The 48,437-nt window shown below is 39.0% G+C and carries 41 protein-coding genes, 2 tRNA genes and 1 CRISPR repeat array; of the genes, 24 read left to right on the top strand and 19 right to left on the bottom strand.

Annotated elements, in window-relative coordinates:
• Window positions 1–3 precede the first annotated feature (3 nt).
• The 3 genes from F959_RS02190 to F959_RS02180 all read left to right on the top strand — a co-directional run bounded on the left by F959_RS02190 (window position 4) and on the right by F959_RS02180 (window position 850).
• Window positions 4–80: transfer RNA gene (locus tag F959_RS02190), tRNA-Asp, on the top strand.
• A gap of 133 nt (window positions 81–213) precedes the next feature.
• Window positions 214–289: transfer RNA gene (locus F959_RS02185), tRNA-Val, on the top strand.
• 90 nt (window positions 290–379) lie between these two features.
• Window positions 380–850 carry a DUF2750 domain-containing protein gene (locus F959_RS02180; protein WP_004877150.1) on the top strand — a complete coding sequence of 157 codons (471 nt, stop codon included), beginning with the start codon at window positions 380–382 and terminating at the stop codon, window positions 848–850.
• A 30-nt stretch (window positions 851–880) separates the two neighbouring features.
• Here the strand turns inward: F959_RS02180 and F959_RS02175 are convergent, their stop codons facing one another.
• The 5 genes from F959_RS02175 to yccS all read right to left on the bottom strand — a co-directional run bounded on the left by F959_RS02175 (window position 881) and on the right by yccS (window position 8,061).
• The gene (locus F959_RS02175; RefSeq protein WP_004877147.1) at window positions 881–1,666 is read right to left on the bottom strand and encodes a YdcF family protein; all 786 of its coding nucleotides are present in this window, start codon (window positions 1,664–1,666) and stop codon (window positions 881–883) included.
• Window positions 1,667–1,783: 117 nt separating this feature from the next.
• Window positions 1,784–4,327: a PepSY domain-containing protein gene (locus F959_RS02170; RefSeq protein WP_004877146.1), complete on the bottom strand. Its 2,544-nt coding sequence runs from the start codon at window positions 4,325–4,327 to the stop codon at window positions 1,784–1,786.
• Window positions 4,328–4,503: 176 nt separating this feature from the next.
• Complete coding sequence (locus F959_RS02165) at window positions 4,504–5,085, bottom strand: suppressor of fused domain protein (RefSeq protein ID WP_004877143.1); 582 nt, start codon at window positions 5,083–5,085, stop codon at window positions 4,504–4,506.
• A 137-nt stretch (window positions 5,086–5,222) separates the two neighbouring features.
• Complete coding sequence (locus tag F959_RS02160; protein WP_004877141.1) at window positions 5,223–5,807, bottom strand: YcxB family protein; 585 nt, start codon at window positions 5,805–5,807, stop codon at window positions 5,223–5,225.
• Window positions 5,808–5,886: 79 nt separating this feature from the next.
• Window positions 5,887–8,061 carry a YccS family putative transporter gene (gene yccS / locus F959_RS02155; protein ID WP_004877138.1) on the bottom strand — a complete coding sequence of 725 codons (2,175 nt, stop codon included), beginning with the start codon at window positions 8,059–8,061 and terminating at the stop codon, window positions 5,887–5,889.
• Window positions 8,062–8,203: 142 nt separating this feature from the next.
• Here yccS and F959_RS02150 point away from each other — a divergent pair, with 142 nt between their 5' ends.
• Entirely contained in the window at window positions 8,204–9,418 is a 1,215-nt protein-coding gene (locus F959_RS02150; protein WP_004877137.1) for a multidrug effflux MFS transporter, read from the top strand.
• 19 nt (window positions 9,419–9,437) lie between these two features.
• On the opposite strand, the gene F959_RS02145 is transcribed toward F959_RS02150, so the two are convergent.
• Window positions 9,438–10,142: a nitroreductase gene (locus F959_RS02145; RefSeq protein ID WP_004877135.1), complete on the bottom strand. Its 705-nt coding sequence runs from the start codon at window positions 10,140–10,142 to the stop codon at window positions 9,438–9,440.
• Between the two features lie 423 nt (window positions 10,143–10,565).
• Between F959_RS02145 and F959_RS02140 the strand changes: the two genes are divergently transcribed.
• The 5 genes from F959_RS02140 (at window position 10,566) to sbmA (ending at window position 17,427) form a co-directional block, all read left to right on the top strand.
• Window positions 10,566–11,909, top strand: a complete 1,344-nt coding sequence (locus tag F959_RS02140; protein WP_004877133.1) for a DcaP family trimeric outer membrane transporter — start codon at window positions 10,566–10,568, stop codon at window positions 11,907–11,909.
• Between the two features lie 182 nt (window positions 11,910–12,091).
• The gene (gene gltS, locus F959_RS02135) at window positions 12,092–13,327 is read left to right on the top strand and encodes a sodium/glutamate symporter (protein WP_004877132.1); all 1,236 of its coding nucleotides are present in this window, start codon (window positions 12,092–12,094) and stop codon (window positions 13,325–13,327) included.
• Between the two features lie 94 nt (window positions 13,328–13,421).
• The gene (locus F959_RS02130) at window positions 13,422–14,897 is read left to right on the top strand and encodes an alanine/glycine:cation symporter family protein (protein WP_004877129.1); all 1,476 of its coding nucleotides are present in this window, start codon (window positions 13,422–13,424) and stop codon (window positions 14,895–14,897) included.
• A 129-nt stretch (window positions 14,898–15,026) separates the two neighbouring features.
• Complete coding sequence (locus F959_RS02125; protein ID WP_004877128.1) at window positions 15,027–16,007, top strand: patatin-like phospholipase family protein; 981 nt, start codon at window positions 15,027–15,029, stop codon at window positions 16,005–16,007.
• A gap of 223 nt (window positions 16,008–16,230) precedes the next feature.
• Window positions 16,231–17,427 carry a peptide antibiotic transporter SbmA gene (gene sbmA, locus F959_RS02120; RefSeq protein ID WP_004877125.1) on the top strand — a complete coding sequence of 399 codons (1,197 nt, stop codon included), beginning with the start codon at window positions 16,231–16,233 and terminating at the stop codon, window positions 17,425–17,427.
• A 45-nt stretch (window positions 17,428–17,472) separates the two neighbouring features.
• On the opposite strand, the gene F959_RS02115 is transcribed toward sbmA, so the two are convergent.
• Together F959_RS02115 and F959_RS02110 are read right to left on the bottom strand one after the other, a co-directional pair.
• Window positions 17,473–17,988 carry a chromate transporter gene (locus F959_RS02115; RefSeq protein WP_004877124.1) on the bottom strand — a complete coding sequence of 172 codons (516 nt, stop codon included), beginning with the start codon at window positions 17,986–17,988 and terminating at the stop codon, window positions 17,473–17,475.
• Window positions 17,985–18,557 (bottom strand): chromate transporter, encoded by a 573-nt coding sequence (locus tag F959_RS02110; protein ID WP_004877122.1) that lies wholly within the window; start codon window positions 18,555–18,557, stop codon window positions 17,985–17,987. Before F959_RS02110 ends, F959_RS02115 begins: the two co-directional genes overlap by 4 nt.
• Window positions 18,558–18,661: 104 nt before the next feature.
• Between F959_RS02110 and F959_RS02105 the strand changes: the two genes are divergently transcribed.
• Window positions 18,662–19,582 carry a LysR family transcriptional regulator gene (locus tag F959_RS02105; RefSeq protein WP_004877120.1) on the top strand — a complete coding sequence of 307 codons (921 nt, stop codon included), beginning with the start codon at window positions 18,662–18,664 and terminating at the stop codon, window positions 19,580–19,582.
• On the opposite strand, the gene F959_RS02100 is transcribed toward F959_RS02105, so the two are convergent.
• A complete protein-coding gene (locus F959_RS02100) occupies window positions 19,572–20,321 on the bottom strand; it encodes a DUF4850 domain-containing protein (RefSeq protein WP_004877118.1) in 750 nt (249 codons plus the stop codon). The two genes, F959_RS02105 and F959_RS02100, sit on opposite strands and share 11 nt — an antisense overlap.
• A gap of 135 nt (window positions 20,322–20,456) precedes the next feature.
• On the opposite strand from F959_RS02100, the gene F959_RS02095 reads away from it, so the two are divergent.
• From F959_RS02095 to F959_RS02085, 3 genes are all read left to right on the top strand, one after another.
• Entirely contained in the window at window positions 20,457–21,527 is a 1,071-nt protein-coding gene (locus F959_RS02095) for a DUF1176 domain-containing protein (RefSeq protein ID WP_004877116.1), read from the top strand.
• Between the two features lie 37 nt (window positions 21,528–21,564).
• On the top strand, window positions 21,565–22,335 hold the full coding sequence (locus F959_RS02090) for a hypothetical protein (protein WP_004877114.1): 771 nt from the start codon (window positions 21,565–21,567) through the stop codon (window positions 22,333–22,335).
• Window positions 22,336–22,457: 122 nt separating this feature from the next.
• The gene (locus F959_RS02085) at window positions 22,458–22,979 is read left to right on the top strand and encodes a hypothetical protein (RefSeq protein ID WP_004877111.1); all 522 of its coding nucleotides are present in this window, start codon (window positions 22,458–22,460) and stop codon (window positions 22,977–22,979) included.
• A gap of 89 nt (window positions 22,980–23,068) precedes the next feature.
• Here the strand turns inward: F959_RS02085 and F959_RS02080 are convergent, their stop codons facing one another.
• The 5 genes from F959_RS02080 to gatC form a co-directional block, all read right to left on the bottom strand.
• A complete protein-coding gene (locus tag F959_RS02080; RefSeq protein ID WP_080585241.1) occupies window positions 23,069–24,205 on the bottom strand; it encodes a restriction endonuclease subunit S in 1,137 nt (378 codons plus the stop codon).
• The gene (locus tag F959_RS02075; RefSeq protein ID WP_004877109.1) at window positions 24,205–26,256 is read right to left on the bottom strand and encodes an HsdM family class I SAM-dependent methyltransferase; all 2,052 of its coding nucleotides are present in this window, start codon (window positions 26,254–26,256) and stop codon (window positions 24,205–24,207) included. The genes F959_RS02080 and F959_RS02075 overlap by 1 nt, the downstream gene beginning before the upstream one ends.
• Window positions 26,257–26,370: 114 nt before the next feature.
• On the bottom strand, window positions 26,371–27,840 hold the full coding sequence (gene gatB / locus F959_RS02070) for an Asp-tRNA(Asn)/Glu-tRNA(Gln) amidotransferase subunit GatB (RefSeq protein WP_004877108.1): 1,470 nt from the start codon (window positions 27,838–27,840) through the stop codon (window positions 26,371–26,373).
• Window positions 27,840–29,318 carry an Asp-tRNA(Asn)/Glu-tRNA(Gln) amidotransferase subunit GatA gene (gene gatA, locus F959_RS02065; protein WP_004877107.1) on the bottom strand — a complete coding sequence of 493 codons (1,479 nt, stop codon included), beginning with the start codon at window positions 29,316–29,318 and terminating at the stop codon, window positions 27,840–27,842. Before gatA ends, gatB begins: the two co-directional genes overlap by 1 nt.
• Before the next feature lie 53 nt (window positions 29,319–29,371).
• Window positions 29,372–29,689: an Asp-tRNA(Asn)/Glu-tRNA(Gln) amidotransferase subunit GatC gene (gene gatC / locus F959_RS02060; protein WP_004877106.1), complete on the bottom strand. Its 318-nt coding sequence runs from the start codon at window positions 29,687–29,689 to the stop codon at window positions 29,372–29,374.
• Window positions 29,690–29,822: 133 nt separating this feature from the next.
• Between gatC and F959_RS02055 the strand changes: the two genes are divergently transcribed.
• The 6 genes from F959_RS02055 to F959_RS16620 all read left to right on the top strand — a co-directional run bounded on the left by F959_RS02055 (window position 29,823) and on the right by F959_RS16620 (window position 34,578).
• Window positions 29,823–30,863 (top strand): rod shape-determining protein, encoded by a 1,041-nt coding sequence (locus F959_RS02055; RefSeq protein ID WP_004877105.1) that lies wholly within the window; start codon window positions 29,823–29,825, stop codon window positions 30,861–30,863.
• A gap of 17 nt (window positions 30,864–30,880) precedes the next feature.
• Window positions 30,881–31,738, top strand: coding sequence for a rod shape-determining protein MreC (gene mreC / locus F959_RS02050; protein WP_004877103.1), 858 nt, complete (start codon window positions 30,881–30,883; stop codon window positions 31,736–31,738).
• The gene (mreD, locus tag F959_RS02045) at window positions 31,725–32,216 is read left to right on the top strand and encodes a rod shape-determining protein MreD (RefSeq protein WP_004877100.1); all 492 of its coding nucleotides are present in this window, start codon (window positions 31,725–31,727) and stop codon (window positions 32,214–32,216) included. The genes mreC and mreD overlap by 14 nt, the downstream gene beginning before the upstream one ends.
• Window positions 32,204–32,770: a Maf-like protein gene (locus tag F959_RS02040; RefSeq protein ID WP_004877099.1), complete on the top strand. Its 567-nt coding sequence runs from the start codon at window positions 32,204–32,206 to the stop codon at window positions 32,768–32,770. Before mreD ends, F959_RS02040 begins: the two co-directional genes overlap by 13 nt.
• Window positions 32,771–32,812: 42 nt before the next feature.
• Window positions 32,813–34,267, top strand: coding sequence for a ribonuclease G (gene rng, locus F959_RS02035; protein ID WP_004877097.1), 1,455 nt, complete (start codon window positions 32,813–32,815; stop codon window positions 34,265–34,267).
• 137 nt (window positions 34,268–34,404) lie between these two features.
• Complete coding sequence (locus tag F959_RS16620; RefSeq protein WP_004775299.1) at window positions 34,405–34,578, top strand: PA1571 family protein; 174 nt, start codon at window positions 34,405–34,407, stop codon at window positions 34,576–34,578.
• Window positions 34,579–34,611: 33 nt separating this feature from the next.
• On the opposite strand, the gene F959_RS02030 is transcribed toward F959_RS16620, so the two are convergent.
• Entirely contained in the window at window positions 34,612–35,997 is a 1,386-nt protein-coding gene (locus F959_RS02030) for a WS/DGAT/MGAT family O-acyltransferase (protein WP_004877095.1), read from the bottom strand.
• 183 nt (window positions 35,998–36,180) lie between these two features.
• The gene (locus F959_RS02025) at window positions 36,181–36,912 is read right to left on the bottom strand and encodes a phosphoadenylyl-sulfate reductase (protein ID WP_004877092.1); all 732 of its coding nucleotides are present in this window, start codon (window positions 36,910–36,912) and stop codon (window positions 36,181–36,183) included.
• A gap of 173 nt (window positions 36,913–37,085) precedes the next feature.
• On the opposite strand from F959_RS02025, the gene thrH reads away from it, so the two are divergent.
• Window positions 37,086–37,703 (top strand): bifunctional phosphoserine phosphatase/homoserine phosphotransferase ThrH, encoded by a 618-nt coding sequence (gene thrH, locus F959_RS02020; RefSeq protein WP_004877091.1) that lies wholly within the window; start codon window positions 37,086–37,088, stop codon window positions 37,701–37,703.
• An 87-nt stretch (window positions 37,704–37,790) separates the two neighbouring features.
• Here thrH and F959_RS02015 read toward each other — a convergent pair whose 3' ends face one another.
• The 3 genes from F959_RS02015 to F959_RS02005 form a co-directional block, all read right to left on the bottom strand.
• Entirely contained in the window at window positions 37,791–39,020 is a 1,230-nt protein-coding gene (locus F959_RS02015) for an OmpP1/FadL family transporter (RefSeq protein ID WP_004877088.1), read from the bottom strand.
• A 273-nt stretch (window positions 39,021–39,293) separates the two neighbouring features.
• On the bottom strand, window positions 39,294–40,736 hold the full coding sequence (locus F959_RS02010; protein ID WP_004877086.1) for an OmpP1/FadL family transporter: 1,443 nt from the start codon (window positions 40,734–40,736) through the stop codon (window positions 39,294–39,296).
• A 525-nt stretch (window positions 40,737–41,261) separates the two neighbouring features.
• Window positions 41,262–42,722, bottom strand: a complete 1,461-nt coding sequence (locus F959_RS02005; protein ID WP_004877084.1) for a coniferyl aldehyde dehydrogenase — start codon at window positions 42,720–42,722, stop codon at window positions 41,262–41,264.
• 693 nt (window positions 42,723–43,415) lie between these two features.
• Between F959_RS02005 and F959_RS02000 the strand changes: the two genes are divergently transcribed.
• From F959_RS02000 to F959_RS01985, 4 genes are all read left to right on the top strand, one after another.
• A complete protein-coding gene (locus tag F959_RS02000) occupies window positions 43,416–44,753 on the top strand; it encodes a CitMHS family transporter (protein WP_004877082.1) in 1,338 nt (445 codons plus the stop codon).
• A 148-nt stretch (window positions 44,754–44,901) separates the two neighbouring features.
• Window positions 44,902–46,011: a porin gene (locus tag F959_RS01995; protein ID WP_029424890.1), complete on the top strand. Its 1,110-nt coding sequence runs from the start codon at window positions 44,902–44,904 to the stop codon at window positions 46,009–46,011.
• A gap of 199 nt (window positions 46,012–46,210) precedes the next feature.
• A complete protein-coding gene (locus F959_RS01990) occupies window positions 46,211–46,765 on the top strand; it encodes a phosphatase PAP2 family protein (protein ID WP_004877078.1) in 555 nt (184 codons plus the stop codon).
• Between the two features lie 312 nt (window positions 46,766–47,077).
• Window positions 47,078–47,887, top strand: coding sequence for a metal-dependent hydrolase (locus F959_RS01985; protein ID WP_017196889.1), 810 nt, complete (start codon window positions 47,078–47,080; stop codon window positions 47,885–47,887).
• A gap of 36 nt (window positions 47,888–47,923) precedes the next feature.
• A CRISPR array of direct repeats spans window positions 47,924–48,431; the repeat unit is 28 nt; unit sequence TTTCTAAATCATCTAAGCGATGACGAAC.
• Window positions 48,432–48,437 lie beyond the last annotated feature (6 nt).

Genomic DNA, 48,437 nt, shown 5'->3' with positions numbered 1-48,437 from the left:
AGTGCAGCGGTAGTTCAGTTGGTTAGAATACCGGCCTGTCACGCCGGGGGTCGCGGGTTCGAGCCCCGTCCGCTGCGCCATTTTCTTGATGCCTTTTCAGGAAAATATTAGTTTTAACAAGTATCTTGATTTCTGATACGAGATGCCATTAGGGATGTTAATAATTTTTCCTTTTGTGCTTAAATAAAGTTTCGCTTTGTTTATACTCGCTCAGGGCGCTTAGCTCAGTTGGTAGAGCGTCTGCCTTACAAGCAGAATGTCGGCGGTTCGATCCCGTCAGCGCCCACCATATCTTATCTTCAAAATCCCAATTCATTGTAATCATATCGAAATTATTCTATTATTTGCGTCAATAATGATTCTAATATTGAAGTAATTTATGAGAAATCCATATCAACGCAAGGCTGCGTCGAAATCTCAAACTACAATCACAAATACATCTCCAAAAGATGCTTATCGTCAGTTTATAGAAAATATTGTTATGCAACGCCAAGTGATTGCTTTGTATCACGATGGTTGGGCTTTGTGTGCGACACCTTCAGGTCAGCATGCCTTATCTATTTGGCAGAGTAAGGGATTAGCTAAATTATTGATGAAAGACAGTTGGGCGAATTATTCAATCCAAGAAATATCATTAATGAGTCTAATACAGAAGATGATTCCCTTTTTAAAAGAGAACAATACGATTTTATCTCTAGACTTAACACCAGAAGGCAATAACCTCCTTGTTGCCCCTGATGCATTTTTATTAGATATCAAAAATTTTTTATATCAAGTTTATTTACAACGCCCAGAAGTGTTCGCTGAGCTAAAATTACCTTTACCACGAGAAATTAGATTGCATAATTAAATGCAATCAATTTTAGGTGATAGGTGCGCATCAATATTCATTGAGTGCCCAACCACTGACATAAGCAAAATACTCTCTGAGCCAAGCGTTGTAGCGAGTTTCCAAAGGTGTTGTTGCCCCAAGCATTGTGATATTTGTATAACCTTGTTTCTTTGCAATTGCAGCTGCACGTAATGTGTGGAAGTCACTGGTGACGATCGCGATAGGTTGTTGAATCGTGATATTTCGTGCGTTTAGAAGCGGTTGGCTATTTTTTAAGTTCAGTTCGGTACTAGTGCTTTGTTTTTCTAAAATGATTTGTGATGCTGGGATGCGATAGTGTTGTTGAAGATATTGAGACATCGCTTTCGCTTCACTGATTGTCTCGCCAAAATCGACTCCACCTGAAACGACGACTTTCGCGTTTGGCTGGGCAAGGGCGATTGGAGCTGCTCGATCTAAGCGTTTTGCTAGTGTAGCTGAAGGTTGACCATTTTCAATTCCGCTACCTAAAACAATAATGGCTTTGACTGGTGCAATATTCTGAGCTTGCATATTGTTTTTAGACAGATAATTAAAAAAATAGCCTAAGCTAATTAACCAAATCCAAAAACATAACCACCCAAAACGCCAAACTGAATGCCAGCGGAAATGGTAAAAAAAGAAGCGTTCAATATGATAGTAAAATGCAGCATAAATACAAAAAAACAGTCCGAGTAGGAAGGGGAGAACCGTTCCAATATGAATTTTCTTCAATGCAATCAGAATTGCCCCATCCAAAAATAATACTGAACCAATGAGGGCTAAAAAAATACGAACCCAAGTACTTATTTGCATAATCTTAATCGTTGTCGATTTGAACGCTGCTAAGTTTATGCAAAATTATGAGAAAGGCAAATCGTAGAGTAAAAAAACGAGTGAAAGTTCACTCGTTTTTATAGGGCTTATAGTGAATTAATAGACATCTCGGCGATAGCGACCTGACTGGCGAAGTTGATCAACTGTTTCGTCACCTAAAATGTCAATCAGTGCTTGTTCGACACCTGATGCCATTCCTTCAATGCTGCCGCATACGTAGATAACAGCACCTTGATTGATCCATTTACTGAGTTCATCCGCATTTGTACGTAAAAGATCTTGTACATAAATTCGTTGTTCTTGGTCTCTTGAGAACGCTAAATCAACACGTTTTAATGTACCCATATTTTTCCAAGCATCAATGGTTTCTTTATAGAAGAAATCACATTCACGTTGGCGTTCACCAAAGATAAGCCAGTTTTCAACGTAGTTTTGACGATTACGCTGCTGTAATAGGCTCATCAGACCAGCAATGCCTGTTCCATTACCAATACAAATAATTGGTCGGTTGTCGTCAATTAAATGGAATGATTCATTGGTCCGAATACGTAAAGCCACTTTCTCTTTAAGCTGAGCGAATTCTGTAAGCCATCCAGAACCTAAGCCTAAGTGACCCTGAGTATCGCTTTTTTGGCGTACGACAAGACGAAGAACTTGCTGAGAAGGAATACTTGCAATCGAGTATTCACGCGTAGGAAGGCGAGGAAGTTGTTCAACCAAAGTTTCAAGATTGGTAAATGGTTTTATTTCAACGCGTAGATTCTTATCCCAAAGTGTTTCTTCAATCGTTTGATTCGATGATTTTACAAGTGTTTGAGCGGGAATCTGATGTTTTTCTAAGAAAGTCTGGATTTCCGTTCTAGCATTAGCAGGTTGAATTTCTGCAATATCACCAGCGTGCCAAGTGATATCGTAAGGTGCTGTTAATTCAATGTTACATGCGGGTTGTCCTAAACTATTTGGATTTAAAACAGAACGTTCGGTGAGTGTCCATTGATCAAATACTTTTTCGATGTTCATCGCATGAAGTTCATGCTGAGTCACGTCTGAGAGAGCTTGATTCCAGCGCTGGATGTCTGCAGCGTTAGCATTATCGACTTCAATTAATTCAAATAGTGATTGTGCATTGGATTGTTTTAACCATTGATCCACTGCATGACCAAAACTGCAATAGCTATCTGAATATTCTTTAGATCCAAGTGCTAAAACAGCGTATTGCATGTTGTTCAGATCTAATTTTTGTTGCATCAATTTTTTACTAAAGCTAGTTGCAAGATCTGGAGCTTCACCTGTTCCATAAGTACTGATCACAAATAGCATTTGTTCAGCTTGGAGCAAGTCTTGTTCTGTGAGCTGTTGAATCGGTTTTACTGTTGTTGGTTGTTGAGCTTCTTGCAGGCTAGTTGCTGTGCGCCATGCGAGTTGTTCAGCTACACCTGTTTGTGATGCATAAGTAATCAGCCAAGGCTTTGCATTTGGGTCAATTTGCTGTTTATTCATCGATTGGCGAGCGGCTTGGGTTAATTTTTTCTGCTTGCGACGTTTAAGATAAAGCATCCAACCTGTTACAAAGAACAGTGGCATTGCCAATGATGCGAGCATCGCAATAAATTGATAAGTTGAACCGAAGAAACTACCACGATGTACAGGTAGCATACTGCTCATAATTTTTTCATTAAGCTTTTTATCTTCATATAGTTCAAATTTCTCGAACTTATTGTCTTGGTAATTGTATACAGCTTGGTTACGTGCGCGTTCGTGCTGTGGAATTGCATCGACAAATGATAATTCGATTTTTGCATTATCATGTTTTGGAATGTTCAATGTAAGGCTTGAATATTCACGCCCGATTTGTGCATTTACGCCTGTCCAAGTTTGGGTCAGGATGCTATTCACCTGTTGTTGAGCCAATTCAGGTTGTTTATTTTTTCTATTCTTAGGTTCATTGTGTTGTTGATTGCGCTGTGGCTGCTCAACCCCCATGACTTTAAACATACCAGCTCGCCACCAGTCATAAGACCAATATAAGCCTGTACATGCAAATAACAGGTAAAAAATAATGACCCATGTTCCAACGACTGCATGTAAATCCCATATAAAGTTTCGTCCTTTTAATTTAGGTTTGATAAAAAACCATTGTTTAAAAGAATGCTTTTTAGGGAATCTTAAGTAAATTCCACTGAGTACAAAGAAAATCAGCATCAGTGTAGATGCACCTGTAATCTGTGCACCAAATTCACCAGCAGTTAAATTGCGATGGAGTCGTTGAATAAATTGTAAAGTATCTCGACCTCTGATTTCAGGCAGAACTTCTGCTGTGTATGGATTGACTATCATATTATAGCCACGACGCGCACCTTCTTTTTTAATGTTGACGATGGAGGAGGCTGTCGGATCAGAGGCGATGGTAATGCTATTAATTTCAATCTCTGGTTGCTGTTGATTGAAATGTTGATAAAGCTGAGCAGGGGTTAATTTAGGTGTAGTTGCAACTTCAACAACATAGCTGTCTTGATTGAGCCAGTTTAGAATTTGTTGATCGTATGAGTAAATTGCGCCAGTGACTCCCATAAGAGAGAGAATCAAACCTGCGGTAACCCCTAAAAACCAATGGATTTGGAAGAAGACTTTTTTAATCATGGTTGAAGAATGAAAAGATGGTTAAGTTCATGTAAAAAATTATAACTCAAGATTAAGAATATAATATGGATTTTGTAGGTAATATTGATTTTGATTCTCATTTATTTTAACTTTTTAATAATTATCAGACACAAATGCTTATACGTATATCATCTATGTGTTTTAAGGAGGCACTTTTAAAAGATAGAGGCTCTATTTATGTCAGCAACATCAATTTGATATTTTGCCAAAAGTTTTTCTAATTGCTCTGCTCCATGTTCTGCTGCATATCGATATTCTGCTTCAGAAATAGGCACTGCTAAAAGCCAAGCTACAGTTTTGGTTTCTAAATTCAACGTTTTTAACTGATCTTCCCAAAGAAATGGATCAGTAAAGAATAGATGTTGCATTGTCCGAGAGCAGTCATACATACTTAGAATATTAGGAAAAATTGAAGTAGGGTAGCAGGGCCACTGTGAATTTATGATACAAAAAGCAGCCGTGCTTAAAACATTCGCAAAACTCTCTGAATCACTTAAACAAATTCCAATGATTTCCACGCGTATATCAAGCTTATTCGAGCCAACCAAATTTGGAAAATCAGATAATCCTATTGTTGCGTAAGCTGTAAGTTCTGGACTCAAACAACCTGTACTAATAAAGATATCGATAAAGTTTTCTTTAGGTTCATCCCAGTATCTAAAAATACTTGGTGTACCATTGAATACATGAGTTAGAGTTTCAGCAATTTTTTTATTTTCAAGAAAATTCTGTTGCATAGTTATGTTATGAATATTAAAGCTTTAAATACTGATTGGAAGAATGCATGATTTATAAAATAATTAAAAGTACCTAGAGATTAATTTTAATGACATAAAAAAAACCTCTCATTTTGAGAGGTTTTTTTAATTAGAAGTTAAATTGACTTCGGTGCGCCTACAACTTCATTTAAATGTTTACGTACAGTATTGAAAGAGAAGTTCTTAGAATCCATGCGCTTTGGCAAGATATAAGCGCCTTGTTGTTCTTCGCCTTTAGGAGTTTTTACTTTAAAGTTCACCAAGATGAAATCTGGAGAGCTATACCACTCGTAAATATCTTTCCAGCCAATCGTTGCTGTACCTTCTTGTAGTCCAACTTTTTGACGCATTACGATGCCGTGTGGTTGTACGCCTAAACGAATACCTTTAATTTCCTGAACCGGAAATTCATTCATTTTGCGTTTTACATACCACTCGAGACCAAATCTTTTTACAAGATAGAAAAGGGCTACAGAGATGATTACGACCCAACAAATAACTGTTGAATAAGTCGAATAATATTTAATGAGTCCAGCACCGATTAAAGAGAGAGCAACAAGTGCAATCATGATCATCCATGTTTTGCGACTAAATTTGTTAGTACTACGCCAAATCATAAGTTGAGCTTGACGTTGTTCAACTTCAGAAACTTCGTAAGGAACAGGTTGTAGCGTATAAGCGTATAGCGTTTTGGCGGTCATAGTATAAAAAATGAGTTTAGAACTAGGTTAAGTTTAACACCAATTAGCATGCAAAGATATTATGCAAATGGCTGATAAGTTAGAGAGAAGCAAACTCAGTGCCATCCTCATTTGGCTCATGATGTAGACTTTGTTTAAGCATACTTAAACGAGGCAGAATACTGAGCATTAAAGAAAGTTGCTGCAAGATAATCAATGATTTTTGATCATTTTCGTCATTACGGCTTAGGCGCTGTCTGATTGTACTCAGCATATTTTGTGCTGATAAATCAGGCACTTCATCTCTTAAGAGAGCACCTTGAATATCATCGAGTGCTTGATCTAGTAAGGAAAGAACTTCCTGATCTTGAATTTGTTCACGATGTGCTCCGAGTGCTGCAACATAACTCAGGAATGTATGGCTCAGACATAGAAACTCAAAAGCCAAAGTCTTTTGTGTTGGGTCAATATTGGGTTCAGTGGCAAGTGTGGAAATTAAAGAGGCAACTTCGGCATCATTATTATGCGCAGCTCGCCTGACGACACGATAATTCAAGGCATTATTACGACCTTGGTGATACTGCATTACGACTTCGGCTAAATATTGGCATTGGGCTTGTAACGATCTTTGGATAGTACGTGGGAGACGACGGAATTTCCAATCGGGCCAGATAAAGCTGACACCAAACCATGCCAATGCACAGCCAATAACAGTATCGACGAATCGAGGTAAACCCGCAGCAAAAGCAGAACCATCAAGATTAAAATTGATCAGTGCCAGAATGGTAATAAAAGCAGTGGCCTGAGCATACTGTTTACTGCGTAGCTCGAAAAATAACACACCACTCAATACCAGCATGACTAATTGACCTTCGAGGGAAGGGATAAAATAAATTACAGCTAAACCAACGATGATGCCGATCAAAGTACCAATAATACGAAGATAGAGACGACGTTTGGTGGCGTTGAAGTTTGGTTGGCAGACAAATAGTGCCGTTAATAGAATCCAGTAACCATACGAAATATTTGTCAGTTGAATAAAGACATAGCCGATAAATAACACGATCGATAAACGAACCGCATGACGGAATAATACCGACTCTGGCGATAAGTGTTGTTTAATCCGAATAATGATGTCATTTACACCTTTGAGATCATCATCTTTGAGTTGGTTTTCAGCTTGTTGTGCATTGATTAACTGTAAGTTACGTTCGGTCTCAAGGTTTTGTAGTTGAGCATCAATTGATTTGAGGTTTTGATAAAGTGCAAATAATGCATTAATCCTGACCTGATCATAAAGATTATCTTTGCGGAGTTTTTCAAGTGACAGTCGTAAGTTTTCAAAGCTGTGCTTAAAGCGCTTGTTATGGGTATATCGTGTTCGATGTCGAATGCATTGAGCCAAGTCCTGACATGCTTTTCCTTGAATAGTTAAAATACGCTGGAAGCGGAACAAAATATCACTGTGCTGAAAGACTTTGGCAAGCTTTTGATAGTCAATGTGGGCAGAGTCAGCACGTTCATGAATATCTTGGGCAACAAAATAATATTGCAGACTACGACGCGTATCTTTCTGTCCTCTGTCACCCTTGAGCCGAGTAACTAATGCGACACGCAGATTATTAAAAAGGGAAATTAATTTTCCATTTTCCAAGGCCAAATCAATCATGCTTTGCTGGTAACTTGCAGGTGTCATATCGACATCAAACAAATTGGATTTTGCAAATAAAAAGCTACCCAAGGCATTGTATGAAGATGCAAGTTGATCCTGTAATTGTCGTACAGGAAACAGTAAAAAACTAATGGTTGAGATCAATCCATACCATGCCGCACCAATCACCAATAAGGCAGGTTGAAGATACCAATCTTCAAATAGATGAACACCTAGCATGGTATACACGGAAACGACTAAACACCCATAAGCAATGGTTGCATAACGTCTGCCGAGAGAACCTAATAAAATCCATCCAAGACAAGAGGCAATCAATCCAATTGCAAAAGCAACGGGATAAGGGAATAGCAGTTGAACAGAGGCAGCTGTGATGAAGAACCCAATATAAGTATAAATCAGGTTCATGATCCGTACTGAAAAGCGATCATCGATATCGCTAATACCTGCTGCGACGACACCAAGTGTAAGAGGAATGGTCGCCAATTGAAAATCAAGCAAATAGGGTACAAAGGCAGTACCTATAAAGGCGATTAACATCCGCACGTTATACATAAACGTGGTGTTATAGGTAAGCTGTTTAAATCGTCCGAACCAAGGATTCAAGTGCTGTCCTTTTTGTATTTGCAATTGATATATAGGAGGACTGGTAACGTTTTTAAAGTGTTAGCAGGCTTTTAATATTATGCACAAATTAGGACGAGAATGTTAAGCTAAGACGATCAATAAACTTGAAAAGTGCAGCATTATGAAGGTTGAGCAATCTAATTCACGACAGTATTCAACAGCTTGGATTATGTTGCTTGCACTTTTAACCGCTTTAGGCCCTTTATCAATTGATATGTATTTACCCGCATTGCCACAAATGGCAGATGAGTTTGGGGTAAGTACACAAATGATTGCCAATACTTTACCTGCATATTTCTTAGGGCTTGCGATTGGACAGTTAATTTATGGGCCAGTCAGTGACCGTATTGGACGCAAAACACCTTTATATTTTGGTTTAGCCCTTTATGTCGTTGCAAGTTTAGCTTGCGTTTTTGTGACCAATGAATGGGCGTTAATTGCAGCACGTATTTTTCAGGCACTGGGTGGTTGTGTCGGTGTGGTGATTGCTCGTGCAGCTATTCGTGATCGTTTGGATGTACAAGGATCAGCTCAGGCCTTTTCTAGCATGATGATTGTGATGGGGCTTGCACCTATTCTTGCACCGATGTTTGGTGCATGGATTTTAAGCTTTTTCCCATGGCAGGTGATTTTTGCTGCCTTAGCGATTATCGGTGTGATCTGCTGGTTCTGCGTGCATTTCTTTTTTAAAGAGTCGCTGCCCGCTGAGCGACGTTTAAAATTGTCTGCTTATCAGGTCACAACTTTATATGCAGCAATTCTGAAAGATGAAAGCTTTAGAGTGCCAATGTTTGCTGGTTGCTTAACGGGAGCTGCATTATTTTGCTATATCAGTTCAGCATCAGCTGTTTTCATGGGGCAATATCACTTATCTCAACAACATTTCTCTTATGCATTTGCACTCAATGCTGCTGGGATTATGTTGATGTCTTCATTAAATAAACATTTAAATACGCGGATGGGGATTTTTCCACGCTTACGCTTAGGCGGATCGATTCAATGTTTTGGTGCTTTAGTAGTGGTCAGTGCAGGATTAATGCATGACGCACCGTTATGGTTTTTGATGTCTGGTTTGTTTTTAGTGGTTTCAGGAATTGGTTTGACTGGCCCAAATGCGATGGCTTTGGCAATGTCGAAACAAGGTGCTCGAGCTGGAACTGCGAGTGCGATCATGGGCAGTATGCAATTTGCCTGTGGTTTGCTTGGTGGGGTGATTTTGAATTTTCTTATTTGGAAAGCATCGCTGAATATGGGCATCATGATGTTGCTTTTCACTAGTACTGGTTTATTTGCAATCTTTAAGGTTGGAAAACAGCAAAACAGTATCTCTGCTTAGAGATACTGTTAAAAGAGATTTAATCCATAAATACAGTGAAATCTTCGACAGGTAATCGAGGTGTAATGAAGGTGTTTACAATATGGTCGGGATCTGCATAACCTAAAGCAACAGCACATACTAATTCTTCATCATTAGGTGCATTCAGCACATCTAAAACGATTGGATGAAAATGGTTCCACGCCGCTTGTGGGCAAGTATCTAATCCACGAGCTTTTGCTGCAACCATGACATTTTGAATCATCATGGAAATATCCATTTTTGAACCAATCCCCATGGCTTTATTGACTGTGAAATAAAGTGCAACAGGCGCATCAAATAATTGGAAATTACGTAATTGCTGTGCCGCCATTTTCTCTTTTTCACCTTTTTGGATGTTCAGTAAGCCATAAAGGCCCCAGCCATTTTCACGGCGACGATCAATAAATGGCGAAATCCAAGTCTCAGGGTAGTAGGCAAAAGTTTCTTTATACTGATCAGCAAGTTCGGGCTTTTGATGTAGTTCAATTTGTGCTGCACATACACGATCAATCATCTCAGCACGTTTTTGACCTGTAACGACATAAACTTTCCAAGGTTGCGTGTTCGTTCCAGAAGGTGCTCGGCTTGAAACTGCCAAAATATCTTTAATCGTTTGAACGTCAACAGGCGTATCTAAAAATGCGCGTACAGAGTGACGTGAAGTAATGGCATCATCAACGTGGCGGACTTGTTCCGTGTTCATAAAAGCTCCTCATCTTTTCTGATCTTTCTCACTGCTTGAGACTATAAAGGAATTCATATTTTTTGCGGATGATTTTTTAGTCGTAGACTTGGGTTTGGGTGAAAAGTAAGCATTTGTACGCGATTCATACAGCATGAAAATAATTTTTTAGAGGGTGTTTTTGTTATGTGAAAAAGAAATATATTTATAACACAATGAAATAGAAATGATATTTACTTGGAAGTGCGAGACGTAGTACTTGCGACTCAAATAAAAAAATACACACAATATTCCAAATTTATGCATAATACGCCCTTTTTAAAAAATTGATTAGGCTTTCCTTACTGTTAGGGTGAGGGGAATTTTCTATGACAAGCATACAAAATTTACCCAATTTTATGCTTGTGGAAAATGTTGAAATATACACCAATACAGGAGCTTCTCATGAGTTTATCTCTCATCCGTAAGCCGTTCGTAATTCAGGGATTGGCGTTTACCGTTGCTGCCTTAATGATGAACAATGCTCAGGCCGCTAGTGAGCAAGAACAGATTCAACAACTTCGTGATGAAGTAAAAGAACTACGCGCTTTACTTGAACAATATGTTCCGCAATCAAAACAAAAAAATGATCTTCCTCAAGTTGCTGCAACACCAGCGACGACTGTTGTAAACGCACCAAATTCTCAAGCGGTTGCTGTTACTGAATCATCTCAGAAATCACAATTAGGCTTTAGAACTGCTTCGGGCGCACAAGTTCAGCTCTATGGATTCTTACGTGGCGATGCTTCTTATCAAGCCAAAGGTGGTGATGGCATTTTCAACCGTATCAACAAGGTTGATCTTGAAAATAATGAGAAAAATAGCGACCGATTCTACAGCACTGCGACAGTGACTCGTTTTGGCCTAGATTTCAAAGCACCTGTCCAAGGTGCAGACGTTGGTGGTAAATTAGAAGTTGATTTCCGTGGCGGTAGTAGCAATGACACGATTCGTATTCGTCATGCGTATCTCACATATAACGACTGGTTATTTGGTCAAACAACATCAACTTTCTTGGCAACAGACGTACAGCCAGAAATGCTTGATTTTAACTCACCTTTAGGGATTGGTACTTACCGTACGCCTATGGTTCGTTATAGTACTCAATTAAACCCTACAACAACTTATGCTGTTGCCTTAGAAAAAGGTAATGATGACAATCGAGCGCCTGCTTTGACGACGAAATTGAAATATGATTTTGCCGAAGGTAAGGGGACAACATCAGCGCGTGCGTTATTGACAGAAGCTCGCAGTAAAGCAAGTTTTGCTAACGATGATAAACAACTAAGTGCGAATGAATCTGCACTCGGTTGGGGCGTTGCAATTGGTGCAAAATATAAATTCACTGATTCATTACAGGCGATGATTGATTATTCGCATGTTAAAGGTGACAGCAAATTCTTGCTTTATACCAACAATGCTTTCAATGTAAATCCAAATAATTTTGATTTAAATTTGAATGAATTTGATGCAGTTACCGTTGGTACGACGTATCAGATTACGCCAAAAGTTCGTAGTACTTTGGCGTATGGCGCAATGTTTGCAAATGATAGTAATGACTTTGCTCAACAAGCTTTTGCAGATACAGCGCAAAACAAGACACTACAACAAGGTTGGTGGAATGTGATGTATTCACCTGTTTCACCTATTACGTTCGGTCTGGAATATGTCTATGGCGAACGTAAAACCTTTAATGGTCAAAAAGGTAAGGATAACCGTGTAGGAGCAATGGCTCGCTATAACTTCTAACCTATCCTGTAGGTGTAATCATCCGTGAAAACAAATCAGGTTAAATAAAGCTGAGTTCTTACAAAGAACTGTATGTTTTTTATTAAGCTGATTGAGTTTTCACTCATTTTGAGAGTTACTATTTCATTGGCTGTAGGATGGAAAAAACATCTGAAAAACGAATGAAATAAACGGAAGAAGATATGGAATTTACTTTCAATGGTTTTTATACCCTAATATCGGCGGTGATCGTCTTATTATTAGGGCGTTTTCTCGTTAATAAAATTGACTTCTTAAGACGTTACAACATCCCTGAGCCAGTAGCTGGTGGTTTGGTTGCAGCGGTAATTTCATTACTCGTGCACTCGATGTGGGGCTACAGTATTGTTTTCAGCAGTCAATTACAAACGAGTTTCATGCTAGTTTTCTTCGCTTCAATTGGTCTCAGTGCCAATTTCATGAAGCTAAAAGAGGGCGGGATCGGTTTAGTTTTATTCTTGATCTGTGTCGCTACATTCATCATCGTACAAGATGTTGTCGGGATGAGTCTTGCATCGTTGTTAGGTATTGATCCTCTGATTGGTTTGATTGCAGGTTCAATCACGTTGACAGGTGGTCACGGTACTGCGGGTGCTTGGGGCGAAATTCTTGAGACTCAGCATGGTATCCAAGGCGCTTTGGCATTGGGTATGGCGAGTGCGACATTTGGTTTGATTATCGGTGGTGTGATCGGTGGTCCTTTAGCGAAGTTATTGATCAATCGTTATGGACTTGCTCGTGAGCAAACACCAGCGCAAATCAAAGATCGTGATACGCATCTTGATAAGCATCCTGAAGAGCTTGCGCCATTTGAAAATCCACATCAAGTCCGTTTAATTACTGCTGATAATGCGATTACAACGCTCGGTATGTTTGCTGCATGTTTAGCATTTGCTGAATTTATGACAGGTTATAGTAAAGGAACATGGTTCGAGTTACCGACTTTCGTTTGGGCGCTTGGCGGCGGTGTTGTTTTACGTAACATCTTAGAAAGCCTATTGAAAGTAGATATTTTCGATCGTGCAATTGATGTATTTGGTAATGCGTCGTTATCACTTTATTTGGCAATGGCTTTGCTTTCATTGAAATTATGGCAATTGGCTGATTTGGCTGGCCCACTTGTTGTGATTCTTGGTGCGCAAACATTGACGATGGCACTTTATGCTGCGTTTGTGACGTTCCGTGTAATGGGTAAAAACTACGATGCAGCTGTCTTGGCAGCGGGTCACTGTGGTTTTGGTATGGGTGCAACACCAACAGCTGTTGCAAACATGCAGGCGATCACAAACATGTATGGCCCATCGCATAAAGCGTTCTTGATTGTTCCATTATGTGGTGCATTCTTCGTCGATCTAATCAATGCGACAGTGATTCAATTAATTTTGAAATTCTTTATCTAAGTCGGATCAAAAGCCCCATGCGGGGCTTTTTTGATTCATCCATTGTTATCGTATATGTACTTGATGTGCATGTAATTTTTTAAGCGAATAAGTGATGAATGAACAATTAAATGCCACGCTGATGTCGTGGGTACAATTCTTGAATGATCCGCTTTGGAATTTCTTGGTCGTATTGTTGGTTGCGGTTGGGGTGTTTTACACATTAGCGACGGGTGCAGTACAGCTTCGTTTATTCTTACACAGTATCCGTGTGATGAAAGGGAGCCGTAAAGAAGCGCAAGATGAACATGGGATTACTCCATTTCAGGCTTTCGTAACGGGTTTGGCAAGCCGTGTGGGTGTTGGTAACGTTGCTGGTGTCGCGATTGCAATCGCGATTGGTGGTCCTGGTGCTGTGTTTTGGATGTGGGTGACTGCTTTCCTTGGGATGAGTTCTGCATTTGTTGAATCATCACTCGCTCAATTATTTAAAGTGAGAGATCATCAAAACAAGCAATTTCGTGGTGGACCTGCGTACTACATTACCAAAGGCTTAAAACAAAAGTGGTTAGGGATCGTTTTTGCGCTATCACTCATTTTAGCGTATGGCTTTGTATTTAATGCGGTACAAGCAAATGCAATTATTGGCGCGACCTCACATGCATGGGGTTGGGATAAAGCCAATTTTGTATTGGGTCTCGGCGGACTTGATCTCGAAGTGTCATGGGTTGGTATTGTATTAGTCGTGATGACAGCATTGATTATCTTTGGTGGGATCAAGCGTATCGCTAAAGTTGCTGAAGGCATCGTTCCTTTCATGGCATTGCTTTATATCATGGTCGCTTTATACATTGCGATGACTAACTTACCAATGTTGCCTGAGATCTTTAAATTAATCTTTACCAAAGCATTTGAGTTTGAAGCTGCAGCTGGTGGTTTCTTCGGCGCAATGATTTCTATGGCAATGATGATGGGGATCAAACGTGGTTTGTTCTCTAACGAAGCTGGTATGGGTTCTGCGCCCAATGCTGCTGCTGCGTCGGATGTGAAACATCCTGTAAATCAAGGTTTAGTACAAATGCTTGGTGTATTTGTCGATACTTTTGTGGTGTGTTCATGTACTGCGATTATCATCATGGTGTCTGGTCTATATCACGAAGCAGGTTTTGAAGGCGTAACATTGACGCAGAAAGCATTAGAGAGCCAAATTGGTAGCTGGGGCGGTGGTTTTCTTGCGATTATTCTGTTCTTATTTGCCTTTACTTCAATTATTGGTAACTATGCTTACGCTGAAAGTAATGTACAGTTTATTAATAACAATCCAAAAATCATGTTCATTTTCCGTGTCTTGGTTTTGGCAATGGTTTACTTCGGTGCGATCACAAGTGTACCGTTAGTTTGGTCAATGGCAGATCTTTCGATGGGCTTGATGGCGACCATCAACTTAATTGCGATCTTATTATTAACGCCGATTGCATTAATTTTGTTGAAAGATTACACCTCTCAATTAAAACAAGGGATCAAAGAACCTGAGTTTAAAATTGATAATCATCCTAAATTAAAGCAAAAAGTCGATTCAGACATTTGGTAATAATTGAAAGCCCCTAAACAGGGGCTTTTTTATAATGAAGAAAACATTAATAAAAAAGTGATACAACTTTCTTTGTTTAGTCGAGCTAAAATTAAAAGAGAAATAGATTAAATTTGGCAAAGATTGTATATGAAACAGCTTAAACTTTTTGTGCTAGGGCTTTCCGTCGTTTTGGCAACAGGTTGTCAGACCACTTCACATTTACGACCTGTTGTTGAAGATGCCCAGGCACAAACTGCTGTTATGCCTTTTGCCTCAATTAAAAAACAAGAAAAACGCCCTGTTATCGCTTTGGTATTAGGTAGCGGTGGTGCGCGTGGCTACGCACATATTGGTGTAATTGAAGTTTTGGAACAACAAGGCATTCGTCCTGATTTTATTGTTGGAACGAGTGCAGGAAGTATTGTTGGCTCAATCTATGCCAGTGGTAAAAGTGCTGCCGAATTACGTGACATTGCACTTAAATTAAAAGCCAATGATGTACGTGATGTGAATGTCAGCTTAAAAGGTTTTTTTGATGGCAAGAAAGTCGAAGATTATGTGAATGATCAAGTTCATAATATTCCACTACAAAAATTAAAAATTCCAATGTATGTCGTTGCAACTGAGCTTAAAGACGGAACCAAGACGGTATTTAATTATGGTAATACGGGTCAGGCTGTGCGTGCCTCGACTTCAATTCCCAGCATGTTTGTTCCGACCAAAATTCACAATACTGAGTATGTTGATGGTGGACTGGTTAGTCCAGTTCCTGTTGAAGTGGCACGTGAGTTAGGCGCTGATGTGGTGATTGCAGTGGATATTTTGGCGCAACCTATTCATACAGAAACTACCAATGTTTGGGGCTTATTCAACCAAAATATTAATATTATGCAAGGACGACTTGCAGAAGAAGAACTAAAAGATGCAGATGTAGTGATTCAACCTGACCTGCGTGAAAAGGCGCATATCTTTGATGTCAAAGACCGAGAGAACACCATGCAAGCAGGTGTAGATGCCGCAATCCAAAAGCTTTCTGATATTCAATGGGTGATTCAAAACAAGAAAAATGTGGCTAATGGTGATCAACCTGAAGTTGCTTTAAAAGTGAATCCTGCAAGCGCTCAATAAAGCTTTAACTGTTTAGGTAAATCAACCAATACCATGAGTTTGTTAACCTAAACAGATTGTTTTCTCAAAACAAATTGTAAAAGCTGTACAAAATGCTATGAAAATATTGGGAAAACATGTAAATAACTACAAATTACTAAAGTTTTTATCAGACATATTTAAGTTTGAGGTAATAGGATGACGCCTGACGTCAATTGCTACGCAACAAGGATTGTTAAGTTCAATGTTTAAATCTTTTTTTCCTAGCCCACGCCTGTTCTTTATTTCAGTGATTGTGTGGCTGTCACTCAACATGCTGCTTTGGTACACAGGTGGGCATGGATGGGGTGAATATCTTGGTTTTCCAAAAGGCTATGCCGAAGCAGAATTACCAATTGGTGTAAGTCGTTTTTGGTCGGCTTCATTCATTTGGTTCTATTTATGGTTCTTAGTTTCTACGGCTTTGTTTGCAGGTTTTTGGCGTTTCTTTTCAGATAATAAATGGCAGAAATGGTCGATATGGGGTTCAGCATTTATTTTGTTTAATATCTGGTTTGGTGTCCAAGTCAGTGTTGCGATCAATGCTTGGTATGGCCCATTCTGGGATATGATTCAAAAGATGTTAAGTGATGGTGGCGGTAATATAGCTGATCTCTATAATGGAACTTTAACTTTCCTTTATATCGCAATGGTTGCTGTCACGTTTGCTGTCGTTAATGCATTCTTCACCAGTCATTATGTATTCCGTTGGCGTACTGCAATGAATGAATATTACACCGCGAATTGGGAAAAGTTACGCCATGTCGAGGGGGCTTCGCAACGTATTCAGGAAGATACCATGCGTTTTGCCACGATCGTTGAAGACTTAGGTGTTGAGTTAATTAAATCAGTGATGGTATTGATTGCCTTTTTACCGTTGTTATTTCAAATCTCTCAGAAAGTTCCTGTATTGCCAATTGTTGGTGAAATCGAACATTCATTGGTATGGGCAGCGGTCGTTTGGGCGATTGTAGGAACTGTTGTTTTGATGTTTGTGGGGCAAAAATTACCTGGGCTACAATTCAATAATCAGAAAGTTGAAGCTGCTTACCGTAAAGAGTTGGTTTATGGCGAAGATCATGAAAATCGTGCTGATCCACTCACATTAAAAGAGTTATTTGCTCGAGTGCGTGTGAATTATTTTAGACTATACTTTCACTATGCTTATTTTAACCTTGTCGCTATCTGGTATAAACAACTTGATATTTTATATAGCTTAGTCGTGCTATTCCCAGCAATTGCAGCAGGTAAAATGACTTTGGGTTTGATTAACCAGATCAGTAATATTTTTGATAAAGTTCGTGAGTCTTTTCAGTATCTCATTAGTTCATGGAAAACCATTATCGAGCTACTTTCGATTCATAAACGCTTAAAAGCTTTTGAATCTATTTTGGATGAATAAATCCATCAAATAAAAAAACCTGCATCAAGCAGGTTTTTTTATGGTTTAAAGTAAACAAATTCCAAGTCCAGCGCCTGCAGCCATGACCCATAAAGGATGAATTCTCTTAAATACACCAAGAAATGCAGTTAAAATGACGATCACAACTAACAATAGATTTTGTGCTGAAGCATCCGCAATTAACCATGCACTCACGAGAACCAATCCGACCGTAATGGGTTTTAAGGCTTTTTCAAAGCGTGCCCGTAATGGATTGGATTTAAATCTTTCCCAAAATTTTAGTGCATAGATTGTGATAATAGAAGATGGGCCGAACTTCGCCAATGATGTCACTAATAAACCTGCTGGCCCAGCGACGTGCCAACCGATAAGAGGAACGATCATCATATTCGGGCCGGGTGCGGCTTGAGCCATCGCAAACAGCGAGCTAAATTGCTCTGCTGTCATCCATTGGTGTACCGTCACCACTTGATGTTGCATTTCTGGAAGGATGGCATTCCCTCCACCGAAAGCCAAAACTGAGAGCTGTGTAAAAACGATCACTAGCGTTAATAAGATCATGATTTCTTTACTCCGAGTACCAAGACATTAATCGTAAGTAAGATGAATAAGGTCAGCGCTAAAGGCAGTTTGATCAGCAGCATAAAAACAAAGGTCAGTACAATCGTGAAAATGGTGAGATAGCTTTTTAAAATTGGTCGCAACATTTTCAGCCCTGTTGCAAATAATAAACCTGCGGCGGCCGCAGCTAAGCCTTGAATCATGTGTTGTACCGCGGCTAAGTAAGCAAATCGTTCATAGACTTGATAAATAATCAGTACGATCGCTGTTGGTGCAGAAATCAATCCTAGAACAGAACAGATCGCGCCTTTAACACCTTGGAACTGCATGCCAATTGCAACTGACATATTGATAATATTACCGCCGGGTAAGAGCTGGCAGACACCAAGTAAATCCGTGAATTTACTTTCATCAATCCACTTTTTCTCTTCAACAATGATACGGTGCGCCAAGGGCAGTACCCCACCAAACCCCATCAGCCCCAATTGCATAAATCCCGTGAAAAGAGCCTTGCAATCAGGCGCTGTTGAAACTGTTTCACGCTCTATTGATATTGCTTGGGCTTTCATTGGGACTTATTCCTCTTCATCGATTAATGAGAATAGGATGGTGGAATAGTGGTATATTTACAAATGCTATTTTTGCTTGAATCTATACTTAAAAGGTATGTTTAATGGATATTCATAAGCTCCATGCATTTGTTGCAGTAGTCGAAGAAAGTAATATTTCTAAAGCTGCTGTTCGGCTGCATATGCAACAACCGCCATTAACACGATTAATTAAAAGTTTAGAAGAAGAACTTGAGACGGCACTGCTAAAACGACTACCTAGAGGCGTTGAGGTTACAGAAGCAGGCAAAGTCTTATATCAAGAAGCCATTACGATTTTGGCACATGCTCAGTCAATTCCGAAACGAGTTAAAAATATTGCACAAGGTCTCGAAGGTCAGATCAATATTGGCTTTACCAATTCAGCAGGATTACATCCATTTTTACCCGCAGTGTTGCGGCAATTCCGTGAAAAATTTCCTAACGTCGCGATTCATTTGGAGGAAGAGAGTAGTAGTGCTTTAACTGATGCAGTGATTAATGAAAAACTTGATATCGTATTTCTGCGTAAACCAGCACCTAAACATGCTGCCGTGCAAACGATGCATGTGCTTGATGAGCCATTAATCGTTGCACTGCCAAGTAATCACCCTTTAGCAATGCAAGAGGGCGTGATTCGCTTACCTGATTTAGAACCTTATGAGTTTGTACTTTATCGCCGTTTAGCGGGGCAAGACTTGTTTGATAATATTTTGGCAAATTGCTATCAAGCGGGCTTTAGTCCTAACATTGTCCAAGAAGCACCACGATTAACATCCAGTCTAAATTTAATTGCAGCAGGGATTGGGCTTTCAATCGTGCCAGCATCTATCCAAGACTTTTGGAATAAACAAATTATTTACCGTCCTTTGGAAGCCAAGAAACCTTGTATTGCTCCAATTTATGCAATTTACAGAGCCAAAGATAATAATGTTCGAGTGGCACATTTTTTGGATTTACTTAAAGCGAGCCAAGTATTAGAAAATAATTTTAATATTAATGCGTAAAGTGATAGAAGTTTAAAATTGGTCCAACCAAATGTTGTTGAGATTTGTCTAAGGTGACTTTGATTTCTCGAAAGTTAAAATCACCATCATCACGATATTTCGCTACGCCATGAGTTTTGTTATTCAGCTTCGGAATCTGATAACTAAAGAAAGCGATGTGTTTGGATGGATGTACCACATGAATTAACTTTTGTGTGTCTTTATAGCCGCCAAACTCATTCTCAATGCTTTCTTTTAAAAGGTTTGGAAAATAAAGAGTTGCGTAGGGCATACCGCAACCAACACAAACTGAAGAATCATATAGTTCAATCGCTTGTTTTTGATTTGTGCTCATCAGCAATGCTGAACCTGTACCATTTGCCCCTGCATTTGCTTCAATATCTGGCCAGTCTTTTGGAACAAGTACCACGCCAATTTCAGGTAGTCCGACCAATTTAAGTTGCTTTGCTAGATTAGCATCTAGCTTAAAATCAAAATGACAGCTTTTTGCTGTACACGATTTAAAGTCTTTTAACAGTCCATCATCGACGGGATTAGCCGCGGTAACACGATAAAAGGGAACGCGAACATCATTGCTAAAGGAGACTTCTCCCAATGCATATATTTGATTCATTGCTTGGCGTTGTTTTATCGTATTTGAAAATTGAGGAAAAATTGGTTCAAAGTGACTGACTTCAGCGTGAGTTATTGCGGTAGACAGCAGTAATAAAATCGTGGAAATAGAGCAGAATAATTTCATTTTTTTATACGGTAATTTTGGTTTGAATTAAAATTAGCATATTCTTGAATACAAGAACCTACAACGTGAATAATTTAAACGTCTTAAAATATTTTGACTGAAAAATAAAATAGATTAGGCCGAGAAATAAGTCTTATGAAAAATATCATTTCAATATGCTGTTTGATGTCCATTAGTGCCACAGCTTTTGCACAGGAGATCAAAGGGATTTCATTTACGCATGAAGATTGGGAAATTTATTGTAGTAACACGGGAACATGCCAAGCAGCAGGCTATTCTGATGAATATAGTCATGATCCGAATGAACCTGCATCACTATTATTAACCCGACTCGCGGGTGCTAAGCAAGCCGTCAAAGCTGAATTTGCACTGGGAAGTATTGACGAGCAAGCACAGCTTGCAGGAAAACTAAAAAATATTCATTTCTATGTCAATGGTAAAGATCTTGGAGCCGTCTCAGTGGATGGCGCTGATTTTCCGATTATGGGGAAACTTACCGTCGCTCAGGTCAATGCATTACTACAACAATCCAAACAAAAAACGGAAATTGTGTTTAAGAACCCAAATGTCCAATGGCAAATATCAGATAAAGGTATGACCGCTGTATTATTAAAAATGGATGATTTTCAAAAGCGAGTTGGAACAGTTGGAGCTTTGGTTAAAAAAGGCAAAATGGATGAGTCAAAAGTCCTATCAGCACAACCCAAAATTATTGTAAAACAAGTGAAGACCAGTAATAAGCCTTATCTCACTTTGCAGTCGAACAATAAACGCTATGCATCTATTCATCAAATGTTAATGGCTGCTCAGCCTACACCCAAGGAAGATGGGTTTTGTGAAGGACTCTATAATGGTGATGAATATGAGCCACAACCGATTGAGTTATATAAACTGGGAAATAAAAAAATATTGGCAATGACGATTTGTTGGCGTGGAGCATATAACGAAGGATATGGCGCTTGGGTACTCAACGAGTCACTTACTGGTAAAGCAGCTTTCGTGACTGAACATGCGTCAGAATTTTACCAAGGTATTATCAGTAGCGCTCAAAAAGGACGAGGTATTGGGGATTGTTGGAGTACCGCTGAATGGGTGTGGGATGGGCAGAAGTTTGTGAATACCAGAGATATGTGGACAGGCATGTGTAAAGGGCTTGCTGCTGGTGGGGTTTGGCAGCTTGATCAAATTGAGGCGATTGTAAAATAGAGCTTTAAATCACCTAAAAATAGCCTAAGGAATGATGATGCTGAACAATAAAATTTATTTAAGTGGACTGATTTTAGCTGTTTCATTGAGTTGTTTTAGCACTTCAATTATTGCTGCGCCGTTGCAGATTTTAGAATTTAAAAAAGGTCAACTCAATCAAGCTGCACAAAAACAGATCTGTGAGCAACTTAGTGATGTTTGCCAACAACAAACGCCGCTTCGCAGTCTGAAAACGGCTGATCAAAAGTTATGGTTATTGTTAGGTGATCAGATCGCTCAGTTTTATCCATCTGCAACTGGCTTGAAATTGAAAAATAAGTGGCATGTAGATTTAGAAACTGATGAAGATGATACTTCAGATGGGCCTTTTATTTTCCCCAAACTTTTTCCAATGACTGAAAGCCGTTATGCCATTGCTATCATTGAACGTTCTTCTGAAATGTATTCAGGTGGTGGAGCAGGGATGGAGCGTGCGAGTTTTTATGAATTAAAGGATTCAAGGCAGACACATCGCTTTATTGAAAATTATCCTTTTAGTTTTAATCGCATGATTCGGGCATGTTTTTCTGAGCAGGAATATAAAAGTTCTCAAGGCAAATGCCATGATGAAGATCGTCTCAGTTTAGATATTCGCCCGATTAAACCAATGTTGTGGCAATTCCGCTATCGTTACAGTTTGGATGTATCACCTGTATCGGATTCGGGGGAGAAGTCATTTAAAGGCAGTCGTAATCTGAATATTGATCTAAACAAAGCACCACAGCAGCCAAATATTCCTGCAAATTGGGATTATCAAGGACAAGGTTAAGTTCGAGTTTTACATTTTGCCTAAGTTTTAAAGGTTTGGGCTTACGCAATTTACAGCGTCATAACAGATGATCTATCGAGTACATGCTACAAAGAGACAGATTGCTTTTTGGAACTGCGCTTATGTCTCCTGTTTATTTTTCATCTCACCGTAAATTATTTCAATTAAGTCGTTCTGTATTCATGGCTGCAGCTGTGTTGGGAACAACGCAAGTAGCTATAGCAGGGCCAACAGTGGATCAACTGAGTGATTGTTTGGTAAAAGCTACGACAGCAGCAGATAAAACTACAGTATTGCAATGGACGTTTACTGCTTTAGCTGCACATCCTGATTTGAAAGGTTTTAGTAGTGTTACACCTGAGCAAAAGAATCAGTTAGATCAGAAATTGGCACAGGTGTTACAGCGTGTGATTGTGGAGCAGTGTTCGACACAGACTAAGGCGGTGATTCAGGCTGAGGGGATTCAAGCGGTTGGTGAGGCTTTTCAACAGTTAGGTCAGAGTGCAGGTGAGGATATTGTCAAAGATCCAGCGGTTAGACAGCAGTTGCAAGGCACGTTGCGTTATATTGATTTAAATAAATTAGTCACGACTTTTTTAACACCTGATATTTGGAATAAGTTGGGTGTGGTGAGAGGAATGTAATTTATTCAGTTTGTCTTATTCATGGGAATAATCTGCTAAAAAATAACGATAAGCTCTAAGCCCTGTATTATTAGGCTTAGAGCTTATTTTTACACAGCTTTAGTTGTTTCCCGTTTGCCTTCTACATACAAAGCTACTTTTTTAAGGATTGGTTTTTTTATGGCAGAAATTAGGGTTGCCATGAGTTCATAATCGGGTTTATTGTCTTTTATGGGGAGTTGAATATATTTATCTTTGACAACATTCCATCCTCCTAATTTGTTTTTATAAGAATAGATAGGTAAATCAGTTACTTTATTAATACATTGAACTGCAAACAAATATTGGTCTGGCAATAATTCAACGTCATCAAGAATCCAGCGAACTGCATACGCATCAGATAAAATCGTAAATTCATTGGATTGAAAGTAAGAACGATAAATATCACTGTTGGATGGAATAGAAATCACATTCTGTAAAATAGTGGCTTCATCTTTAGGCACAAAATAGTTTAGTCCTTGATTTTTAAAACTGGATGTGAGGCAGGGAAGTATATAATCACCAGTCATTTCTTTTGGTAGTTCTTCTGCTTTGAAAGCTAACTTTTTACTCGTTACTCTTTCAAATAAATCGCCCATTTTAAATTCACCCCATTGAATATTTTGAGATTTAGCTAAGATTTTCTCCTCTTCTTCTGTCAAAATATATGATTGCGTGAGGTAAGTATCTAATTTGTACAATCGTTCATTTTCTAATTCGGCAATATAACTCTCCATAAAATCAAAATCGGGCTTACCATTTTTGATAGGTAATTGGACTTTGGTTTTATTAAAACTATCTTCAAAATTTCTAACAAGCAAGTTTTGAAATTTTTGTTGATTTTTATTCAATAGGATTATGAAATAAGTTGCGATTCTTGACGTTAGTGAAAAGCCTTTAGGAATTACTCTTTTTGTGAATTGCCCAGCATAAAAGTCTTTCTCCATATAGAAAAATTGCATAGCAATCATACCAATAGCTAAACAATTACCTTTAATTTTATGCTCATCATCTAAATAATTAACATAGCCTAAAATACCATTATTGAAAGCGGTTCTTGTAAAATATGGATATTTACCATTTTGGTAATTTTCACTAAATGTAAAATTATCTTTGTTTAATTGAGGGTTTCCTTTTATCAAAAACAAATCACCTAATTTAAACTCTCCCCACTCAACATTGTTTAGTTTTTCATTGAGTGGGTAGATTACTTTCCCAAATCTTCCTCTACTAAATTTTCCTGTTTAATCAGTGTGCTAATTTCCCAAGCTAGATAATCGCTCACCGTTTTTTTGAAGTCCTGCAAGGTTGGTTTGGTATCAATAGGAGCGGACTGATTCCAGTCAGCACCATTTGTTGGGTCGATATGTCCTTCGTAATATTCTTTTTCGGTAAAAATCTTGAGTTTGCCTTTCCCAAAGCGTACAAGATTTACCACCTCCTCATAGCGTTCACGTGCTTGGTCGGTATCTTTTAAATTATTACTGGCTTTTTTACGATTGGTACGAGTATAACCATCGTTAGAGAAATCAATAAACTTGACCACTTCGTCTTTGTGATGTTCTTCATTTACTTTAAAAACATAAATATTGGTTTGTACACTGGCTTTGCCAATAAATAAATCTATTGGCATTTTGATGCTTGCCAATAGCGTATGTTTTTTTAAAATACGTTTGCAATAATCTACAGCTTTTCCTGAACCTGCTGAGTTTTGAATAATGATTGCAGCATAACCTTTGTTCATCATCCCCAATGCTTTTTCGACAAAGTTCATGCCATTGCCCAAAGCAGAATAAGGCGGATTTAAGATAAAGGCATCGGCAGGGAATGGACTATCGGTTTTACCAAAGCCATATTTACCGTCAAAGTCTTTTAAAGAATCAAGGTTTAAAATATTGGAGCTGCCATCACCCATCAAAATCATATTGAGGATTGCCAACATATATACGCTGGAAAGTAATTCTAGCCCTAATAATTGTTCGGATTTTATCTTGATTTCTTTCTGAGCCAATTCCTGCGGAGATGTGCTATTATTTTTTGCATCAATGAGCATTTCATTCATTGCCGCAACCAATAAACCTGCTGAACCTGTGGCAAAGTCCCATACAAAAGAATTTTGGTTTACACGAGCCAGTTTGACTAAAAGCGTCGCAACATAAGAAGGAGTTAATACGACATCATTGAGCTTATCTTGTGTAAACCCAAGCCAGCCATACATTTCATTAAAGAGTTTTCCTGTAAAATCGGTGGTTAAGCCAATTTTGTAATAAATGCCTAAGTCATCGACAATTTTTCCAAAAACACGTTTAAGCTGGCTTTCACCATTGACCACTTTATTGATGTTTTCAGTGAGCAACGTATTTGATAAAGTACGAATAATCAGGTCTTTTTTCTCTTTTGGTAGATTTTTTTCATCCAGAAAAGCAGTAATTCTATTGATTAAAATATCACCATCTCTTCCATTGGTAAAAGATTGTGATTTTAAATCACTTTTTTCAAGTACAGGCACTTTTCCTGGAATACCTAAAGTCGCAATAATGGCAGCCGCAACCAAATAAACACGGTCATTTTCACCTAAGCCTTTTTCATTCTGATAAATATCGTTATTGAGCCTTTGTAAACTTTGGTCAATTTCTTTTTCACGCTGTTCTTTTAATTTATCAATTTCTTTTTGTGACAGTTGAAGTGCTTTGACTTTTTCAATAAAAGCATCAAAATTTTCAGGAGCTAAAAATGAAAAATCGGTATATTCATCTATTTTTTGACCAGCACCGAGGTTGTTTTTAGAAACATAATAAACTCCGATTTGATGATGAATTTTTCCTGATTCATCTTTATGCCCAGTCATACCAATGGCGATAATATCGGTATAGCTAGTATGATGTAGCAAAGCATTTGCATAATGTACTGCGCCATTGACAGCAAAACTATTGATGTTTTTAAAGTTTGGTTCGTTTTTGGCGGTTCTGTTTTCTACTTGTCCATCAGTATCCAGTTTTACCAGTTTATCTTTATAACCTTTGTATTCAATAAGAATAGGGAAGTAAGCTAAATTTTTATCCTGTAATAGAATTTTGGCATCAGGGCGGTTGCCACCAACACCACCATTTTTAGAATGGTAATCATTGAGTGCTTTGTCAATTTCGCTATTTAGAGGCTCTTGCTCAAGTTTATAATTTAATTTATATGTTTTAAGCCATCCATTTGCTAAATCTGCAATATTGGGTTCAATGGATTGTACAGATTTTTTTGCGTTCATTACGAAGACTACCACTTACTAAACAGGTTGTATCAATAACAGGTTTAAATATTTATTTAAGATTAAGGAACAACGTAACCCACCTGTGTGAGTTACGTGTATTAAAGAGTGAAATTACCCAATCAATTTCTTCATTAATTCATTCACTTGAGCAGGGTTAGCTTTACCTTTTGCTGCTTTCATGACTTGACCAACGAGACCATTAAAGGCTTTTTCCTTACCAGATTTGTACTCTTCGACCATTTTTTCATTGGCTGCAAGTACGTCTTTAATAATCGCTTCAATTGCACCTGTATCGGTTTCTTGCTTTAAGCCTTTTTCAGCAATAATGTCATCTGCAGATTTTCCTTCTGCTTCCCACATAAAGCCAAATACTTGCTTCGCGATTTTACCGTTAATGGTGTTATCCACGATACGTGCGATCATGCCACCCAATTGCTCAGCAGAAACAGGAGAGTCTGCTAAATCTAGGCCTGCTTTGTTTAAAGCACCTGAGAATTCACCCATCACCCAGTTTGCAGACACTTTACCTTGCTTCGCACCGCCAGCAGCAGCCACAACAGCCTCGTAGAAGTCCGCCATTTCGCGTGACAGCGTCAAGACGTGTGCATCGTATTCAGTCACAGCAAAGTCAGCAATAAAGCGTGCACGGCGTGCTTTAGGCAATTCTGGCAGGGTAGCGCGTGCCGCTTCGATTTGCTCATCTGCAATAATTACAGGTAACAAGTCTGGGTCTGGGAAGTAGCGATAGTCGTTCGCTTCTTCTTTCGAACGCATTGAACGGGTTTCCATCTTGTTCGGATCGAACAATCGGGTTTCCTGATCAATCTCACCGCCGTATTCCAAAATTTCCATTTGGCGTTCAATTTCAACATTGATCGCTTGCTCAATGAAACGGAATGAGTTGAGGTTTTTCAACTCGCAACGCGTACCAAAAGGTTGACCCGGACGGCGTAACGACACGTTACAGTCGGCACGGAATGAACCTTCTGCCATGTTACCGTCAGAAATACCTAACCAGCGTACGAGCGTGTGAATTGCTTTAATGTAGGCAACGGCTTCTTCAACCGAACGCATATCAGGCTCAGACACGATTTCAAGTAATGGCGTACCTGCACGGTTTAAATCGATACCTGACATCCCTTCAAACTGATCATGGATGGATTTACCAGCATCTTCTTCAAGATGAGCACGGGTTACGCCAATGCGCTTCACAGTGCCATCTTCAAGTTGGATATCGATATGACCCAAGCCAACAATCGGATTGTCCATCTGGCTGATTTGGTAGCCTTTTGGAGAATCTGGGTAGAAGTAGTTCTTACGAGCAAATACAGATGCTTGGTCGATATAGGCATCGATACCCAGACCAAAGCGAATCGCAAGATCAACCACTTCGGCATTCAATACAGGTAATACACCCGGCATTGCCAAATCAACAAGGCTGGCTTGAGTATTCGGGTCTTGACCAAATTCAGTCGATGAGCCTGAGAAAATTTTAGACTTGGTCGCCAACTGCGTGTGGATTTCAATCCCGATAACGACTTCCCAACCGTCAATTAACTTTAACTTTTGAGCTTCAGCCATTATGCATTCTCCTCAGCAATTGCCGCACGTTTGGTATGCCAGTCTGTGTTTTGTTGATATTGATGCACAATCGACAACAATTGTGATTCTGACCAGTAGTTACCAATCAACTGTAAGCCCACTGGCAAGCTGTCTTTATCAAAACCAACAGGTGCGTTGATGGCTGGTAGACCTGCCAAGTTCACAGCAAGGGTATAGATATCACCTAAATACATTTCAGTCGGGCTGAGGTTTGCACCGATTTTGTAGGCAGTGGTTGGCGCAGATGGTGCAGCAATCACATCGACATTTTCAAATGCTTTCAAGAAATCTTGTTGGATCAAACGACGTACTTTTTGTGCTTTGACGTAGTAAGCATCGTAATAACCCGCAGAAAGGGCATAAGTCCCGATCAGGATACGACGTTGTACTTCGGCACCAAAACCTTCTGAACGTGAACGTTTATACAAGTCCATCAAATCCACAGGATTTTCACAACGGTAGCCGTAACGCACGCCATCAAATCGCGATAAGTTAGAAGAAGCTTCCGCAGGTGCGATCAAGTAGTAAGTTGGTACATAGGCTTCAGTCATGTTGAGATCAATCTCAACCAAGGTTGCACCCATGTCTTCCAACTTTTTCAATGACTCTTCAACGCGTGCTTTTACATCAGCGTCTAAACCAGCGACATTGAAGTATTGCTTTGGAATACCAATACGTAAGCCTTTCACAGCTGTGTTGTTTAGGTTAGCCACGTAGTCATCAACTTCTTTATTGACTGAAGTTGAGTCTTTGGCATCATGACCTGCGATCACATTCATTAAATATGCACAGTCTTCTGCAGAACGTGCCATTGGACCGCCTTGATCCAGTGATGATGCATACGCAATCATACCGAAGCGAGAAACGCGACCATAAGTCGGTTTTAAGCCAGTTAAGCCACAGAATGAAGCAGGTTGGCGAATTGAACCACCTGTGTCTGTACCCGTCGCAATCGGTGCTAAATCAGCAGCGACAGCCGCAGCCGAACCCCCAGATGAACCACCCGGTACATGATCAAGTGCCCAAGGGTTGCCCGTTGCGCCAACATAAGAGCTCTCAGAGGTTGAACCCATTGCGAATTCATCCATGTTCACTTTACCCAGCGTTACAAGACCAGCTGCTTTGGCTTTTGCCACAACAGTTGCATCGTAAGGTGAAATAAAGTTGTCGAGCATTTTTGAACCAGCAGTGGTTTTAATCCCTTTGGTACAAAAAATATCTTTATGCGCAAGTGGAATACCTGCAAGTGCATGTGCATTGCCTGCTTTGAGTGCAGCATCAGCAGCATCGGCTTCAGCTAATGCTTGTTCTGCTGTAACCGTCACATAACTCTTTACTTTTGTGTCAATTTTGGCAATACGTTTTAAATAATGTTCAGTCAATTCGCGTGATGAAAATTGGGCTTGTTTTAAGCCTTCAGAGAGCTCACGGATGGATAAACGATGTAAATCTGTCATATGAAAAATTTCTTTACATTCTAAATATAAAATATGATTTAATTGAATAAAAATTATTCAATTACGCGAGGTACGAGGTATAAACCTGCTTCTGTAGCAGGGGCTACCGCCTGATATTCATCACGGTGATTGCTTTCAGTCACCACGTCTGCGCGTAAAGGCTGAGGGTTGTCAAATGGGCTCTTTAAAGGCTCAACATCATCGGTATTAATGCCTTTTAAGCTTTCCATCATGCCAAGGATTTTATTTAAACTTTCAGCATATTCAGCTGATTGCGCCTCGTTTAAAGATAAACGAGCAAGGTGTGCAATCGCTGAAACGGTCTGTGCATTTAAGTCCGTTGTCTGCTGAGCATCTGATGATGTAGACATAACTTTACCTAATTCAGTATCAAAAAATTGCAAAATATCGTGCGTTATAATAAGCGATTGACTTGTTCAAAGCATCACATTTCGTTAAAGTTGCCACCTTGCATCCATACAAAGTTTAATTGGGAACGTCCCCGTGATTCTAAAACGACTAATTGGCCTGTTTTCGCCGGATTTAGCCATTGATTTAGGTACTGCAAATACGCTTATTTATGCACCAGGCCGTGGCATTATATTAAATGAACCTACTGTTGTGGCGATTCGTCATAGTGGTTCGCAAAAAATTGTTGCTGCTGTAGGTCTTGATGCTAAACAAATGTTAGGTCGTACACCAGCGAATATCTCTGCAATTCGTCCGATGAAAGACGGAGTGATTGCTGATTTCGAAGTAACTGAGACCATGTTGAATCAGTTCATCGGTAAAGTACATGAAAAGCGTTTGTTCCCGCCAGCGCCGCGTGTTGTAGTTTGTGTACCATGTAAATCAACTTTGGTTGAGCGTCGTGCTATTCGTGAAGCCGTATTTAATGCTGGTGCACGCGATGTCCGCTTAATCGAAGAACCTATGGCTGCTGCGATTGGTGCTGGTATGCCAGTTGAACAAGCGTGTGGTTCGATGGTTGTTGATGTTGGTGGTGGTACCACTGAAATTGCAATCATTTCATTACAAGGTTGTGTATACGCTGATTCTTTACGTATCGGTGGTGATGTATTTGATGAACAAATCATTAACTACGTTCGTAAAGCACACGGTTGTGTTATTGGGGAAACCACAGCTGAAGTGATCAAAAAAGAAGTAGGTATGGCTGTTAACGACGGTAAAACACTTGAAATCGAAGTGCGTGGTCGTAACTTGGCAGAAGGTGTACCTCGCGCAATTACGGTAACTTCTGACGAAATTACCCAAGCGATTGCTGACCCATTACAAAGCATCGTAAGCGCTGTTAAATCAGCACTTGAACAAACACCTCCTGAACTTTCTTCAGATATCGCTGAGCGTGGTATCGTGTTGACGGGTGGTGGTGCATTACTTCGTAACTTGGATAAGTTGCTCGCACAAGAAACTGGTTTACCAGTGATTGTTGCTGATGATCCTTTAACTTGTGTCACTCGTGGTGGCGGTAAAGTTTTAGAATTCTTTGACAACCCAAATCACGACATGCTTTTTGTTGGTTAAATCATAAGGACTAGGCGGTGCAACCGAATCTTTTTTCAAGACAACCGCCATCTTTTCGCTCATTTGTCATTGCGGTCATTACATGCTTGGTTGTGCTTTTCTTTGATTGGCGCATGCCTTATGTAGTCAAACCAGCAAGGGATGTGCTTTATGCAGCGTATAATCCAATTTATGCGCTTGCGAGCTATCCTGTACTGTCGCGAGAATGGCTCAACCAACAAACCAAATCAGAAGCTCAATTGCGCCGCGAAAACACAGCAATGCAAGCTGAGCTATTACAAGCACAAGTCCGTTTACAAAAGCTTTCTGAGCTTTCAGCTGAGAACAATCGCTTAAGAGGTTTATTAGATACGCCATTAATTATCGATGGTCGTATGCAAATTGCCGAAGTGATTGGAACGGATGCTGATCCATTACGCCATATCATTATTATTAACCGCGGTGCAGTTGATCACTTAAAAGTGGGGCAAACTGTACTGGACGATAAAGGGATTATGGGGCAACTGGTTGATGTTTACCCGCATAGTTCTCGTGTCATGCTCCTTTCGGACAAAGAACACTCTCTATCTGTACGGTTAGAACGAACTGGAATGCGCGCTATTGTTTCTGGAACAGGTGATCTAGGTCAGCTGAAGATGGATTATGTTGCAACCAGCGCCAACGTCAAAGTGGGCGATAAAGTTTATAGCTCAGGTCTAGGTGAACATTTTCCAGCTGGTTATTTAGTGGGTACAGTGTCTAAAGTGAGTCGCCATACTTCAGGTGAGTTTGCTGAAATTGATGTTAAACCTGCAGCACAGCTTGCCAGTGGTCATCACGTCGTCGTGTTATTCTCAGAGTCTTTAGCGCAGGAGCAACCTTATGCCGATCGCTAAATTAAACTACGAGAAACGTAAAGATCCATTATTGATGATCATTATATCGATCATAGCAGGGTCTGTGCTGATGGTGTACCCAGTGTCATATGAGACAGCGGGTTGGCGGCCTTCTTTCATGTTAATGATCTTATTGTTCTGGATACTTTACCAGCCTATTTGGTGTGGTGTCTGGTTTGCATTTGGTATGGGTATCTTTGTTGATCTACTTTTGGATGCACCATTAGGGTTAAATGCGCTGAGTTTTGTACTCATTACCTTTGCAACACGTTATTTTATTCGTGAACGACGGATTTTGACTTTTGGTAATTCTTGGGTGATTGCTGCATTGGCTGTCATTGCACACATTTTATTTTTATGGGTGAGTCAAACCATTGCCGGTACTCATTTTTCGATTGCGCGACATTGGCAACCCGTGATGAGCAGTGTGTTAGCATGGCCATTGGTTTATTATTGTTTACATAAATGGCGCATATAATTTTAGCTTCGAGTTCGCCTCGTCGCAAAGAACTCCTTAAACAATTAGGGCTAGTATTCGAAACCTTTAGTCCTGATGTAGATGAGTCTGTTTTAGTGGGTGAATCAGTTGAAATTTATGTTGAGCGTTTAGCGCGCCTTAAAGCTGAAACTGTGCTACAAAGTTATCCTGATGCTATTGTGATTGCAGCAGATACAAGTTTAAGCTTTGATGGCCAGATTATTGGGAAGCCTGAATCAAAACAACATGCTTTTGATATTTGGAGACAATTGTCAGGACAATGGCACGATGTTTTTTCAGGTGTTTGTGTTGCAACAACGACGGAAAGACGAAGCATTGTCGTTCAAACACAAGTACAGATGATGCAATTAAGCCCAATAGAAATGGAAAAGTATTGGGCAACAGGTGAGCCAGTCGGAAAGGCTGGTGCATATGCGATACAAGGAATAGCGGGGCAATTTATTCCTCAAATTCGGGGGAGCTACAGCAATGTTGTTGGCTTGCCTTTGTATGAGACAGCACAGTTATTAGAAAGCGTTAAAGCATCAAGCTGACACTTTCGGGTATAAGAATTTTTATAAAGTTTTGAGTTTGTTATGGCAGAAGAGTTGCTGATTAACGTCACGCCGATGGAATGTCGTGTGGCTTTGATTGAAAATGGTACGGTCAATGAACTATTTGTTGAGCGCACTGTAAAACGTGGTTTAGTGGGAAATATTTACAAAGGTAAAGTTGTACGCGTACTGCCGGGTATGCAAGCTGCTTTTGTTGATATTGGTTTATCTCGGACAGCTTTTCTGCATATTAATGATATGGTGTGGCCACGTTCGCAGCCCACGCCGAATGTTTTTGAACTCCTGCATCCGGGGCAGACGCTCACTGTTCAAGTCATGAAAGACATGCTAGGAACGAAAGGGGCTCGGCTTAGTACAGATCTTTCAATTCCTTCTCGTTATCTTGTATTGATGCCTTATGGTAATCATATTGGTGTTTCTCAGCGTATTGAACAAGAAGAAGAACGTGATCGTCTCCGTGGCATCATTGAGCGTATTCAGTCTGAACATAATTTACCGGGCAGTGTCATTGTTCGTACTGCTGCTGAAGGTGTGGATGAAGCATCTATTGAACAAGATATGTGCTATCTCAGTAAGCTTTGGGAGTTTATTCAGCGTAAGCAAAAAGAAGTTGCAACACCTGAATTAATTTTTGAAGAATTGCCTTTACCTCAGCGTATAGTTCGTGATCTTGCGAGTAATGAAACTGCGAAAATTTATGTCGATTCACGTGAAATTCACGGAAAATTAAGCGAATTTGTGGATGAGTTTGTCCCAACAATACAAAATCGTTTAATCCATTATCCGGGTGAAAAACCACTTTTCGATTTATATAACGTCGAAGAAGATATTCAAAAAGCTTTACAAACACGAGTTGCGCTCAAGTCTGGTGGCTATCTGATGATCGACCAAACTGAGGCGATGACGACGATTGATGTCAATACTGGCTCTTACGTCGGCGGGCGTAGCTTAGAAGACACTGTATTTAAAACCAATATGGAAGCAACTCAAGTGATTGCGAGACAACTACGTCTACGTAACTTGGGTGGAATCATTATTATTGATTTTATTGACATGCAGGAAGCTGAGCATCGTGAAGAGGTGATGCGTCAGTTTGAAAAAATGCTTGAACGAGATCATGCGAAAACTAAAATCACTCAGGTTTCTGAGCTTGGTTTAGTGGAAATGACACGTAAAAGAACGCGTGAATCATTGGAACATTTGCTTTGTGAATCATGTCCAACCTGTCAAGGACGTGGTTATGTCAAAACAGCAGAGACAGTATGTTACGAGATATTTCGAGAAATCTTACGATATGCGCGCGCATTTGATTCCAAGGGTGGCTTTACTGTCGTTGCTCATCCAGCAGTGATTGATCGCCTATTAACAGCAGAAGCCCCAGCTGTCGCGGATTTAGAACATTTCATCAATCGTGTGATTAAATTCCAAGTGGAAAATCTTTATACGCAAGAGCAATACGATATCATTTTAAGTTAAAGTTGTAACAAGATTTCGCTTAAGCCTTGTTACAACTGAAATTTTACTTTCTATCACGAATTTTAAATACTAGATCTATAGAATTAGCCACAGACATCTTTGAGTGTCTTAGCGAAAATATAATGAGGTATATAATTATGAATGTTAGTGAAAGATTAGTGAATCACGGTTTTAAACATGTGTTGGACAGCAATCCTGTGAATACATGTTATATGGTTGATAGCCAAGGTAAAGAAGTTCAAATTACCACTGCAATGATTCGCTCAGCATGTCATCAGCTCTTACAGCGTTGTCGTACAATTAAGAAGTAAGGGGCTAACGAAAGCCCCTTAATTTTTTCTCTATCAATTTGCTACTTTTTCTCGTGGCAATTCAGAGATAGCAAGTTCAAAACGTTGAATCTCTTCTTCCAAGTGTGTCAGTAAGTTTTGCATCTTTGGTAAAGCATTACGACATGCGATCAAACCGACTTCTAACTTGTCCAAATAACTAGTCATCGTGATATTCAATGCCTGACCATCCATTACAATAGAGGCAGGATAGAGTGCATCTAGCTTCGCACCATTCCAGTACAGCGGTTCACGCGGGCCGGGAACATTTGAAATGACAAGGTTAAATGCTTGACGCTTAGGTAACATACCTGACGCAATATTCAATCCCGCTGGTCCATAAACAACTGCACTGTAGTTGAGAATTTCATTTGCAGTCATTCGGCTAAAACGTTGCTTCGAGTTTTGCACGCTACGACGAATAATCTCTAAACGTTCAATAGGATCTTCAATGTGAGTTGCTAGATTTGCCAGAATCATAGTAATACGGTTGCTGACATCAGAATCATCAGTACGTAATGAAGCAGGTACCATCGCGATTAACGGTTTTTTCGGCAGACTATCTTGATTGATAAGATATTCACGTAATGCACCAGAACAAACTGCTAATACAACGTCATTAAGTGTTACGCCAAGCGTTTTAGCGATTAGACGAAAACGTTCTAACTCAAAAGATTGTGCTGCAAAACGGCGAGATGAACTAACACGTTGATTTAAAATTGAAGGTGGTGCTTGGAAGGTAGAAACATAATCAGGGTTTTTACCAATTTCTTTGAAGATGGTCTGAGATAGCTCTTGCATGACTTTAGGCGCAACTTCAAGCTGAGACTTAATACCATCCATAATGCCTTTAATTTTGCTTACTGTTGGCGGCTTTGGTGCTTTTAAACGTTTGCCACGTTTTCCTTCTACACACCACAACGGTACAACGTGTTTTTCATTTGGATCTTTTGAGAGAGACTTTTCAATCAGGCGCATACCTGCAACGCCATCTACCATCGCATGATGGATTTTAAAATACATCGCAAAACGATTGCCTTCGATACCTTCAATGATATCGCAAGTCCACAATGGTTTTGCACGGTCAATTAGAGAGCTATGTTGTTGAGAAATATAGACTAATAATTCACGAATACGCCCTGGATTCGGTAATGCAATATGACGAAAATGATGATCGATATCAAACTCTTCGTCTTCTCCCCAAAATAGGCCGTTGAGTTGATTATTAAATGGAGGAACAGGAATACTTTTAGATTGGCGAATATCCTGAACGAGATCATGTACGAACGTTGATGATGCATTTTCTGGAATCTCGAATAAAAACAAGCCACCTACATGCATAGGTTGTTGCCTTTTCTCTAAAGACAGAAAAATAAAATCAATAGGGTGTAAAGGGCGCATAGCAGATATAGCCTCTCATTGCATTTTTTATAAGATACTCTTGGAGCTCTTATTAGAATTATTGAACCGTTGTGTGAAGTATATACGGTTTAGTCTGGTTAAAATATGGCTTTGTACACAGCAGTCAGGAAAAATAAAACCACTGATGTTTCAGTGGTTTTTAAATATTAAAGTAATAATCTATTATTTTTTTAGGTTTCCAGCGTGCAATCCGCATTCCTTGTGCGTCGCTTCTTCCCACCACCAGCGACCTTCACGCTCATGCTGGTTTGGTAGGACTGGACGTGTGCAAGGCTCACAGCCAATTGAAATAAAACCACGCTCATGCAAAGGGTTATATGGAATTTCCATCATGCGGATATAGCTCCATACATCTGCGCTACTCCAGTTTGCTAGCGGATTGTATTTGATTAGTTGCTTACCTTCACCTGAAAATCCTACATCAGCTTGTACGACTGGCACATCGCTACGCGTTGGGCTTTGGTCTTTACGTTGACCTGTAATCCAGCCATCCAGTGTTGCAAGTTTTTTGCGTAAAGGTTGTACTTTTCGAATACCGCAACACTCTTGATGACCATCTTCAAAGAAACTGAACAAACCTTTTTCATTTACAAATTGCTGAACAGCGGCAGACTCAGGAAAGCAAATTTCGATAGTAATGTTGTAGTGCTTACGGACTGTCTCGATAAATTGATAAGTTTCAGCATGTAATCGCCCCGTATCTAAACTAAATACACGAAAAGGTTTACCGATACGCGATGCAATATCAATGAGTACAACATCTTCTGCACCAGAAAATGAAATTGCAATTTCACCTTCTTGATGGAGTGCGAGTTCTAAAATTTCTCGTGGTGATTTGTCTGCATATTCAGCAGCGAGTGCATCTACATGGTCAATAGTCGGAATAACAGTCATGGATGTTCCTGGCGATAGGCTTGGGCACAATTTTAAATCATTCTAAGCAAATCAGTTTGCTTGTTCTTGATTTTAATCTTGCAGAATAAAATGATTTTATTCAACAATAGCGCAAAAATTGAATAGTCTTAGTGCTATGATACAGCAATTTTTAACCAACATTGGAAGCATTCATGGAAATCGTATGCCTAGATCTTGAAGGGGTGTTAGTTCCAGAAATCTGGATTAATTTTGCTAAAAAAACAGGGATTAAAGAACTCGAAGCGACTACACGTGATATTCCTGATTACGATGTGCTAATGACACAGCGCTTAAATATCTTGAAAGAGCATGGTTTAGGGTTAAACGATATTCAAGCGGTGATCGCTGATATGGGGCCATTTGAAGGTGCTAAAGAGTTTGTGAATTGGGTTCGCACTTATTTCCAGTTGATTATTCTTTCTGATACGTTTTATGAGTTTGCTCACCCATTGATGCCGCAATTAGGTCAGCCAACGATTTTCTGTCATAAGCTTGAGACAGATGAAAATGGCATGATTACGGCTTATAAACTACGTCAACCAGATCAAAAGCGTCAGGCAGTAAAAGCATTACATGGTTTAAATTTCCGTGTGATTGCAGCAGGTGATTCTTATAATGATACAACGATGCTTGGTGAAGCGGATCATGGTTTCCTGTTTGATGCACCGGATAATGTGATTGCAGAATTCCCGCAGTTTCCAGCACTGCATGGCTATGAAGCATTAAAACAAGCGATCCGCTCTGTTTCTCAGCGTAATATTCCAGAATAATGAATTTTCCCTAGCTTTCTCGTAAGAGCATAAATGGGAAATTAAAAATAAAAGGCGCGTAAAGCGCCTTTTATTTTTAGATGAAAATTAGAATTTATATCCAATTTTCAAACCATAAGCGATCGCATCATTATTTTTGAACTCGGCAACATGCTCTGGTGTATTAAATTGAGATCCAGACTGTGCTTTTGCATCTCCTAGCCAGAAGTACTTTACACCACCTGCAATAAAGTAGTTTGGCGCTGGGCTATATTGTACGCCAACACCAACATTCCAATAACCTTCTGTTGGACCAAGTGTTGTAACAGGGTTGCCAGCACCAGAATCCCAACCTACAGATACATTACCAGCCCAATGATCATTGACCTTACGACCGACACCAGCAGTGATTGAATATTGATCATCAGTATATGCTACAAGGTCAAAACCGTCTTTTTTCCCTGTTTTATTAACGATAGGAGGTAGAACAGAAGCGGCGCCAAACTTATAAGGACGAATTGCAAAGTCTTTCCAGTTCACCCATCGAACGTTTGCGAACGCAACAGTATTTTCCATGATTCCCGTTTGAAAATCGAGGTTAACCGATTGAGGTGTGGTGATTTCAGTTGTGCCTTGAGCATTGTTAATTTGATTTAACATCGCATCAAAAACGGGACTGCCTGTAAAACCTGCAATTCCATGATTTTCATATGCATTCATTTCATGCTTGATTTTGGCACGGTAAGTTAAAGAGGTTTTTAGTGCAATTTCAGGAATTTGATAAGCAATGCCTGCTAACCAGCCAACTGCTTCGTCCCGACCTGTTTTAAAATCGTAACCACTATAAGCACTATAGCTTTCACCACGTAATAATACTGTTGCATCAAGTGTTTGATAAACTGCACCTGCATATAGGTTCCAGTTTTGATTTGGTTGATAACCAAAAAGTAAGTTTAGGTTTTCAGTATCAACAGTTACAGAAGTTCCACCTCGAAAGGGCAACGGTCTGCTTTCAATAAAGTTACTTTGACCCCTGTATTGAGCATCTGCACCGTATGGTTGGTCGTAAATAAGGCCAATGGAAAAATGTTCCGTGGCTTGAATTTTTAAGGCTGCATTGGGTGAATAGTAGTGATTTGCCATATCACCAGTGTTGTTTTGAGAGATGTCTTTACCAGAAACATTTGGGTCAAGTACGGTAATACCTGCTTCAAAATAGTTATTTGGCTGCAAGAATGCTGCAATTGATTGTCCTGAGCGATCCAGTGCTGCGGCAAACGTTGTCGTTGTTGGAACTAAGCTAAGTAGAAGAGCCGTTTGAATAGCATTCAGCTTCATTAATATGTTCTCTCAAATCACTTTGTAACAAGAATGGCGCGAAAAGTAACATAATTTTTATTCGCTTAAATATTTTACAAATGTCAATAAATGAACTGATGAAGTCACGAAAAATGCTTGAGTGATAGGTGTTTATATTGAACGTACGGAAAATTAAGGATGAACGGATATAAATATTCAGATTCTAATACTATTCAAAAAACCTAAAGGTAATTAGGTACTTTGAACATAAAAAAAGACCATCAAATGATGGTCTTTTTTAGAAAGCTTTACTTAGAAGCGATAACCAAGTTTCAGACCGTATGCAATTGCATTGTTGTCTTCAAAATTAGCTACATATTGATTGCTGCCTGCTTGAGCACCAGTTTGAGCTTTGGCATCACCTAACCAAAAGTACTTCACGCCACCAGCGATGAATGTTGCTGGAGTTGGGCTGTATTGAACACCTACACCAACGTTCCAATAACCTTCTGTAGGGCCGAGTGTTGTCACTGGGTTACCGGCACCTGAGTCCCAACCGACTGACACATTACCAGCCCATTGCTCATTCAACTTGCGGCCTACACCAGCATTTACAGACCATTGGTCATCAGAATATTCAACCAAGTTGAAACCATTTGGACGACCAATCAAGCCACCAACTTGTTTTGACAACACACCGAATTTGTACGGTTGAATTGAGAAATCTTTCCAATTTACCCAACGTACGTTTGCGAAAGCAACTGTGTTTGCCATGATGCCAGTTTGGAAATCAAGGTTTACAGATTGTGGTGTAGTGATTTTTGTTTTCTTATCTTGTGCAAGACCTGCTGCAAGTTGATTTGGATCTAAACCTAAACCAGCTAGTACTGCTGGTAGCGCAGGGAATGCTAATAATGAAAGATCTTCTTGAGCTTTAACGTCGTGATCAATTTCAGAACGGTACGTCAACGATGCTTTCAGTGCAATCTCTGGAATTTGATATGCAGCACCTGCTAACCAGCCTACACCAGTCGTTTCTTTGATTTTTGCATCATAACCGTTATAAACGCTATAGGCCTCACCGCGAAGACTTACATTACCTTTAATGGTCTGAATTGCTGGACCAGCGTAAAAGTTAAAGTTTTTAGTTGGTTGGTAACCAAAAACTAAAGATAGATTTTGAGTATCTACTTCTACTTGAGTGTTGTTTGAACCAGTGCTTGAACCTAAGTAGCTCTTAGCTGCATTTAAAGCGCCAGCTAATTGTTGGAATTGAGCACTTCCTTGAACTTGAGCTTTTGCTGCAGCAAGTGATTGTTCAGTTACTGGAATATTATTAGCTTCTAATGCTTGAATTGCGCGTTGTGTTACGATGCCATCAATAGATTTTGCTGACAAAACACCATCATTTGAGTTTGCAACAAAAACATTGTCTCCTGAATATTTTGCATCAGCACCAAAAGGTTGATCGTATAGTAAACCGAAAGAAATTTTATCAGTAAGTTGCAGTTTTAAAGCGGCGCTTGGGAACATATAGTCATCGCCCATATCGCCGATTTTGCGTTGAGTCGCTGTATCACCAGCCTCTTGACCTTCAACTGTAGGATCTAGAACCGAAAGACCAGCTTCAAAATAGTTACCTGGCTGAAAAAAAGCCGACATAGATTGACCTGAGCGGTCTAACGCTGCTGCAAAAACTCCAGTTGCAGGTAGCGTTGCTAAGATCATGGCAGTGCTAAGATGTTTTAATTTCATTTTAAATCTTTCCTTGAACTTCAAGATTTTTTAAGTGAAGAAGCTATGATTGGCTTGCCAAACTAATTATTAAATGTATTTGGCTATAACTTCATGTAACAAAAATACCATAATTAAAATAAGAGTAAATGTTCTAAATGAACTATTCAGTACGATTGATTACATGAAAATGATTAAAAAAAATGCTATAAATATTTATATACATATGTGTTTTTATTGGTAAAATGATGAAAAATATAAAATATTAATTTAATAAATGATTCAATTTTTTTGGCTTTTTTGTAGAAAATAAATTTTTTAGGGTCAAAGATTTTTTGTAAAAAATGAGATTTTTTTCTCCATTGTTTGCCTAAAGTAATAAATAGGCATTTATGCCGTCTATCTTTTACTCTATTGAGTATGTTTTATTAATGCATATTTTTAGAAGAAATATCAACGGATTTAAACAGCTTTAAATTTTATTCTTACAGATGGTTGATTTAATGAAGGATAGAGACTTTTTGTCTCTATCCTGATGTACCTATCTTATTTTAGATTTGGATCACCTTTTTTCAAGAAGAAACTCAATGCGAGTTTTTGTACCCATGTGCCGTACGGAGGGTAAAATAATTGTGTTGGGAAGAAACGGTGGCGAATAAATACTGTTTTTGCATGAGATAGCTCTTTAAAGCCTTCTTCTCCGTGGTAAGTGCCCATACCTGAGTTGCCAATTCCGCCAAATGGCGCATCGTGATTAACAACATGCCATCCCCAGTCATTGATTGTGACGCCACCTGAATGTGTTTGTCTTAAAATGTAATCACGTTCACTGCTGTCATGGGTAAAGCAATAAAGTGCCAATGGTCGTTCACCATTCTGAATATAAGCAATTGCATCATCTAGGCTGTCATATGCAACCACCGGAAGGATAGGCCCGAATAGTTCTTCTTTTAAAATACGCATTTCTGGGGTGCAGTTGAGAACGATATGCACAGGCATGCGACGTGCATCTTGTTCAGGATTGTATTCGCCACAAGGGATAATTACAGCACCTTTTTGTTCTGCATCCTCAAGTATTTCAAGCAGACGCTTAAAATGTCGATCATTCACAATAGAAGTGTAGTTATTATTTGAATGGATATTTTGACCATACATCGCAGTGAAATTGGTTTTACATGCTTCTGCAAATTCACTCACTTTTTCTTTTGGAACAAGTGCATAATCAGGTGCTACGCAAATTTGACCACAGTTGGTCGCTTTGCCATGCAAGATTCGCTTAGCCGCATCTGCAAGTGGGTAGTTTCGACTTACAAGAGCAGGCGATTTACCGCCTAGTTCTAGTGTAACAGGTGTAAGATTTTCAGCGGCAGCACGCATTACCACGCGACCGACTGCGGGTGATCCTGTAAATACAATATGGTTAAAGGGTAAAGTGGTAAACAATGATGGATCAGTAATTTCTTCTCCAAAGACGGCAACTTCATCTTCTTTAAAGACTTCAGCAAGCATTCTTTTGATTACGGCATTGGTTGCAGGTGTGATTTCTGGAAGTTTAATCATCACTCTATTGCCTGCCGCAAGTGCAGCTACCAATGGCCCTAAAGCGAGATAAACAGGAAAATTCCAAGGCACGACAACGCCTACTACACCTTTTGGTTGATATTGAACGCGAAGGCGGTTAGATAAAAATAATAATTCAGTGCTGCGTTTGCTTGGACGCATCCATTTGCGCAAATGGCGAATAGCATGTTCAGCCTCCAAAACAGATCCAAGTAAATCGAGAAGTTTTGATTCATCAATTGACCGTGAGCTAAAATCGGTATTGATTGCTGCTGCGATGACATCTTGATAGCGAATAATTTGTTTTTTTAGATTAAAAAGTTTGCTTCTTCTTGAGTCCAAATCAGGGTAAGGCAGTGCATTGAAGGCGGCACGTTGCTGATCGAAGATAGTCTGTAAAGATTCACTTTCTACTTTTTCAAATTCTGTGGAGTGTGGATAATTCATTTTTCATTCCTTCCATGCTTTCTGTAACTTGATTTTTCTTGAGTTAAGGATGAGATCACAATCAATTATGACATAAGGTCTAATCTAAGCAGAGTATGTCGAACAATTTTCTTAATGATATTGAAAAAATGTAAATAATTCAGGTGCTTTTTGAGTGTTTATTTAAATATGGGAATCCTGGATTATAAAAATATATGGATTTCATATTATGTTTGTTTTTTAGTCTTTATCTTGAGGTGATTTATTTTAATTATCTTGATAGCTATTTTCTAATGAATAATATTTTCAAATTTTAGGAAGATTTTAAAGTTTACTAAATAATAATCATTATATTTTTATATTTATTTTGCTAATTATATATATTGGTTTAAGTATTTAATTTTAGTTTTTGCTACAAAAATAAGCGATTTTTGCACCATGATATTGCATTGTTTTTATAAATATATGGCATTTTTTTACGTGATTTTAGCTTGTATTTTATCTTTTGGTCTAAGTTTATAGGTACTATATTCATATAAATCATTTGGTTGTCAGTGTTGTTGTGATTTCTTAAAATTGTTTCATTTTTCATGTGAATGGTTTTTGTGATTATTATAATTAAATTAAATGAATTAATTAATTTTAAATCGCATAGAATCTCGGCTGGGTTAGGAATTAACCAGTCTCAAAATATTATGCTAAGGATTGCTTAAAATGCTTACTTTTTTAGGTATTAGCATGATCATGTGCTTTATGTACTTGATTATGTCGAAACGTCTTAGTGCATTAGTTGCATTAATTTTAATCCCATTTTTATTTGCAATCATTGCTTGGGGATTAGGTTTTTATTTCGATAGTTTGAGCCATATTCAATTAGCTGAACTCGGAAATACCATGCTTGATGGTATTAAAAAACTTGCTCCGACTGGCGTCATGCTGCTGTTTGCAATTTTATATTTTGCATTAATGATTGATACAGGGTTGTTTGACCCGTCTGTAAGATGGATCTTAAAGAAAGTAAAAGGTGATCCACTTAAAATTACTCTAGGAACAGTCTTCCTTACTTTGCTTGTCTCTTTGGATGGTGATGGTTCTACAACTTACATGATTTGTGTAGCGGCGATGATGCCTTTATACAAACGTGTCGGGATGAATCCACTGATCATGACCTGTTTAATGTTGCTCTGTAGTGGTGTGATGAACCTTACGCCGTGGGGAGGCCCAACAGCGCGTGCCGCGAGTGCTCTTCAGGTCGACGCCAGTGAAGTCTTTATTCCAATGATTCCTTCGATGGTGATTGCTGCTGCATGGTTATTCTTCCTTGCTTATCTATACGGGAAATATGAGCGTAAACGTCTAGGCGTGATTGAACTGGTCGATATTAGCCATGCTGACGATATTTCTATTTCGAAAGATCCAGAAGCGCAACGTCCTCATTTACGCTGGTTTAACGGTATTCTTACGCTGGTATTAATGGCATCTTTGGTAAAAGGGATTTTACCGATGTCAATCTTATTCATGCTGGGTTTCTGTATTGCTTTAGTGGTGAACTATCCATGTGTGAATATGCAGAAAAAGCGTATCGCAATGCATGCGGATAGCGTATTAGCTGTTGTGGGTGTAATTTTCGCGGCAGGTGTATTCACAGGTATCCTGTCTGGCACAGGTATGGTTGAAGCCATGTCTAAAGGCTTCGTGGCTGTGATCCCACCAAGTATGGGACCTTATTTAGCACCCATCACTGGTCTATTGAGTATGCCTTTGACGTTCTTTATGTCTAATGATGCATTCTATTTCGGTGTGTTGCCAATTTTAGCAGAAGCCGCTTCTCATTATGGTATTCCTGCGGTTGAGATTGCGCGTGCATCAATTATTGGACAGCCAGTTCATTTGCTATCTCCTTTAGTACCTTCAACCTACTTGCTCTGCGGTCTTGCTGCAGTAGATATGGGCGATCATCAGAAATTTACATTGAAGTGGGCATTTATCACATGCTGTGTACTCATGGGTAGTGCATTAGTGTTCGGTGTTTTTCCATTTTATAGCATGTAAATCAAATTATTACGGTGCTTTTGCATAATTTAAGAATGTAAAAGTACCCGTATCTTTGTTCAATTTAATACACATATTTAATTTCTGCTTTAACCAGCAGGGAGTTTCTTTTTTTAATTTTTAGATGGTTAGGATGACTAAAATGAAGATGAAAATGAAAATTGCATTGGCAACTATGTTAAGTATTGCGACAGCTTCTACCTTTGCGGCACCAAAGTTTTATGGAGAAATTGATGCAAGCTTGGATTATTTACCTGAAATAAATGCAAATTCAGCCAATCATGATGTTTGGAAGGTAAATAGTAATAGCTCTTATCTTGGAATTAAGGGGGAAGAAAAATTAACCGAACATTTAAGTGCAGTCTATTTAGCAGAGTGGGCATTTTACGCGGATGGAGACAAAACAGATTGGTCGCAACGAAATCGTTTTGTTGGTTTGAAAGATGAGCGATTCGGTACGATAAAGCTTGGTAAGCACAATACACCGTTAAAAGAATTATCAAGTCCTGTAGATGGCTTTAATAATTACATCAGTAATAAAGCCGATATTACCAGCATCATGCCGGGTGAAAATCGGGTCAATAATGTTGTGGTATATGATTCACCAGAGTTTCACTTGAATGGTGGAAACTTAGAAGCAACAGTATTGCTCGCATCTGGTGAGAGCCAAGGTATAAAGGATGATGGGCATGGTGGTGTTAATGTTGCTGGCCGTGGTTTAGGTGATGCTTGGTCGGCTGCTTTAAGTTATACGCATCCGTTATTTTTGATTGGTTTGGGTTATGACAAAGCGATTCCAAGTGATTTCTTGGGAGATGGTTTACTGAATTCTAAAGATCGAGAAACACAGGTGGATGAGGTTTTTGCTGCGGCAAATACGGTTCGATTGATTGGTCGTTTGAAGCCGATGCAAGGCTTAACTTTAAAAGCATTATTTCAAAATTCAAAAGTTGCGGACAAGCAGGGGAATGATCAAGGCGCAGCAAATATTGATGATTCACAAGGTTGGTTAATTGGTGCAGAGTATAAACTTGCTCAGCATGCGAAATGGACTGTTAAAGCCCAATATAGTCAGAACTCGACGAGCTTTAAAAATAACGATGCCGATTATGATGCGAAGCAGTTAATGGTTGGTACGGATTACGCATTTAACAAACAAGTGAAGCTGTATGGATATGCTGGTTATTCAACCTTTGAACAAGCAAATGCTAAAGATAAGCAGCCTGTTGTTGGTAGTGGGTTAGAATTTAAGTTTTAAGCGCACAGTTGATTATCTCCGTAAATAGAGGAAATATGCTCTATTTACGGAAAGATTTTGTAATTTTTTCAATGTTTAATACAAATTTTGGTGTAAGAAAATAATAGGAAAATTAATATATTATAAATTCATACAGTTTTAATCTTTCTTACCTAGATTGTTAGCAATGAACTCGTCCTAGGGAAAAGGGATAAAGCTGATGAGCTTTGAAGATTTAAATATTTATTTATTCCATAGCGTTAACTCCTTTGCAACACACTCATTAGCTTTTGATAACGTAATGATATTCCTCGCAAATGACCTGAATACTGTTTTTATTAGTTTTCTGGTGTTTCTATTGGTTATTCAATGGAAAACGTATCGCTTAGTGTTTGCTAAAACCTTATTTATCGTTTTGTTATCAATTGCTTTTAGTGATCTGATTGAGATGTTCTATCACCATCCACGTCCGTTTCAGTTGGATTTGGGGCATAAGCTGATTGGTCACGGGTCAAGCTCTTCTTTTCCTAGTCAGCATACCCTCACAATTGCCGTGATTGCATTTACTTATCTGATAGCTGGTTATAGAGCGATTGGTATTGTGGGGCTATTTGTTGGTGTGATTGTTGGCTTGGCGAGAGTTTATGTTGGCGTACATTTTCCTTTTGATGTGATTGGATCTTTTGTGATCGGTTTCTTACTGGTTGTATCTACCAATTATGTCATCAAAGGCTTATTACTTAGACGACGTAGAATTAATTTGGCGGTTGAATAAGGTTTTATGATTCGGAGAGTGATCAATGAAATCTTTTGAAATCTAGTACTACTATTTTTTAGGGGAAATCCTATAGTCCAGAATTGTCTGGATTAGATTGTTTTGAGTTAATACTCTAAAATATATTGACAGTATGCGTGTTTAGACTATAAATTATTTTTAGTTCTAATTTGGAACTAAGTCTGATTCTCTTTAGCAATTTTTATGGTTTATGTGATTGCTAATAATACGAAATATGAGATTTTATTCGCCAGTACGCTACGATTGAGATCATATTTGCTTGCCAAAGTCTTATCAGTAAGGAAAGCCATGATGTCAAAACAAGTGAATACGATTACTGTGCGTCAAACGCAATTCAAACCTGAAAACATTAATGCGCATTATACTGAATCAACTTTAATGTCTCATTTTCTCACAGCATTATCGATGAGCTTTCCACAAGGTGAGCGATTTTTTGTAGAAACTGTTCGAAATGTACGTGATCAAGTGAGTGATGAACAACTTCAAAAAGACATTTCAGGCTTTATTGGTCAAGAGGCGCATCATGCACGTGCCCATGAGCAATTCAATCAACTGGTACAAAATAGCGAATATCATCTAAAAAAATTTGAAAAAGCGTATGAGCAGGAAATGATTCGTTTACGAGGGTTGAGCCAGCGTCGCCAATTGGCTGCAACTGTTGCATTAGAACATTTTACTGCGATGATGGCGGGGTACATGCTTAAGTATCCTGATGTTATGTTCAAAGGTTTATCTGAAAATATGAAAAATCTTTGGCTTTGGCATGCAGTTGAAGAAATTGAACATAAACATGTGGCATTTGATGTATATCAACAGGTTTTTGATAATCTAGCTCAGCGCCGTCGAAGCATGAGAACTATTACCTTAGGGTTTATTAGCAGTACTGTAATCATGACAAGTCACCTAGTATGGCAAGACCGTAAAAGTACTTTGTATCAACCTAGACAGTTTATAAAAAATGCGAAAACGCTAGTCGGCCTAACACAAATGATGTGGCGTTTATTACCTGATTATTTGGCATTTTATAAAGCTAGTTTCCATCCCTCAGAGATTGATCAACAGGACTTGTTGAGTAAAGCGAGAGAATTGTTGGTGAATTAATTTACTAAAACTACATTCAAAACTGAGTTTATTCATTTTCTAAATCATCTAAGCGATGACGAACCATTTCAAATCAGATTTAGATTTGATGGTAAATTTCTAAATCATCTAAGCGATGACGAACTTATTCAAGAAGAAGTTCACAACCCCGAAGTCTTTCTAAATCATCTAAGCGATGACGAACAAGAGAATGATTTAGCACCCGTTTCAGGATCATTTCTAAATCATCTAAGCGATGATGAACTGACACAATTTCTATATCAGTGCAACAAGTGCTTTCTAAATCATCTAAGCGATGACGAACACAGATTCACTTCAAACACGCCTCGTAGCGTATTTCTAAATCATCTAAGCGATGACGAACACATAAACGACGAATTAAGAATCGTTATTTTATTTCTAAATCATCTAAGCGATGACGAACGATATGCTTCAGGAATTTATCAAGATGCAATTTTTCTAAATCATCTAAGCGATGACGAACTTAGTTTTGTTTGACATCACACTCACCTTTCATTTCTAAATCATCTAAGCGATGACGAACCATAGC

Source organism: Acinetobacter venetianus RAG-1 = CIP 110063, assembly GCF_000368585.1.
GTDB lineage: Bacteria > Pseudomonadota > Gammaproteobacteria > Pseudomonadales > Moraxellaceae > Acinetobacter > Acinetobacter venetianus.
This window is presented reverse-complemented; position numbering and strand designations above follow the sequence as displayed.

Excerpts from the sequence above, each read along its gene's own strand:
- F959_RS02180 (WP_004877150.1), top strand. The coding sequence starts at position 380 with ATGAGAAATCCATATCAACGCAAGGCTGCGTCGAAATCTCAAACTACA.
- F959_RS02175 (WP_004877147.1), bottom strand. The coding sequence starts at position 1,666 with ATGCAAATAAGTACTTGGGTTCGTATTTTTTTAGCCCTCATTGGTTCA.
- F959_RS02170 (WP_004877146.1), bottom strand. The coding sequence starts at position 4,327 with ATGATTAAAAAAGTCTTCTTCCAAATCCATTGGTTTTTAGGGGTTACC.
- F959_RS02165 (WP_004877143.1), bottom strand. The coding sequence starts at position 5,085 with ATGCAACAGAATTTTCTTGAAAATAAAAAAATTGCTGAAACTCTAACT.
- F959_RS02160 (WP_004877141.1), bottom strand. The coding sequence starts at position 5,807 with ATGACCGCCAAAACGCTATACGCTTATACGCTACAACCTGTTCCTTAC.
- F959_RS02150 (WP_004877137.1), top strand. The coding sequence starts at position 8,204 with ATGAAGGTTGAGCAATCTAATTCACGACAGTATTCAACAGCTTGGATT.
- F959_RS02145 (WP_004877135.1), bottom strand. The coding sequence starts at position 10,142 with ATGAACACGGAACAAGTCCGCCACGTTGATGATGCCATTACTTCACGT.
- F959_RS02140 (WP_004877133.1), top strand. The coding sequence starts at position 10,566 with ATGAGTTTATCTCTCATCCGTAAGCCGTTCGTAATTCAGGGATTGGCG.
- gltS (WP_004877132.1), top strand. The coding sequence starts at position 12,092 with ATGGAATTTACTTTCAATGGTTTTTATACCCTAATATCGGCGGTGATC.
- F959_RS02130 (WP_004877129.1), top strand. The coding sequence starts at position 13,422 with ATGAATGAACAATTAAATGCCACGCTGATGTCGTGGGTACAATTCTTG.
- F959_RS02125 (WP_004877128.1), top strand. The coding sequence starts at position 15,027 with ATGAAACAGCTTAAACTTTTTGTGCTAGGGCTTTCCGTCGTTTTGGCA.
- sbmA (WP_004877125.1), top strand. The coding sequence starts at position 16,231 with ATGTTTAAATCTTTTTTTCCTAGCCCACGCCTGTTCTTTATTTCAGTG.
- F959_RS02115 (WP_004877124.1), bottom strand. The coding sequence starts at position 17,988 with ATGATCTTATTAACGCTAGTGATCGTTTTTACACAGCTCTCAGTTTTG.
- F959_RS02110 (WP_004877122.1), bottom strand. The coding sequence starts at position 18,557 with ATGAAAGCCCAAGCAATATCAATAGAGCGTGAAACAGTTTCAACAGCG.
- F959_RS02105 (WP_004877120.1), top strand. The coding sequence starts at position 18,662 with ATGGATATTCATAAGCTCCATGCATTTGTTGCAGTAGTCGAAGAAAGT.
- F959_RS02100 (WP_004877118.1), bottom strand. The coding sequence starts at position 20,321 with ATGAAATTATTCTGCTCTATTTCCACGATTTTATTACTGCTGTCTACC.
- F959_RS02095 (WP_004877116.1), top strand. The coding sequence starts at position 20,457 with ATGAAAAATATCATTTCAATATGCTGTTTGATGTCCATTAGTGCCACA.
- F959_RS02090 (WP_004877114.1), top strand. The coding sequence starts at position 21,565 with ATGCTGAACAATAAAATTTATTTAAGTGGACTGATTTTAGCTGTTTCA.
- F959_RS02085 (WP_004877111.1), top strand. The coding sequence starts at position 22,458 with ATGTCTCCTGTTTATTTTTCATCTCACCGTAAATTATTTCAATTAAGT.
- F959_RS02075 (WP_004877109.1), bottom strand. The coding sequence starts at position 26,256 with ATGAACGCAAAAAAATCTGTACAATCCATTGAACCCAATATTGCAGAT.
- gatB (WP_004877108.1), bottom strand. The coding sequence starts at position 27,840 with ATGGCTGAAGCTCAAAAGTTAAAGTTAATTGACGGTTGGGAAGTCGTT.
- gatA (WP_004877107.1), bottom strand. The coding sequence starts at position 29,318 with ATGACAGATTTACATCGTTTATCCATCCGTGAGCTCTCTGAAGGCTTA.
- gatC (WP_004877106.1), bottom strand. The coding sequence starts at position 29,689 with ATGTCTACATCATCAGATGCTCAGCAGACAACGGACTTAAATGCACAG.
- mreD (WP_004877100.1), top strand. The coding sequence starts at position 31,725 with ATGCCGATCGCTAAATTAAACTACGAGAAACGTAAAGATCCATTATTG.
- F959_RS02040 (WP_004877099.1), top strand. The coding sequence starts at position 32,204 with ATGGCGCATATAATTTTAGCTTCGAGTTCGCCTCGTCGCAAAGAACTC.
- rng (WP_004877097.1), top strand. The coding sequence starts at position 32,813 with ATGGCAGAAGAGTTGCTGATTAACGTCACGCCGATGGAATGTCGTGTG.
- F959_RS16620 (WP_004775299.1), top strand. The coding sequence starts at position 34,405 with ATGAATGTTAGTGAAAGATTAGTGAATCACGGTTTTAAACATGTGTTG.
- F959_RS02030 (WP_004877095.1), bottom strand. The coding sequence starts at position 35,997 with ATGCGCCCTTTACACCCTATTGATTTTATTTTTCTGTCTTTAGAGAAA.
- F959_RS02025 (WP_004877092.1), bottom strand. The coding sequence starts at position 36,912 with ATGACTGTTATTCCGACTATTGACCATGTAGATGCACTCGCTGCTGAA.
- thrH (WP_004877091.1), top strand. The coding sequence starts at position 37,086 with ATGGAAATCGTATGCCTAGATCTTGAAGGGGTGTTAGTTCCAGAAATC.
- F959_RS02015 (WP_004877088.1), bottom strand. The coding sequence starts at position 39,020 with ATGAAGCTGAATGCTATTCAAACGGCTCTTCTACTTAGCTTAGTTCCA.
- F959_RS02010 (WP_004877086.1), bottom strand. The coding sequence starts at position 40,736 with ATGAAATTAAAACATCTTAGCACTGCCATGATCTTAGCAACGCTACCT.
- F959_RS02005 (WP_004877084.1), bottom strand. The coding sequence starts at position 42,722 with ATGAATTATCCACACTCCACAGAATTTGAAAAAGTAGAAAGTGAATCT.
- F959_RS02000 (WP_004877082.1), top strand. The coding sequence starts at position 43,416 with ATGCTTACTTTTTTAGGTATTAGCATGATCATGTGCTTTATGTACTTG.
- F959_RS01995 (WP_029424890.1), top strand. The coding sequence starts at position 44,902 with ATGAAAATGAAAATTGCATTGGCAACTATGTTAAGTATTGCGACAGCT.
- F959_RS01990 (WP_004877078.1), top strand. The coding sequence starts at position 46,211 with ATGAGCTTTGAAGATTTAAATATTTATTTATTCCATAGCGTTAACTCC.
- F959_RS01985 (WP_017196889.1), top strand. The coding sequence starts at position 47,078 with ATGTCAAAACAAGTGAATACGATTACTGTGCGTCAAACGCAATTCAAA.